The 57,671-nt window shown below is 39.0% G+C and carries 56 protein-coding genes and 1 pseudogene (2 of these 57 cut by a window edge); 25 read left to right on the forward strand and 32 right to left on the reverse strand.

Translation table 11 applies throughout. The features are described from left to right. The 7 genes from ACTJJG_RS02500 to ACTJJG_RS02530 all read right to left on the reverse strand — a co-directional run. Window positions 1–544, reverse strand: the 5' portion of a protein-coding gene (locus ACTJJG_RS02500; RefSeq protein ID WP_032062840.1) for a CvpA family protein. It extends 44 nt beyond the left edge of the window; only the first 544 of its 588 coding nucleotides appear in the window; it begins with the start codon at window positions 542–544; its stop codon lies beyond the left edge, outside the window. A gap of 6 nt (window positions 545–550) precedes the next feature. Continuing rightward, window positions 551–1,555, reverse strand: a complete 1,005-nt coding sequence (locus ACTJJG_RS02505; protein ID WP_005073508.1) for a quinone-dependent dihydroorotate dehydrogenase — start codon at window positions 1,553–1,555, stop codon at window positions 551–553. An 89-nt stretch (window positions 1,556–1,644) separates the two neighbouring features. Beyond that, window positions 1,645–2,124, reverse strand: coding sequence for a type II secretion system protein GspM (gene gspM, locus ACTJJG_RS02510; RefSeq protein WP_032062839.1), 480 nt, complete (start codon window positions 2,122–2,124; stop codon window positions 1,645–1,647). Next, a complete protein-coding gene (gene gspL, locus ACTJJG_RS02515; protein ID WP_032062838.1) occupies window positions 2,124–3,263 on the reverse strand; it encodes a type II secretion system protein GspL in 1,140 nt (379 codons plus the stop codon). Before gspL ends, gspM begins: the two co-directional genes overlap by 1 nt. Window positions 3,264–3,286: 23 nt before the next feature. Then, a complete protein-coding gene (locus tag ACTJJG_RS02520; RefSeq protein ID WP_005068324.1) occupies window positions 3,287–3,742 on the reverse strand; it encodes a SixA phosphatase family protein in 456 nt (151 codons plus the stop codon). A gap of 56 nt (window positions 3,743–3,798) precedes the next feature. Continuing rightward, complete coding sequence (locus ACTJJG_RS02525; RefSeq protein WP_002115297.1) at window positions 3,799–4,872, reverse strand: NAD(P)H-dependent glycerol-3-phosphate dehydrogenase; 1,074 nt, start codon at window positions 4,870–4,872, stop codon at window positions 3,799–3,801. Window positions 4,873–4,906: 34 nt separating this feature from the next. After that, complete coding sequence (locus tag ACTJJG_RS02530; RefSeq protein WP_032062835.1) at window positions 4,907–5,482, reverse strand: nitroreductase family protein; 576 nt, start codon at window positions 5,480–5,482, stop codon at window positions 4,907–4,909. A gap of 204 nt (window positions 5,483–5,686) precedes the next feature. Between ACTJJG_RS02530 and ACTJJG_RS02535 the strand changes: the two genes are divergently transcribed. Then, on the forward strand, window positions 5,687–6,067 hold the full coding sequence (locus ACTJJG_RS02535) for a hypothetical protein (RefSeq protein ID WP_005073503.1): 381 nt from the start codon (window positions 5,687–5,689) through the stop codon (window positions 6,065–6,067). A 38-nt stretch (window positions 6,068–6,105) separates the two neighbouring features. On the opposite strand, the gene rhlB is transcribed toward ACTJJG_RS02535, so the two are convergent. Next, a complete protein-coding gene (rhlB, locus tag ACTJJG_RS02540; protein WP_002115257.1) occupies window positions 6,106–7,257 on the reverse strand; it encodes an ATP-dependent RNA helicase RhlB in 1,152 nt (383 codons plus the stop codon). 109 nt (window positions 7,258–7,366) lie between these two features. Further along, a complete protein-coding gene (locus ACTJJG_RS02545) occupies window positions 7,367–7,579 on the reverse strand; it encodes a cold-shock protein (protein WP_000126912.1) in 213 nt (70 codons plus the stop codon). 372 nt (window positions 7,580–7,951) lie between these two features. On the opposite strand from ACTJJG_RS02545, the gene ACTJJG_RS02550 reads away from it, so the two are divergent. The 5 genes from ACTJJG_RS02550 to ACTJJG_RS02570 all read left to right on the forward strand — a co-directional run bounded on the left by ACTJJG_RS02550 (window position 7,952) and on the right by ACTJJG_RS02570 (window position 10,683). Next, window positions 7,952–8,197: a sulfurtransferase TusA family protein gene (locus ACTJJG_RS02550; RefSeq protein WP_069119470.1), complete on the forward strand. Its 246-nt coding sequence runs from the start codon at window positions 7,952–7,954 to the stop codon at window positions 8,195–8,197. Window positions 8,198–8,330: 133 nt separating this feature from the next. Then, window positions 8,331–9,197 (forward strand): RNA polymerase sigma factor RpoH, encoded by an 867-nt coding sequence (gene rpoH / locus ACTJJG_RS02555; protein WP_002115267.1) that lies wholly within the window; start codon window positions 8,331–8,333, stop codon window positions 9,195–9,197. Between the two features lie 110 nt (window positions 9,198–9,307). Then, entirely contained in the window at window positions 9,308–9,673 is a 366-nt protein-coding gene (locus ACTJJG_RS02560; protein WP_064785301.1) for a DUF423 domain-containing protein, read from the forward strand. A gap of 13 nt (window positions 9,674–9,686) precedes the next feature. Then, window positions 9,687–9,884: a sulfur carrier protein ThiS gene (thiS, locus tag ACTJJG_RS02565; protein WP_002115323.1), complete on the forward strand. Its 198-nt coding sequence runs from the start codon at window positions 9,687–9,689 to the stop codon at window positions 9,882–9,884. Window positions 9,885–9,897: 13 nt separating this feature from the next. Continuing rightward, window positions 9,898–10,683 carry a thiazole synthase gene (locus ACTJJG_RS02570; protein ID WP_001154366.1) on the forward strand — a complete coding sequence of 262 codons (786 nt, stop codon included), beginning with the start codon at window positions 9,898–9,900 and terminating at the stop codon, window positions 10,681–10,683. A gap of 101 nt (window positions 10,684–10,784) precedes the next feature. On the opposite strand, the gene ACTJJG_RS02575 is transcribed toward ACTJJG_RS02570, so the two are convergent. Both ACTJJG_RS02575 and yaaA read right to left on the reverse strand, forming a co-directional pair. Continuing rightward, entirely contained in the window at window positions 10,785–11,408 is a 624-nt protein-coding gene (locus ACTJJG_RS02575) for an HD domain-containing protein (protein ID WP_069119469.1), read from the reverse strand. 19 nt (window positions 11,409–11,427) lie between these two features. Next, window positions 11,428–12,201: a peroxide stress protein YaaA gene (gene yaaA, locus ACTJJG_RS02580; protein ID WP_057076645.1), complete on the reverse strand. Its 774-nt coding sequence runs from the start codon at window positions 12,199–12,201 to the stop codon at window positions 11,428–11,430. Between the two features lie 125 nt (window positions 12,202–12,326). Here yaaA and ACTJJG_RS02585 point away from each other — a divergent pair, with 125 nt between their 5' ends. Continuing rightward, window positions 12,327–12,959, forward strand: a complete 633-nt coding sequence (locus ACTJJG_RS02585) for an alpha/beta hydrolase (protein WP_069119464.1) — start codon at window positions 12,327–12,329, stop codon at window positions 12,957–12,959. Window positions 12,960–13,015: 56 nt separating this feature from the next. On the opposite strand, the gene rtcR is transcribed toward ACTJJG_RS02585, so the two are convergent. Next, window positions 13,016–14,617: an RNA repair transcriptional activator RtcR gene (rtcR, locus tag ACTJJG_RS02590; protein WP_069119462.1), complete on the reverse strand. Its 1,602-nt coding sequence runs from the start codon at window positions 14,615–14,617 to the stop codon at window positions 13,016–13,018. A gap of 67 nt (window positions 14,618–14,684) precedes the next feature. On the opposite strand from rtcR, the gene ACTJJG_RS02595 reads away from it, so the two are divergent. The 5 genes from ACTJJG_RS02595 (at window position 14,685) to rtcA (ending at window position 19,621) form a co-directional block, all read left to right on the forward strand. Beyond that, a complete protein-coding gene (locus tag ACTJJG_RS02595; RefSeq protein WP_372552674.1) occupies window positions 14,685–15,662 on the forward strand; it encodes a ribonuclease Z in 978 nt (325 codons plus the stop codon). A gap of 251 nt (window positions 15,663–15,913) precedes the next feature. Beyond that, window positions 15,914–17,182 carry an RtcB family protein gene (locus ACTJJG_RS02600; RefSeq protein ID WP_060464725.1) on the forward strand — a complete coding sequence of 423 codons (1,269 nt, stop codon included), beginning with the start codon at window positions 15,914–15,916 and terminating at the stop codon, window positions 17,180–17,182. 7 nt (window positions 17,183–17,189) lie between these two features. After that, complete coding sequence (locus tag ACTJJG_RS02605; RefSeq protein ID WP_069119489.1) at window positions 17,190–17,846, forward strand: hypothetical protein; 657 nt, start codon at window positions 17,190–17,192, stop codon at window positions 17,844–17,846. 10 nt (window positions 17,847–17,856) lie between these two features. Next, complete coding sequence (locus ACTJJG_RS02610; RefSeq protein ID WP_233752483.1) at window positions 17,857–18,315, forward strand: DIP1984 family protein; 459 nt, start codon at window positions 17,857–17,859, stop codon at window positions 18,313–18,315. Window positions 18,316–18,574: 259 nt separating this feature from the next. Further along, the gene (gene rtcA, locus ACTJJG_RS02615; RefSeq protein ID WP_069119460.1) at window positions 18,575–19,621 is read left to right on the forward strand and encodes an RNA 3'-terminal phosphate cyclase; all 1,047 of its coding nucleotides are present in this window, start codon (window positions 18,575–18,577) and stop codon (window positions 19,619–19,621) included. A 34-nt stretch (window positions 19,622–19,655) separates the two neighbouring features. On the opposite strand, the gene ACTJJG_RS02620 is transcribed toward rtcA, so the two are convergent. The 4 genes from ACTJJG_RS02620 to pheA all read right to left on the reverse strand — a co-directional run bounded on the left by ACTJJG_RS02620 (window position 19,656) and on the right by pheA (window position 25,262). Next, entirely contained in the window at window positions 19,656–21,116 is a 1,461-nt protein-coding gene (locus ACTJJG_RS02620; RefSeq protein ID WP_114259809.1) for an aminoacyl-histidine dipeptidase, read from the reverse strand. Window positions 21,117–21,287: 171 nt separating this feature from the next. Further along, window positions 21,288–21,671: a hypothetical protein gene (locus tag ACTJJG_RS02625; RefSeq protein WP_005068294.1), complete on the reverse strand. Its 384-nt coding sequence runs from the start codon at window positions 21,669–21,671 to the stop codon at window positions 21,288–21,290. A gap of 127 nt (window positions 21,672–21,798) precedes the next feature. Then, window positions 21,799–24,045 (reverse strand): bifunctional prephenate dehydrogenase/3-phosphoshikimate 1-carboxyvinyltransferase, encoded by a 2,247-nt coding sequence (locus tag ACTJJG_RS02630; protein ID WP_032062831.1) that lies wholly within the window; start codon window positions 24,043–24,045, stop codon window positions 21,799–21,801. 107 nt (window positions 24,046–24,152) lie between these two features. Next, entirely contained in the window at window positions 24,153–25,262 is a 1,110-nt protein-coding gene (gene pheA / locus ACTJJG_RS02635) for a prephenate dehydratase (RefSeq protein WP_002049199.1), read from the reverse strand. Window positions 25,263–25,445: 183 nt separating this feature from the next. On the opposite strand from pheA, the gene ACTJJG_RS02640 reads away from it, so the two are divergent. Next, window positions 25,446–26,390, forward strand: a complete 945-nt coding sequence (locus tag ACTJJG_RS02640; RefSeq protein ID WP_032055465.1) for an alpha/beta hydrolase — start codon at window positions 25,446–25,448, stop codon at window positions 26,388–26,390. Window positions 26,391–26,431: 41 nt separating this feature from the next. On the opposite strand, the pseudogene ACTJJG_RS02645 reads toward ACTJJG_RS02640, so the two are convergent. Both ACTJJG_RS02645 and ACTJJG_RS02650 read right to left on the reverse strand, forming a co-directional pair. Beyond that, a pseudogene (locus tag ACTJJG_RS02645) lies at window positions 26,432–27,578 on the reverse strand (acyl-CoA dehydrogenase family protein). 163 nt (window positions 27,579–27,741) lie between these two features. Continuing rightward, a complete protein-coding gene (locus ACTJJG_RS02650; RefSeq protein WP_002118145.1) occupies window positions 27,742–29,100 on the reverse strand; it encodes a dicarboxylate/amino acid:cation symporter in 1,359 nt (452 codons plus the stop codon). A gap of 503 nt (window positions 29,101–29,603) precedes the next feature. Here ACTJJG_RS02650 and ACTJJG_RS02655 point away from each other — a divergent pair. Further along, window positions 29,604–30,617 (forward strand): glycosyl transferase family protein, encoded by a 1,014-nt coding sequence (locus ACTJJG_RS02655; RefSeq protein ID WP_017398584.1) that lies wholly within the window; start codon window positions 29,604–29,606, stop codon window positions 30,615–30,617. Window positions 30,618–30,817: 200 nt separating this feature from the next. Here ACTJJG_RS02655 and ACTJJG_RS02660 read toward each other — a convergent pair whose 3' ends face one another. Continuing rightward, entirely contained in the window at window positions 30,818–31,090 is a 273-nt protein-coding gene (locus tag ACTJJG_RS02660; protein WP_002118245.1) for a YeaC family protein, read from the reverse strand. Further along, window positions 31,087–31,995, reverse strand: coding sequence for an NAD(+) kinase (locus tag ACTJJG_RS02665; protein ID WP_016145893.1), 909 nt, complete (start codon window positions 31,993–31,995; stop codon window positions 31,087–31,089). Before ACTJJG_RS02665 ends, ACTJJG_RS02660 begins: the two co-directional genes overlap by 4 nt. Before the next feature lie 185 nt (window positions 31,996–32,180). Here ACTJJG_RS02665 and mrcB point away from each other — a divergent pair, with 185 nt between their 5' ends. Together mrcB and ACTJJG_RS02675 are read left to right on the forward strand one after the other, a co-directional pair. Then, the gene (gene mrcB, locus ACTJJG_RS02670) at window positions 32,181–34,577 is read left to right on the forward strand and encodes a penicillin-binding protein 1B (RefSeq protein WP_017398585.1); all 2,397 of its coding nucleotides are present in this window, start codon (window positions 32,181–32,183) and stop codon (window positions 34,575–34,577) included. A 21-nt stretch (window positions 34,578–34,598) separates the two neighbouring features. Continuing rightward, window positions 34,599–35,147, forward strand: a complete 549-nt coding sequence (locus ACTJJG_RS02675) for a tetratricopeptide repeat protein (protein WP_002118198.1) — start codon at window positions 34,599–34,601, stop codon at window positions 35,145–35,147. Between the two features lie 25 nt (window positions 35,148–35,172). Here the strand turns inward: ACTJJG_RS02675 and ACTJJG_RS02680 are convergent, their stop codons facing one another. Further along, window positions 35,173–36,069 (reverse strand): NUDIX domain-containing protein, encoded by an 897-nt coding sequence (locus tag ACTJJG_RS02680; RefSeq protein WP_032055461.1) that lies wholly within the window; start codon window positions 36,067–36,069, stop codon window positions 35,173–35,175. 135 nt (window positions 36,070–36,204) lie between these two features. On the opposite strand from ACTJJG_RS02680, the gene hemP reads away from it, so the two are divergent. Then, a complete protein-coding gene (gene hemP / locus ACTJJG_RS02685) occupies window positions 36,205–36,375 on the forward strand; it encodes a hemin uptake protein HemP (RefSeq protein ID WP_002118129.1) in 171 nt (56 codons plus the stop codon). Window positions 36,376–36,447: 72 nt separating this feature from the next. Here the strand turns inward: hemP and ACTJJG_RS02690 are convergent, their stop codons facing one another. The 4 genes from ACTJJG_RS02690 to ACTJJG_RS02705 form a co-directional block, all read right to left on the reverse strand. Next, entirely contained in the window at window positions 36,448–37,788 is a 1,341-nt protein-coding gene (locus ACTJJG_RS02690) for a sensor histidine kinase (RefSeq protein WP_069119451.1), read from the reverse strand. After that, window positions 37,785–38,447: a response regulator transcription factor gene (locus ACTJJG_RS02695; RefSeq protein ID WP_002118246.1), complete on the reverse strand. Its 663-nt coding sequence runs from the start codon at window positions 38,445–38,447 to the stop codon at window positions 37,785–37,787. Before ACTJJG_RS02695 ends, ACTJJG_RS02690 begins: the two co-directional genes overlap by 4 nt. A gap of 108 nt (window positions 38,448–38,555) precedes the next feature. Next, the gene (locus ACTJJG_RS02700) at window positions 38,556–38,915 is read right to left on the reverse strand and encodes a NirD/YgiW/YdeI family stress tolerance protein (protein ID WP_002118236.1); all 360 of its coding nucleotides are present in this window, start codon (window positions 38,913–38,915) and stop codon (window positions 38,556–38,558) included. A gap of 80 nt (window positions 38,916–38,995) precedes the next feature. Next, window positions 38,996–40,753, reverse strand: a complete 1,758-nt coding sequence (locus tag ACTJJG_RS02705) for a GspE/PulE family protein (protein ID WP_002118159.1) — start codon at window positions 40,751–40,753, stop codon at window positions 38,996–38,998. A gap of 255 nt (window positions 40,754–41,008) precedes the next feature. Here ACTJJG_RS02705 and ACTJJG_RS02710 point away from each other — a divergent pair, with 255 nt between their 5' ends. Continuing rightward, on the forward strand, window positions 41,009–42,280 hold the full coding sequence (locus ACTJJG_RS02710; protein WP_057076653.1) for an MgtC/SapB family protein: 1,272 nt from the start codon (window positions 41,009–41,011) through the stop codon (window positions 42,278–42,280). A gap of 5 nt (window positions 42,281–42,285) precedes the next feature. On the opposite strand, the gene tsaA is transcribed toward ACTJJG_RS02710, so the two are convergent. Beyond that, window positions 42,286–43,026 (reverse strand): tRNA (N6-threonylcarbamoyladenosine(37)-N6)-methyltransferase TrmO, encoded by a 741-nt coding sequence (tsaA, locus tag ACTJJG_RS02715; protein WP_069119449.1) that lies wholly within the window; start codon window positions 43,024–43,026, stop codon window positions 42,286–42,288. Window positions 43,027–43,127: 101 nt separating this feature from the next. Here tsaA and ACTJJG_RS02720 point away from each other — a divergent pair, with 101 nt between their 5' ends. Beyond that, entirely contained in the window at window positions 43,128–43,907 is a 780-nt protein-coding gene (locus tag ACTJJG_RS02720) for a ferredoxin--NADP reductase (RefSeq protein ID WP_069119447.1), read from the forward strand. Window positions 43,908–43,963: 56 nt separating this feature from the next. Here ACTJJG_RS02720 and ACTJJG_RS02725 read toward each other — a convergent pair whose 3' ends face one another. Further along, entirely contained in the window at window positions 43,964–44,833 is an 870-nt protein-coding gene (locus tag ACTJJG_RS02725) for a PhzF family phenazine biosynthesis protein (protein WP_005068260.1), read from the reverse strand. A 229-nt stretch (window positions 44,834–45,062) separates the two neighbouring features. On the opposite strand from ACTJJG_RS02725, the gene ACTJJG_RS02730 reads away from it, so the two are divergent. The 4 genes from ACTJJG_RS02730 to abeS all read left to right on the forward strand — a co-directional run bounded on the left by ACTJJG_RS02730 (window position 45,063) and on the right by abeS (window position 48,788). Continuing rightward, window positions 45,063–46,529, forward strand: a complete 1,467-nt coding sequence (locus tag ACTJJG_RS02730; protein WP_080776755.1) for an aminotransferase-like domain-containing protein — start codon at window positions 45,063–45,065, stop codon at window positions 46,527–46,529. A 56-nt stretch (window positions 46,530–46,585) separates the two neighbouring features. Next, the gene (gene trhP, locus ACTJJG_RS02735; protein WP_032055448.1) at window positions 46,586–47,956 is read left to right on the forward strand and encodes a prephenate-dependent tRNA uridine(34) hydroxylase TrhP; all 1,371 of its coding nucleotides are present in this window, start codon (window positions 46,586–46,588) and stop codon (window positions 47,954–47,956) included. 2 nt (window positions 47,957–47,958) lie between these two features. Then, a complete protein-coding gene (locus ACTJJG_RS02740) occupies window positions 47,959–48,222 on the forward strand; it encodes a YfhL family 4Fe-4S dicluster ferredoxin (RefSeq protein ID WP_002118193.1) in 264 nt (87 codons plus the stop codon). A 236-nt stretch (window positions 48,223–48,458) separates the two neighbouring features. Beyond that, window positions 48,459–48,788 (forward strand): multidrug efflux SMR transporter AbeS, encoded by a 330-nt coding sequence (gene abeS, locus ACTJJG_RS02745; protein WP_004700493.1) that lies wholly within the window; start codon window positions 48,459–48,461, stop codon window positions 48,786–48,788. Between the two features lie 72 nt (window positions 48,789–48,860). Here the strand turns inward: abeS and ACTJJG_RS02750 are convergent, their stop codons facing one another. From ACTJJG_RS02750 to ACTJJG_RS02770, 5 genes are all read right to left on the reverse strand, one after another. Beyond that, a complete protein-coding gene (locus tag ACTJJG_RS02750; protein ID WP_032055447.1) occupies window positions 48,861–49,637 on the reverse strand; it encodes an ABC transporter ATP-binding protein in 777 nt (258 codons plus the stop codon). Window positions 49,638–49,646: 9 nt separating this feature from the next. Next, the gene (locus tag ACTJJG_RS02755; protein ID WP_032055446.1) at window positions 49,647–50,360 is read right to left on the reverse strand and encodes an ABC transporter permease; all 714 of its coding nucleotides are present in this window, start codon (window positions 50,358–50,360) and stop codon (window positions 49,647–49,649) included. Continuing rightward, window positions 50,357–51,046 (reverse strand): ABC transporter permease, encoded by a 690-nt coding sequence (locus tag ACTJJG_RS02760; RefSeq protein WP_032055444.1) that lies wholly within the window; start codon window positions 51,044–51,046, stop codon window positions 50,357–50,359. Before ACTJJG_RS02760 ends, ACTJJG_RS02755 begins: the two co-directional genes overlap by 4 nt. A gap of 91 nt (window positions 51,047–51,137) precedes the next feature. After that, window positions 51,138–51,923, reverse strand: a complete 786-nt coding sequence (locus tag ACTJJG_RS02765; protein WP_014207231.1) for an ABC transporter substrate-binding protein — start codon at window positions 51,921–51,923, stop codon at window positions 51,138–51,140. 175 nt (window positions 51,924–52,098) lie between these two features. Then, window positions 52,099–53,127: a LysR family transcriptional regulator gene (locus ACTJJG_RS02770; protein ID WP_032062827.1), complete on the reverse strand. Its 1,029-nt coding sequence runs from the start codon at window positions 53,125–53,127 to the stop codon at window positions 52,099–52,101. Between the two features lie 200 nt (window positions 53,128–53,327). On the opposite strand from ACTJJG_RS02770, the gene adeF reads away from it, so the two are divergent. Then, window positions 53,328–54,548 (forward strand): multidrug efflux RND transporter periplasmic adaptor subunit AdeF, encoded by a 1,221-nt coding sequence (adeF, locus tag ACTJJG_RS02775; RefSeq protein ID WP_032055441.1) that lies wholly within the window; start codon window positions 53,328–53,330, stop codon window positions 54,546–54,548. A 6-nt stretch (window positions 54,549–54,554) separates the two neighbouring features. Then, on the forward strand, window positions 54,555–57,671 hold the 5' portion of the coding sequence (gene adeG, locus ACTJJG_RS02780) for a multidrug efflux RND transporter permease subunit AdeG (protein WP_032062826.1). Its footprint extends 63 nt past the window's final position; 3,117 of the gene's 3,180 nt are visible here — the first part of the coding sequence; its start codon is at window positions 54,555–54,557; its stop codon lies off the right edge, out of view.

The raw sequence follows: 57,671 nt of genomic DNA on the forward strand, positions 1-57,671 counted from the left end.
AATCTTCCGATTCGTCCATTGGTTTTGAAGTAGTGCCTGATGCACTACCTCCAGATGTTATTTGATGAAATGCCTCACTTGCAGCATCTTTAGACAACTCGGTAGCTAAAGGCGCATAAGGCAATAAAAACTGTATAAATTTGGACTGTTTCCAGTGCGGTGAACTTTCAACCCAAGGTCCTACACCCTGCATTGTAATTAGTACAACCAACAAGCCCTTTAAAGAACCAAAAGCACCACCTGCTAAACGATTTAATGGCCCCAATTTCAGACTTTTCAAGAGGCCATTTAAAAATGCAGAGACGATCCATGTTAAAACAATGATCAAAAGCGCTATAAATGCAAAAGCTGCAATTTTTTGAACAACTGGATCATGACTTAAACCCGACATAGACGGAGCAAGAAGGACAGCATATTTTGCACCCATAATTAATGCAATGACCCATCCTACCAAGTTCGCAAAGGCTTTAATAAATCCTTGTCGCAAACCGTTTAGCCCCCCAATGAGCAAAAGTATCAGAATAATGATATCAATTGTGTTCATATTCACTTAAGACATAGCTGCAACACATTGTTTCACTAAAATAGGACCTGTATAAATTAGCCCACTATAGATCTGTACTAATGTTGCTCCAGCTTGCTGTTTGACTGCTGCTTGTTCACCAGACAAAATTCCACCCACGCCAATTAACGGGATTTGTCCTTTTAATGTTTGGGCAAACAAACGTAAGCATTCTGTACTTTTTTCAAAAACAGGTGCGCCTGATAAACCGCCCGACTCATTACCATAAGGAAGATTTTCTACACCTTCTCTTGATAAGGTCGTATTAGTAACGATCAAGCCATCAATTTTAAACTGCACTAACTGCGCTGCAATAAATTCAACATCTTCCGCTGTTAAATCAGGTGCAACTTTCAGAACCAAAGGAACATAGTGATTATTTTGTTCAGCTAGCTCAAGTTGTCTTTCTTTTAAGGTTTGCAATAGTTCAGTTAATGCATCGCCACTTTGTAAACTTCTTAAGTTCTTAGTATTTGGAGATGAAATATTAACGGTAATATAAGAAGCGTAGTTATACACTTTCTCAAGGCAAATCAGGTAGTCATCAACAGCTTTTTCTACAGGAGTATCAGCATTCTTACCAATATTAATGCCTAAAATTCCTTTAAACTTTGAAGCTTTGACATTTTCAATCAGCTTATCAACACCATCATTATTAAACCCCATACGGTTAATAATGGCTTGAGCTTCAGGAATACGGAATAAGCGCGGCTGCGGATTACCCAATTGAGGACGAGGTGTAATGGTTCCAATTTCAATAAAACCGAACCCTAACCCAGCTAAAGCATCAATGTGTGCACCATTTTTATCAAGACCAGCTGCCAAACCTACTGGATTTGGGAATTCAATTCCCATACAAGTCGTCGGTTTCGCCTCTACGCTCTGACGGAGTAGGCCAAACTTATGTGCTTTATCAAGCATAGATAATGTTAATTCATGGGCACGCTCTGGTGCTAAACTAAACAACATCGGGCGAGCAAGTGAATATAACATACCAATCACAATCTACTGATTTTAGGTAGGCATATTATAGGCACAGGGAGCACAAAACACCATGCTTAAGACCAGCATATTTTAATATGTTATTGAACCGTCGCTGTTAATTTAATCTGACCTTCACTTGAAATCATTTCCATTTTTTCAATACTTAAGCCCATTTGCGCCAGTTGGGTTAAAAAGTTCGCTAAAATTGCGTAATTCTGATGAGTAACAATAATTTGTAACTGCTCACCATTTTGTTGAGAAGTAACCGTTAAACCTTGCTGTTGAGCTACACGTTGTATTTTCTCTGCTTGCCCTAACTCAAGTTCACTCGCAGGTTTCATAGTAACTGCATTACTTTGCATCCACACCATCAAATCTTTTAAATCATTTAAACGCTGTTGCTGTTGTTCTGCTAAGGAATGCATTTTCCAAAGTGAAGCTCCAATAATAGCTACTACAACAAAAATTGTAGTAAAGACCACCATAATACGTTCACGCACAGTTAAACGGTCTAAATATTGATTAACTTGTTCGATCCACTGATCAAAGCGGTTTTGCACTTGAGCTAACATTTTCATTATTGTATTTTCACCACCCCAATTGCCCCACCACCATCGGCTTGAACATTACCTAACTCCGCCTTAAATCCTTGCTGATTAAGCTGCTGTGTTAAAGCTTGCAAATCATCTCCCGATTTTGCTTTTAAGGCCATGGTTAGTGTAGAAGCATCATAATTTAATTGCTGAGCTAAAATTTGTCTTTGCATCAAAATAGGTCCAACACGGCTCAATAAAGAAAGTGCTTGCGTATCACCTTGCTTGCTCATTTCTAAATGACTTTTAAAACTACTTCTTATATTTTGTTCAGTTACTCGACCAGATGGACCAAACCAATATTTATATTGTTCAATCGTCTGCTCAGCTGTTTGATTCGCTACATTTCTTAATTTTACCCAACGCAACAAATCATAGCTAAACTGAACCACAATTATTGCTAAAAGAATAACAGCACATGCTTTCCAGTAACCTGAGACAGTTTGCTCTTGTCCTTTGGCTTTCGGTAAAACATTAAAAGGATGCTGTTTAGGTTTATCTAAACCCTGAAATTGATAAAAAAACTCTGAACGTTGCTCAATACTAGAAGCTGCTTCTAAGCTTTCTAACTGTTCTGCCGTTAATCCACTATATTGATAGTTTGTTTCAACTGGCTGGAATTCCAAAAACAATCCCATATCATCTAGTGAATTACCCACCCATTTACTTTCGCGCGCCAGTAATTTTTGGTCAATATTACACAGGATAACTTGGTGCTCTTGCGGTTCTGGCAAAATCAAAAAGTCTGGCAACAAAGCAACCAGTTTGATTGGCAACAAATTCATCGCATGTTGCCATGTTTCCACAGTAGTTTTTGCAACGCCCAATATTGTTAATTGATCAGCATGAAAATGATGAACCACTTTCATGTGATCAATAGGCAAAGTTACAAACTCTTCAAGCAAATATTTAACACCATCTGCCCCAAGTTGCTTGTAATGAGACTTTGCTATTTGTTGTTGGAATACCTGAGCATGACGACTAGGAAAAAAGACAACAGCCTCTTTTCCTTGGTGCAATTGTAGGTCTTGTATTAATTGATCGAGGCTTTCAGCCTGCAACCAGTTTTCTCCGTTAGACCAATGCCATATTCCATTGGTTTCAGGCATCCATAAATACAGCATAATGGGCTAAATAACCTTTTTATTTATATTGTGGGTATAAAACTATTTTTTTGTGTTGATAAACCAGTTGCAATCACAGCCTGATCATAAATTCGAGCTTCCGCCAACGCAAATGGATTAAAGTTTTCATGGGTCAGCAGTTCAGCAATATGCCCTACTACATTCATATGACACACGACCACAATTGACTCATAAGGAATCTGAGACAACCACTCGACTGCCTCTTTGGCGTTATCATCTGGTTTAATTTTATCACACAACAACACAGGCACATCTTTAAAATAAGCTTGAATATGTGCCAATGTCTCTTGAGCACGTAACAAAGGACTAACTACAAAAATATCAGGCTTAACAATATCTTTTAAAAATGTTGCTGTCTGTTCTGCTTGAGCATGTCCACGAGCAGTCAGAGGGCGTTTAGTGTCGTTACCATTTACAGGTGGAGCGGCTTCCCCATGGCGAACCAATGTCAGTTGCATAAATTTTCCTTGTTAATAATTCTTGCATTATAACCACAATTTATGACATTTCTTCTTCAGACTTCGTGATGAGGTAAAACAAATTCAACATCACTACGGTGTCCGTTTTTCATAAGAGATAATGCAATATTTAAAGGAGGCGCCCCTTCAAAAATAACTTCATATAAAGCATTAGTAATAGGCATATAAACATCTAATTCTTCTGCTTTACCACGCACCTGAACAATTGTATTGATGCCTTCTGCTGTCTGCCCCAACTCTTTACTCGCCTGATCCAGCGTTTTACCCGAACCTAAAGCATAACCAATCTGATAATTACGGCTTAAAGGGCTATTACAAGTCGCGAATAAATCACCAACACCTGACAATCCCAAGAATGTAAGCGGGTTTGCACCTTGTTTTACTGCAAAACGACTCATCTCGGCCAAAGCACGCGTTAAAATCATACTTTTGGTGTTTTCACCAATCTTGTAAGCAGCACCAATTCCCATTGCAACCGCATAAATATTTTTAAGCGCTCCACCTAATTCCACACCGTGTACATCATCACTACCAAAAACACGGAATAAAGCACTATGTAAGGCATGTTGCACAGCATAACGAACTAATTCAGAGTCACTGGCAATAACAGTACCAGATGGCATGCCCGCCATAATTTCTTTTGCAAGGTTTGGACCTGATAGCACACCATAAGGAACTTCTGGTAATTCCTCACGAATGATATCGCTCATGAAGCTGAAAGTTTTAGCTTCAACACCTTTAGTTAAAGACACAACCGCCTGCGCAGTAATATAAGGCGCAATTTGTTTTAAGACATCACGGAATGAGTGACTTGGAATTGCGACTAAAATAATATCTCGATCACACACGGCTTGCTCAAGATCAGACACAGCGCGTAATGATGACTCTAAAATAAAATCTGGCAAATAACGTTTATTAATGTGAGTTTTATTAATTTCCTCAGCTGTTTCGGCATCACGAATCCAGATCATGGTATCGCAACCATTACGTGCAGCTAAATTTGCCATAGCCGTTCCAAAGCTTCCTCCCCCTAGAACGGTAATACGTAAAGCAGTTTTTTTATCAACCGCAACAGGTTCCACCAAATCTGTAAACTTAAATTCAGCCATCTTTTATTATCCTATTTCTTACTTTTACAGACGTTTAAGCCTGCCAAACTTTTACGAATTCTTTACTTTCAATATCTGCACGCGGTGCAATTACTTTAGTTGCTGTGCCGACGTAAATAATACCTGAAATTAAATCACGAGATTGCAGACCTAAATGCTGTTTTAACCAATTTGATTCGACAACTGCACCACTACGCCACATGGTCGAAAAACCTTGAGCTTGCAGAGATAATAAAAGATTTTGTACTGCAGCACCCGTACTTAAGATTTGTTCGAAATGCGGTACTTTCGGATGATCTTGTAGTTGTGTAAGCGCCAAAATGAGTAATGGTGCGCGAAAAGGATGTTGTTTAACACGTTCGAGTTGAGCGGAATCAGTTTCACCTAAATCTGCTAGAGCTTTTGCTAAAACTTCACCAAAAGCACCACGTTGTTCGCCTGAAACAACCACAAAACGCGTTGGCTTAAGTCTATGGTGATCTGGAGCAGTCAAAGCTGCTTGGAAAGCTAACTCTAATTGCTCTGTACTTGGAGCTGGCTCAACTAATTGGCCAATAGACTGACGCTGATGAATATTTTGGTGAATTATTTGTATTGCTGATTCCGTCATTAATATTGATCTAACTCAAAAATTCAAAATAGATTAGCATAATCTACCGTTAATCCACCATTGAATCTAGCTTATAAAATTAGCGAACTCTCACTTTGACATTTTTTAATACAAAACATCAAAACTCATACAACGTCTTCAAAATCAACTAGAAAACTTATGTTCAAATAGCTATGTCTTTTAGCGATTAACTTTAGGTGCATTATGAAAAAAATAATTTTAGCAAGCGCAATGAGCGGTGTTGTTTTATTACTTGGTGCTTGCGCAACTACTCCTAAAAATACTTTGGCAGTTCAAAAAGAAAATAATCAGTTTGAAGTTACAGGTATTGGCAAAACCAATTTAATTGCGAAAAATAATGCAATTACTGCAGCTCAAAAAACTTGCTCAAAAAACACTACACCAGTCGTTGTAGATGAAAAAACAACATATAACGGTGTATTAAAAGATGTTGTAAGTGAAAAAACCGGTCAAATGGTTGAAGCAGCAGCAGGGGTTATTGGTACATTAACTGGTAAAAATGCATCTTTAGCAAAAGATGATGACTACCAAACAACGCTTACTTTCTATTGTAAAATTAATTAATCAAAAAAAATCCCAATCAAATGATTGGGATTTTTTTATTAGCAATAACCATCTAATCTGGTCAGTGGTAATTTTTTACCAATTGCTTTTTCAATTTCGGGTAAATAAAAGGCATCATCTTCTGAAAGAAAACTAATACTTACACCTTGTGACCCAGCGCGACCTGTACGACCAATACGGTGTACATAGTCATCAGATTGTTCAGGCAATGTAAAGTTGATGACATGCGACACGCCATCAACATGAATACCACGACCAGCAACATCCGTCGCGATCATAATATTATGTTTACCTTGCTTAAATTGCTCTAACATTTTTAAACGTTTATCTTGAGCAATCTCACCAGAAAGCATACCGACTCTATATCCATCTTTCTTTAAATGATCATAAAGACGGCGGACTTGGTCACGTCGATTAGCAAAAATCATGACCTTATCGATTGGCTCTTCACGCAAGATATCTTGCAGTAAACGATATTTGTCTTGTTTAGCTACAACATAAACACGTTGCTCTACATCGTTATTGGTCTTTTGTTCAGGCTCAATTTCAACAGTTACAGGTTCAAATAACCATTGTCTTGCCAAATTAAGAACATCATAACTAAACGTCGCTGAGAACATGAGTGTCTGACGTTGTTCCTTGCGTGGTGAATAACGAACAATACGTTTTACCGAAGGAATAAAGCCCATGTCTAATAAACGGTCAGCTTCATCAATGACTAAAAATTCAATTTGATCGAGCCAGACTTCTTTTTGTTCTACAAAATCGATTAAACGCCCAGGTGTGGCTACCATGATATCGACAAAATTAGCATCAAGTTGCTTCTTCTGCTTATCGAAATCAACACCACCCAATAGGGTCACTAAATGTAAATTAGAGAATTTTGTGAGAAATTTCGCATCACTTTCAATTTGCAATGCCAACTCACGAGTAGGCGCCAAGATTAAAGCACGAGGCTCGCCACGGAAGCGTTGCTCTTGAATCGGATTATTGAGTAAATCATTAATTACACTAATCAGAAAGGCAGCTGTCTTACCTGTTCCTGTTTGTGCTCGCCCAATTGCATCATGCCCGGCTAATGTATATTTTAAAACCTTTTGCTGAATTGGGGTCATTTGAGTAAACCCTAAAGCATCAATCGCCTTTTTAAGTTGCGGATGTAAATTCAAGGTTTCAAAACCAGATGTCATAAATACGCGCTCTAACAAACAATCTCTCGAATGAGAAGATCATTATAAACAAAAACGCCCCAATTCAAAAATTGGAGCGTCCATCATTCATCAAAAAGATGAATTAGTCTTAGTCTAAAGGCTGAACGTTTTCAGCTTGAAAACCTTTTTGACCTTGTACAACGCTAAACTCTACGCGTTGACCATCACGTAGAGAACGGTGACCGTCACCTACGATTGCACGGAAGTGAACGAATACATCGTCGCCGCCGTTACGTTGAATAAAACCAAAGCCTTTAGTGTCATTAAACCACTTTACTACGCCTTGTTCACGAGCTGTCATAAGTCAATCCTCAGATGTTGAAAAAAGGACCTTCCGGTGTTGCAAACAGCAGAGCAAACAAGGTTTTAAAATATTTATAATCTTAAAGCTTGTAATCATTCTGTAAAACTATCAACAATTTCCGGTTACATCCATTTGTTATAGGGTTATTAAATCAATTTGATTGTGTGGTAAATCCTAAAACGGTTCGAGCTTAACACGGGTTTATGACAATTAATAGAATTTTTTTCAAATATTTCCCCTATTTTTAGTTCTTTTTTTAAACAGCTTATTACAATATTTTTTATAGAAATTCCTGCATCTTCTTTCATAAAATATGCTGTATTTATTAAAAATTTGTTAGAATATTTTTTTCAGTTGTTTTGATGATGAATGAGCAATACTTCTTCTAATACAGCACCCATTGAAATTAATGCCCTTGGACAACCCTGCCCAATGCCATTGTTAATGCTAAAACGTGAACTTAAAAAAGCGTCAGGCAAACAACAATTTTTATTAAAATCTTCAGATCCTCATAGTGAAATTGATGTAACTCGTTACTGCGATTTACATCATTTTACGTGTCAAACTACACACATATCAGAAAGAGAATTTCACTATTTAATTGAAACTCAATAATTCTTTGCTAAACTAAAAGATTAGAAATTGCATAAAATTTTACATTTCTCTACCCAATTTTCCTTAATTATGAAGCTGATTCAAATTAAGATGAATTTATTGGTTATCCCATTCGATCCTATAAGGAGAACTCATGAGTGACAGCAGCAATCAATTGATGCCCCTGTCATTGTCTGCGCCCGGTGTAAACCTTGGTGCATATATCAGTACTGTCAATCAGATTCCTATTTTAACGGCCGAGCAAGAAAAAGAACTTGCTGAACGTTATTATTATGACCAAGATCTTGATGCCGCAAAAATGCTGGTAATGTCGCATTTACGTTTTGTCGTTCATATTGCGCGCAGCTATGCAGGTTATGGCCTACCACAAGGCGACCTTATTCAAGAAGGTAATTTAGGCTTAATGAAAGCCGTGAAACGTTTCGACCCAAATATGGGCGTGCGTCTAGTATCTTTTGCCGTCCATTGGATTAAGGCAGAAATCCATGAATACGTTATTCGCAACTGGCGTATCGTCAAGATTGCAACGACAAAAGCTCAGCGTAAATTATTTTTCAATTTACGTAGTCTAAAAAAATCGAGTAAAAAACTGACGCTCGAAGAAGCTCAATCGATTGCGAATGATTTAAATGTAACCCCAGAGCAAGTACTGGAAATGGAAGGTCGTTTAACTGCCTATGATGCTGCTTTTGAGGCACAAGGTGATGACGATGATGACACCCCTCATACTGCTCCTGCGTTGTATCTTGAAGATAACCGCTACGACCCTGCCCGTTTAGTCGAAAACGAAGACTGGGAAGAGCAAAGTACTTCAGCCTTGCATGATGCAATGGACCAGTTAGATGACCGTTCACGTAATATTTTACAACGCCGCTGGTTAGATGATGATAAATCTACTCTTCACGAGTTAGCAGCTGAATATAATGTTTCGGCAGAACGTATTCGTCAGCTTGAAAAGAATGCGATGGAAAAAATCAAAACTGCCATGTCAGCAAGCTAAAATAAATTTAAAAATAAAAGGGCGATTCGCCCTTTTGTTTTATCTGGCTATGTTTAGCCAACCCAATCTATGTTAACGTTGCCTTTCATTATTCAGTTGCGTTTTTTGTTATGTGGATCGCCATTTCAGCCCTTAATCTTGCTTTTGCAGTCATGTTGGGTGCTTTTGGAGCACATGGTCTTAAAGCTCACGCGGGTCCTGAGCAACTTGCTTGGTGGCAGACTGCAACCGACTACTTTTTTTATCATGCGCTTGGCCTATTAGCTCTTGGTATTTTAAGTAAGATTCTTCCTCATTTCCCAATCAAGTTATCTTTCTTGCTTATCCAAATTGGTATTCTATTTTTTTGTGGTTCGCTTTACATCATGGCGCTAGGTTTACCACGAATATTAGGCGCAATTACGCCAATCGGTGGAGCCTTAATGATTGCGGGATGGCTAGTCTTGGCTTGGAATGCTTTCAAATACGCAAAATAATCGGAATGTGATCATGCAAATTTATTTAAATGGCGAATTAACGGACACGCCTAGCCAAAACCTGTTGCAACTCATTCAGGAGTTGGCACTTGAAGGAAAACGTTTTGCTGTCGAGCACAATCAGCAAATCGTTTCTAAAAGCAAATTAGAGCAAATTTCTATTGCTCAACATGACCGTATCGAAATTATTCACGCTGTTGGCGGCGGCTAAGTCGGAGTTATCCATGCAAGACACCCCTCTCATTATTGGTTCACGTTCTTTTCAATCTCGCTTATTGGTCGGAACTGGCAAATATAAAGACTTAAATGAAACGGATTTAGCTATTCAAGCCAGTGGTGCAGAAATCGTAACTGTCGCAATCCGCCGTGTGAATATTGGACAAAATCCAGATCAACCGAATTTACTGTCTGTCATTCCACCAGAAAAATATACAATTTTGCCAAATACCGCAGGTTGTTTTGATGCTGATAGCGCAGTACGTACCTGCATGTTAGCGCGTGAGTTACTTGATGGTCATAACCTAGTAAAACTTGAAGTATTGGGTGATGAAAAAACCTTATATCCAAATGTAACAGAGACTTTAAAAGCCGCGCGCACTTTGATTGATGACGGTTTTGAGATTATGGTCTATACCTCTGATGATCCGATCATTGCACAAGAACTTGAAAGTATGGGCTGTGTTGCGATTATGCCTTTAGGTAGTCTAATTGGTTCAGGTTTAGGTATTTTAAATCCACATACCATTTCAATTATTAAAGAAAATGCGAAAGTTCCAGTTTTAGTCGATGCAGGCGTTGGTACAGCAAGTGATGCTGCTATTGCGATGGAACTTGGTTGTGATGGTGTATTGATGAATACAGCGATTGCAGCTGCGCAAAACCCTATTTTGATGGCTTCTGCAATGAAAAAAGCTGTTGAAGCAGGACGTGAAGCATTTTTAGCTGGACGTATGCCGCGTAAACGTATGGCAAATGCAAGCTCACCAGAAACTGGTTATTTCTTTAAATAATTTATTTCTAAGGAATCACTGCTTTTTCAGTGGTTCCTCTCTCCTATCGTATAACCATTTTACCTTTTTAAAAAATATCGCTTTATTCTAATATACTTAGGCTATTCCAATATTTGTCTTAAATTATCCTTGGCGTTTAACTCAAAATTCTTTTGGAAATATCCAGTTTGATAAATTGGCTCAGACTGATAAAAATGTATTAAAACTTGTTTTCTCTTAATTGAATATACTTCTGGATCAACCCAAGAATACTCCTGCTGAATTTGCTGTTCATACTGAATAAAACGTTCAGGTGTTGCTGCCAAAATAGCTAAATCAATATCCAATAAAAATTGCAAATCTGTTTCATCGGTTAATGCATGCTTTTGAGTCGCAAGAATCCAACGCTTTATTTTCTCTAGAGTATCGGATGATAAATCTTGCACCATCGCTTGTTCAAATAACTCAACACTCTTAAGTTCATTGTCTTTAGCTTCTGGATCATAGACCGCATCATGAAACCAAAGAGCCAATGCAACAGCATACGGATCATTTAATTCGTATTGAACCGCCTCCATTAAACTCAAACATTCATATAAATGTTGGACGGTATGGTAGGCTCGCTGCTTTTCACTATAAGCCGCAATTAGTTCATCATAGATTTTCTGCGGTTCAGAAAAATCATAATGCTGATGCAGCTCAAACCAAACATGCTTTAGTTTTGATAAATAAAGCTGCATCATCATCTATTAACCACGCTTAAGATTATTGCTCATCACGTTTAAACACCAACTCTTTTGCCGATGAGTTATCAGCATCAAAGTAATAACCCTCGGTATTAAACGCTTTGATGTCTTCAGCTTTATTTAATTGGTTTTCAATCATAAAACGAGCCATTAAACCGCGTGCTTTTTTCGCATAGAAACTAATGACTTTATATTTGCCATTTTTCTGGTCAAGAAAAACAGGCTTCACAATTTCAGCCTTAATTTTCTTTTCATTGACAGACTTGTAATATTCATCTGAAGCTAGATTTACCAGCAATTCAGATTTAATTGCTGCCAAGTCTTCATTAATTTGGTTAGTGATGATATCACCCCAGAATTCATACAAATTATGACCGCGAGTATTTTTTAATTTAGTACCCATCTCTAAACGATAAGGCATCATTAAATCCAAAGGACGCAATAAACCATATAGACCAGACAGCATACGTAAATGCTGCTGTGCAAAATCAATATCTTTATCTTTTAAATGATAAGCATCTAAACCTGTGTAAACATCCCCTTTAAATGCATAGACTGCTTGGCGAGCATTTGAGAAATTAAATTCGGGATTCCAATCTCTAAATCGATCTGCATTTAGTGTGGCAATTTTTTCACTGACACTCATTAAACTCGCAATTTCCGAAGCAGAAAGTTTGCGACAAACATCAATTAATTGTGCTGAGTTTTCTAACAAGCGAGGCTGAGTAAACTCATCTGTAGGTAACGCTGATTCATAATCTAAAGTTTTTGCAGGAGAAATTAAAGCAAGCATAGACAACCTGAAAAAATTATTCTTAATACCAACTATAACAGTAGATATTTTTTAATGCTAACTCGTGTTTTCAATGACGACTATCGGTAAAATAGCATCACGTATTGTTATTTAGCGGTTCTTATATGTCTGAGCAAACTTTCATCCAGGGTCCAGTAGGTAAAATTGAACTTTTCGTTGACCGCCCTGAAGGTGAAATCAAAGGCTTTGCGGTTGTTTGCCATCCGCACCCATTGCAAGGTGGAACTCCTCAACATAAAGTCCCTGCTCTTTTAACCCAAATTTTTAATGAATATGGTTGTATTGTTTATCGTCCTAGTTTCCGTGGTTTAGGGGGCAGTGAAGGCATTCATGATGAAGGCCATGGTGAAACTGACGATATCTTAGCTGTAATTGAGCACGTTCGTAAGCTTCATGAAGGCCTACCATTTTATGCAGGCGGTTTTAGCTTTGGCTCACATGTTTTAGCAAAATGCTTTGCACAGCTTGCACCTGAATTACGACCTGTACAGTTAATTTTATGTGGTTTACCAACAGCTACTGTAGTAGGTTTACGTCACTATAAAACTCCTGAAATTCAAGGTGATATTCTACTCATTCATGGTGAGCAAGATGATATTACTTTACTTTCAGATGCAATTGCATGGGCAAAACCGCAGAAGCATCCAATTACGATTTTACCGGGCGCTAACCACTTCTTTACAGGCTATTTAAAGCAGCTTCGCCAAATCATTACACGTTTTATTATCATGAAATAAACGGTAACTTGATGGGCATAACTTGAGAGTATGCCCATCATTTTTAAGCCATGTCCTTATTGAAAATTATTCCAACTTAACGCAAAACGGGCTAAATATTTTTTCACTCGGTCACTATCGTTCGTTGTATTACGTTGTTGACGAGATACTGAAAAGAGTTGTCTTCCCGCCTCTGCCATGGATTTTGAATTTTCGCAGATCTTGAGCACACCTCGTAATTGAATCTGATCAAATTCATCTATTTGTTCTAGCTGCTCAGGACTTAAATAGTTCAACAAAATATCTGTATTTTTATCATTGTAAGATTCATCCTGAATAAGCCAAAGCTGCTTTAGACGTTGAATTTCTTTTTCTACAGCTTCACGGCGAATTAACTCACCTTGCGATAAAGTTGCCAAACGAGTTACGCTCGCTGCTAAATCTCTAAAATTTCCTTGCCATGATGCATCTACTGATTTAGCAAACTTTAAATATGTTTCTAAAGCATCACGTTGAAAACGTAATTGTCTTTGATGAATTGCAGCAAAACGCTGTAGCTCAAAATCAATATTGGGTGCAATATCTTCTACACGGTCTTTTAAATTTGGTAAGAAGAACGTCCACGTATTCAAACGAGCCCATAAATCTTCACGAAAACGACCAGCTTGAACCTCATTGCGCAAATCACGGTTAGTACCTGCAATCAACTGAAAATCGACTTGAATTTCTTTATCACTTCCAACGGGAAAAAAGCTTTTGTCTTCTAGCGCTTTTAGCAGCATAGCTTGTTCATCAAGTCCCAATTCACCAATTTCATCTAAAAATAAAATACCTTGGTCAGCACTTTTTAATAAACCAGCACGAGAAGCTGCTGCTCCTGTAAATGCACCTTTTATATGACCAAATAAAGTTGACATGGCACTATCACCACGCAAAGTTGCACAGTTAACATCAATAAAACGACCATTTAATTGAAATTTATCTTTCTTTAACTGAAAAATTTGTTTTGCTAAATGAGACTTACCAACCCCTGTTGCCCCCATAATCAAAATAGGTGCACTAGAGCGGGTTGCAACTAATTCAACTTCCTCAATAAGCTGATTAAACGCTTTATTATGAGTAGAAATATTTGCTTTAAGTTGTTGCCAATTTTGTTTTTGTTCATCATCGAATCGCTGTTTTAAAACATCGTATCGAGACAAATCCAGATCAATAATTCTATATTCACCTTCTGAGGTCTTTTGCTGATTAGGTGAACTTTGGATAAGTTGAGCTGGTAAATAATGTGCATCTACCAATAAATACCAACAAATTTGAGCAACATGCGTTCCGGTTGTGATATGCAGTAAATAGTTATTTTTTTCAACATCAAACGGATAGGTTTTTACAAAATCATAAAGTGCACCATAAACTTCAGCAAAATCCCAAGGGTCTCTAATACTCACCTTATGTCCAGAAACCTCAGTTTGGGGAGAGATCTCTTTAGCATCTGCTGCTATAGATTTAACTAAATTATGATGTTGTCGATCATGTAACAGTACCAATTCATCTACAAGCAAATCTTCATGCATTAACAAGCTAATCGTAGGACGCCAACGTTGCCATCGATCTGGCTTTCTCCCCTGATCAAGTGTAGAACCGACAAAGCCAATAACGACTGTTTTCTTTGCATCCGCCATAATTTCTATAAAATTTTATAACTGTCTATAATATACAATACGCATTTGGCCAAAAAATTCCAAGAATATGCTTCATTTTACTTTTTTAGGCACATCTTCGGGTGTACCTACCCTGACACGTAATGTTTCAGGATTAGCAGTTCGTAACACCAAAAATAAGGACTGGATTTTAATTGATGCCGGCGAAGGGACACAGCACCGCGTTCAACAAGCTAAACTTTCACTACAAAATCTAGTTGCCATTTGTATTACACACGTTCACGGCGACCATTGTTATGGTTTAGTTGGTTTATTGGCAAGTGCAGGCATGAATGCCCGCAGCAAACCATTAATCGTGATTGCACCGAAAGAAATTCAGCAATGGTTTGAAATCACTGCCCAGCTTACAGACTTACATTTGCCCTATTCCCTTCAATTTATTGATGTAAATGAAGCAACACAGCCACAACAGATCACTGACGAATTCATTGTTCAAGCACACCCTCTAAGCCATCGTGTTCCAAGTTTTGCTTTTAGCATTTATATCAAATCTATTCAGAAGAAGTTAGATACCAAAGCTCTAACTCAGTTAGGCGTACCTCAAGGCGATATGTGGGGCCATTTAAAACGAGGCTACGATGTTCAATTTGACGGAAAAACTTTAAAAGCTCAAGACTTTATCAAAATTCAAAATCAACAAGTTCATGCAATTATAGGTGGTGATAATGACCAACCTGAACTATTAGCTGATGCTTGCAAAGATGCTCAACTCCTTATTCACGAATCAACATACTTGCAAACGGTTTTAGATAAAGTTGGCAAAGGTCCAATGCATAGCTCAGCAAAAATGGTGGCTGAATTTGCAGAGCAGCAATCTTTGAGTAATTTAATTCTGACGCACTTTAGCCCCCGACATCAAGATAAAGCTGGGCAGCAAGCTATAATCGAAGAAGTTCGCCAGTTTTATAAAGGTCATTTTTATTTAGCCAATGATTTTGACGAATTTACTTTAAATGAAGCTGGACAGCTTTTAAAAGTCGATAAAATCGTAAAATCTATTAATTAAATATATCCAAAAAGATATTTAAATATATTATTAGATATATTTTTAATATTAAAAACCGCCAATAAAATTCACACTATATAAAATAAAATTATTTTTATTTATTATTTTCAATAATTTAAAATTAAATTAAATGCTTTTTAAAAAAGTTGGCACACTCAGTGCAATAGTACAAAGCACACAACATCATTGGGATCTTGTGAATAACACCTGCCTGCAAACGCTTGGCAGGCAGGCTTTGAAAGGAAAAGAAAATGTCTGTCATTGAAGAAATTAACCAACAAGCTCAGTTTGAACAAAAGCAGCAACAACGTTCTTATGAAGTTCTGCAAAATGAAAAAAGTATGCCAGTCAAAATGTGGACTAAAGGCGTGCTTGTTGATGACAACTCAAAACAACAATTATTACAAACAGCTCAAATGCCTTTTATTTATAAGTGGATGGCTGTCATGCCAGATGTACACTTCGGTTTAGGAGCAACTATTGGTAGCGTAATTCCAACTAAAGGGGCAATTATTCCTGCTGCTGTGGGTGTAGATATTGGGTGTGGAATGATGGCAACCCGTACAAGCTTAACTGCTTCAGATTTACCAGATAACTTACATGCTCTACGTACTGAACTAGAACGTTTAATCCCACACGGAATGACTAAGCGCGGACGTGATCGTGGTTCATGGGAAACTCCACCAGAAATGGTAGATCAAGCTTGGGCTGATCTGGTTGCAGATTTTGAATACATTTGTGCAAAACATCCACGCTTAAAAAACACCAATAACCGCAAACATTTGGGAACTTTAGGTACTGGAAACCACTTTGTCGAAATCTGTTTAGATGAGCATGACCATGTTTGGGTTATGTTGCACTCAGGTTCTCGTGGTGTAGGAAATGCTATCGGTAATCATTTTATCGAACTTGCCCGTAAAGATATGCAGAAGCATTTTGTTAATTTGCCAAATAAAGATTTAGCATACTTGGTTGAAGGAACTGAACATTTTGATGATTACTGGTTTGCTGTAGGTTGGGCTCAACGCTTTGCGATGAAGAACCGAGAAATCATGATGCAATCTGCGATTAAAGCCTTGGCTACTATTGTACCAAAGCCTTTTCAGGCACGTTTGGAAGCGGTGAACTGCCACCATAACTATGTGGAAAAGGAAGAACACTACGGTGAAGAAGTAATGGTTACCCGTAAGGGTGCAGTCCGTGCGCGTCTAGGTGAATATGGAATTATTCCTGGTTCAATGGGAGCGAAGTCGTTTATTGTCCGTGGACTTGGAAATCAAGAATCTTTCTGTTCATGTTCGCATGGTGCAGGCCGTGTTATGAGCCGTACTGAAGCAAAACGACGTTTTACCGTGGAAGATCAGATTGCACAAACTGAAGGTGTAGAATGCCGTAAAGATGCTGCTGTTATTGATGAAATTCCATCGGCATATAAACCGATTGAAGATGTTATGAAAGCACAAAGCGATTTGGTTGAAGTGGTTTATACATTAAGACAAGTGGTGTGTGTTAAAGGGTAAGAAAAAAATGTTTCACAAAATACTTAAACCTGAATATTTAAAATATTATGAAGGAGTTACTACTTGTACGACTCATAAACTTGAAGATACCCCGCATTGCGCAACTTTTATAGAGTTTGCAAGAAATGACTTAAGCACCTCACAGAACTTACATGCTATTTATAATGCTGTATCAAATGCTAAACGCGCCCTTCATAGAAGAGTAGATATTTTATGTTCATTAGCAGGATATGAAACTTATATTGCTAAAAGAAATAATTTTCCCAGTAAGTTAGATTTCTTAGAGAAATGTGGATTCTTCACCCCTCAAATAATTAGGCGTTTAAATTACATCAGAAATAAACTAGAACATGATTATGAAGCACCCAACTACACTGAAGCAGAAAATTATGTAGATATAATTGAACTTTTTCTAGTTGCGACTAGTGTTTTTATCAAAAACTATCCGACCATTTATGAGTTTTTTATAGTTGAAAGTGAAAGTGTTGATAATACTGAACTTTATAAAACTCTTCCAAGATGGATTTCTATAGAGGTAGAACTTGAAAAGGGGAACTTGGATATGCGTTTTCCCAGTCAAGATGAACATTTAATTAAATCAATAAAAGATACAGATTACTTTGATTGGCTTAAACCTATTATGCATGGGTATTTTTGGTACTAAAGGAATAAAAATGAACCTTGCAGAAGCACTTTTACTTCGAAGCGATCAACAAAAAAAGCTCGCTTCGTTAAAACAACGAATTAATGCCAATGTATTGGTACAAGACGGTGATGACCCAAGTGAAGATCCAAATGAACTCATCAAACAAGTATTTGCTTTAACTCAGGAAAGCAATCAATTAATTTGTCGTATTCACTTGACCAATGCACAAGCAAAACTGGAAGATGGCAAAGTATTGTTGTCCCTATTAAGCTTGCGCGATAGTTATGCTGAACAATATAAGATTTTAATAGATGCGATTACCAATACACATCGAGAACCTGATCGTTATAGCTCACGTGAAATTAAATGGAAGAAAGTCATTCCTGTTTATAGCTTACAAAAGCAGGCGGATGATATCAGTGCGAAACTCCGTGACTTAAACGTTAAAATTCAGGCTGCTAATTGGCAAATTGATCTAATCGATTAAACAATAGATTTTGTGAAATCTTTTTCACAATCAAAGTTTGGACATACTAGGCGAGTACAAGATCCTGCGTTACTCCGATCTGAGGGATTGAAAATAATTCAGGCGGCTATGGCAGCATGTGAGCCGTGCATCGATATTCACTTATCAGGCTCAGCACTATGCACCTAGTAAACCTTTGTCAAAAGCAAAGTCACGCGTTACTTCGCATCACCATGTACTGACAGTATGTTCATTAAATTAGAAAATAAGGAAAATAGAAGTGAATACAGTTTTGGCAAATATGCCAAAAGCCATTCAAATTGATGGCTCACAAGGTGAAGGTGGTGGACAGATTTTAAGAACCGCCCTTGCCCTCTCAATGATTACAGGTCAGCCGTTTAAATTAATTAATATACGTGCTGGGCGTAAAAAACCAGGGTTAATGCGTCAACATTTAGTTTGTGTACAAGCATCTCAACAAATTAGCCAAGCTTATGTAGAGGGTGCTGAATTACATAGCCAACGTTTATATTTCGCACCTCAGCATGTTCAAAGTGGTAAATATCAATTTCAAATCGGTTCTGCGGGTAGTACCACACTGGTTTTACAAACGCTTCTACCTGTTTTGTTATTACAAAATGAAGCTACCGAACTCACCATTTCAGGAGGTACACATAACCCACTTGCACCAACAGCAGATTTTATTGAACACTGCTTTTTACCTGCTCTAACAAAGATTGGAATTAACGTCGATTTTAGATTAAATAAAGCTGGCTTTTTTCCAATTGGTGCGGGTGAAATTCAAGTTACCATTCAGCCATGGCAACATCGAAACAGCTTAAAGTTATTAGATCGTGGTGCTTTGCAATGCAATGAAGCTTTTGCAGCAGTATTAAATCTTTCAGAGGAAGCACAGATAGCACAACGTGAATTAACCACATTAAGTAAAAAACTAAACTTAAGCTCTCAGCAACAATTTCATTTAAATGGAATTAGCCAAGGCAATACAGTCTATGTGAAAGTTACTCATCAATATCACACTCAACTGTTTACAGCTTTAGGTGAGATGCGCAAAAGTGCAGAGCAAATAGCTGATCATTTAGTAAAAGATGTAAATCTATATTTATCTTCGCAGGCTGTTGTAGATGAGTATTTGGCAGATCAATTGCTTCTACCTTTAGCTCTAGGTCAAGGTGGTGAATTCACCGCACAATGTATTAGCGAACACACTCGTACTCAAGCAGCCATGATTGAAAAATTTATTGATTGTGAAATCGAGTTCGTCGAGTTAAATCCACATCATTTTCATGTAAAGGTTAAAGTTTAAGAAGCTCATGATTGAGCTTCTTATTTATAAAAAACTACTCTACAGATGCCAAAGCTGTCACCAACAACTTCCAGCATTTCTCTACAGTTTCTACTTTAACTCGTTCACCTGGTGCATGCGCCCCCTGAATATCTGGACCAAACGAAACCATCTGTAAATCTGGATAATGTTCAGCAATAATCCCGCACTCTAAACCCGCATGAATCACTTTAAGATTTGGCTCAATGTTAAATGCCTTTTGATAGGCTTGTTGTAAACACTTTAGAGCAGCTGAGTCAGGATTTGGTGTCCAACCCGAAACTAAGGGCGTGAGTGCAGAAGCGATATTAAATTGACTAAAATGTGCCTGAATTTTTTCTGCAAAATCTTGAGCTTCTTGGTTCACCATTGAGCGAACCATTAAAACAGCTTTTCCACCCTCTCGATTTAGTTTTAACACCCCAATATTATTTGAAGTTTCAACTACGTCTGGTAAAGTTTGACTCATACTTGCAACGCCGTAAGGGCTTGTTGCTAAAGCTTGTAACCACTCGTTTTGCTGTTGTTGAATAATCACTTGATTCGTTTCAACGCTAGTAGGTTGAATAGTTAATTGCAGATTGTCATCAATACCTTGTAGCTGTTCTTTCCATGCTGTTTGATATTCAGCAAGTAATTTTTCTAGTTCATGTAATTGGTTAGGCGAAATTGCAATAGTTGCGACTGCTTCTCGAGGTAAAGCATTACGAGCTGTACCACCTGTAAACTCAACAAGTCGTCCACCAAGTTTTGCTAAATACTCATTTAGAAAGCGAGCTAAAATAACGTTGGCATTACCACGTCCTAAATGAATATCTACACCGGAATGACCACCTTTAAGACCAGCAACCTGAATATTTACAACCGTCAAGTTTTCAGAAATTGGTTCATACGTGAGTGACTGTTCTACTTCAACATCAATACTGCCAGCACATCCGAGATATAACTCGCCCCACTCTTCTGTATCAATATTAAATAACCATTTCCCTTTTAGTACACCTGCCTGTAAAAGCCGTGCACCGCTCATCCCTGCTTCTTCATCAACTGTTAGAAGAACTTCAATTGGCCCATGAGCAATATCATTTGAGTCTAAAACTGCCAAAGCTAATGCTACCCCAATGCCATTATCAGCACCTAAAGTAGTATCTTTAGCAATTAACCAGCCATCCTCAAGAACTGGGCGGATCGGGTCTTTAAAGAAGTCATGTACTGTGCCAGTATTGGCTTGAGTGACCATATCTAGATGGCCTTGCAGAATAACGCCAGATACATGTTCTTTACCCAGAGTCGCATTCTTACGAATAATTAAATTACCGACTTCATCTACGTAAGTTTCTAAATTCCGACTTTCGGCCCAGTTTTGTAAAAACTCACGAAGTTGCTGTTCATGCTTCGATGGGCGAGGAATAGTGCAAAGTGTTTGAAAATGCTGCCAAACCACTTGAGGAGATAATGCTGCAATATCAACTTGTGTCATGAAAACCACACTCTAATTATGTAAATATCTTAATAATTTCAATATACACAATGCATTAAAGATAGGTAGCGATTTAGGGAAAGATTTTGTATTTTTATATTTAATCTAAAGAGATTGTACGACTTTTCTAAAAAAGCCGTACTTCATGAATAAGTCTTAACAATCGTGTGCTTAGTTTTTCCACTCAAATGCTGAAAAGCTATGATCAGCTTTCAAACTATTTTCAACGGCCTGTGCAAGCTGACGAATAATACTTTGTGTTTCGATTTTCTCAAACCAGTCTTGTTCTTCATCAGGATTGGCAGAAATTTCACACATCAAATGCCCTTCATGGTCTGTTTTCTGACAAGTAATCGATAATGGCAAAAGATGATTATCTATACTGACTTCTACCTTTTCATGCTCATGCACAATGTGCTGTGCATCAAAACCATAATGCCCCAATTGTTTAAATAGTAAAGCCGCTACATATTCTTGAGTGATATGGCATTCATTTGGTGGATGATCAAGCACCCCATGTTGTGGGCAACTGGCAATAAATTGTAATTTTTTCATCCTTTGTCCTAACACTATTATCATTATCTGCACTTAGCATAAGCAATAAACAAACAGCAGCCAAGCCTTTAGCCCGCTGCTGCCGTTGCTATTGTGTTAGCAATTATAAAATGTGTCAGGTCAAAAGTTATTGGCTAACTTCGATTGTTAAGCCTGCACGATTCGCCAACTCAGTGAAAGTCGGGAAGCTTGTCGCCACAGTTTCAGTACCATGAATTGTAATCGGACCAGAATTACGAAGACCTGCCATACTAAAACTCATAGCAATACGGTGGTCATGATGTGACTCGATTTCACCGCCAGCAAAGATTGGTGACCAATCGCCAGACTTGCCTTTACCTTCGATAATGATGCCATCATCAGTTGGCGTACAGTCAATACCCATGATTTTTAAGCCATCAGCCATAACCTGAATACGGTCAGACTCTTTCACACGAAGTTCTGCCGCACCAGTTAATACTGTTTGGCCTTCGGCACAAGCTGCTGCAATAAATAAAGCTGGGAATTCATCAATTGCTAAAGGAACTTGGTCTTCCGGCATATGAATGCCTTTAAGTGTGCGTGAACCTTTAATATGAATATCAGCAATAGGCTCGCCACCGGCAATACGTTCATTTTCAACAGTCAGGTCAGCACCCATCTGTTTTAAAATTTCAATTACGCCAGTACGTGTTGGATTAATACCTACAGCTTCCAGAACAACATCGGAACCTTCAGTAATTGCAGCACCCACCATAAAGAAAGCAGCAGATGAAATATCAGATGGAACCTGAATATCAGTACCTACTAATTTTCCGCCACCAACAAGAGAGATCTTATTGCCTTCAGTTTTAACATCATAACCAAATGCACGAAGCATGCGCTCTGTGTGGTCACGAGTTGGTTCTGGCTCAGTTACCGAAGTTTCACCTTCAGCCCATAGACCCGCAAGTAAAATACCCGACTTCACCTGAGCAGATGCCATTGGCAAGTCGTATTGAATGCCTTTTAATTGCTGGCTACCCGTAATGCTTACAGGTGGTGTACCTTTCTCACCTGTTGTCTGGATTTGCGCACCCATTAAACGTAATGGCTTAGCAATACGCTCCATTGGACGTTTAGAAAGTGATGCATCACCTGTCATCACTGAATCAAATTTTTGTGCTGATAACATGCCTGAAAGCAAACGCATGCTGGTTCCAGAGTTACCCATATACAAGGCACTCGCTGGTGCTTTTAAACCATGCATGCCCACGCCATGAATGGTCACTTCCCCATTCTTAGGGCCTTCAATGCTTACACCCATATCACGGAAAGCTTGCAAAGTTGCCAAAGCATCTTCACCTTCAAGGAAACCAGTGACATGAGTCGTGCCTTCGGCAATAGCACCAAACATAATAGAGCGATGTGACACAGATTTGTCACCCGGTACGGTAAATTTACCTTTAAATGCCTTATTTCCCGGTAAGATACTGAATTGCTGTGTCACCTTATTTTTCTCCATTAAAGGTTTTTTGGCTAACATATGATTGAAATGCTGACGGGCTGCCTGAGCATGGCCGAGTAAACCCATTAATGCATGAGAGTCTTCGTTTTCAATCAATTTTCTAAGTACGGTAAGTTGCTTTTCGAAGCCATCTACAGCATTTAATATGGCTGTTTTATTGGCAAAGAAAATGTCATGCCACATTTGGGGATCACTAGCCGCAATCCGTGAGAAATCACGGAAACCACCTGCTGCATAACGGAAAATATCAAGATTATCTTCACGGTTTGCAAGTTGCTCAACCAAATTAAATGCCATCAAGTGCGGTAAATGACTGGTATGCGCCAAAACTTCATCATGCTTGGCAACAGCCATACATATCACTTCAGCTTTAGCAGCTGACCAAAGTTGAATCAGTTTCTCAACTGCCCATTCTGCACTTGTTGGTAATGGAGTCAAAATCACTTTGTGATTTGCAAAGAGATCGACCTTACCTGCGTGAACACCCGTGTGTTCACTTCCCGCAATAGGATGCCCGGGAACAAAACCTGCTGGTAAATCTTCACCAAATACAGCTTTTGCTGCATCTACGACATTACCCTTTGTACTTCCCACATCAGTTACAATTGTGGTTTCTGACAAATAAGGTTTAATTTGCTCAAGCACTTTTTGTGTTGCACGTACTGGCAAGGCTAAAACAACTAAATCTGCCCCTTTCACGGCTTCAACAGGATCAGAAAATCCTTCTTGTATTAAGCCAAGTGATTTTGCATCTTCTAAAGTTTTTTGTGAGCGTGTAGATGCCACAATAGTTGTCGCCAACTTTTCGGCAACAATAACCCGTGCCAAACTCGACCCGATGAGTCCTAAACCAATAAATGCAACTTTTTTAAATAGGGGTTGTGACATAACTTCAACTTTGCTTTTGCTCAAAGTGATTTAAACCTTTGAGCAATTTGTTTTTAAGCATAATGACATGACCATCTTGATGCATGTCATTATTCCAACATGAGTAATTAGAGAACGGCAGCAGGATATGAACCTAAAATACGAAGCTCTTTCACCATTGGACGAATATCATTGATTGCAGCAGCAACATTTTCTTGATCGATATGGCCTTCTAAATCGATAAAGAATACATATGCCCATTTTTCAGGTAATGCTGGACGGGTCTCAATACTCGTTAAGCTAATATTATGTTTTGCAAACGGCGCTAAAATTTCTAATAAAGCACCAGCACGGTCATGTGCTGAAATTAATAACGATGTTTTGTCATTGCCACTTTGTGGAATTTTTTCACGGCCAATGACTAAGAAACGAGTGGTATTTTCCGGATTATCTTCAATATTGCTATGTAAAATTTCAAGGTTATACATACCTGCTGCAATATCAGATGCAATTGCTGCTGAGTGCCATTCGTTGCGAATACGGCGTGCAGCTTCCGCATTTGAGTTTAAAGCAACACGTTCAACACCCGGATAATGTGCGTCTAACCACTGACGGCATTGAGCCAAAGTTTGCTGATGAGCATAAATCTGTTTAATACTGTCTTTACGTGTATTTTCAGATACTAGGAATTGATGATGAATACGCAATTCAACTTCACCAATTACATTTAAATTCGATGTTTTAAAGCAGTCTAAAGTATGGTTCACAATACCTTCAGATGAATTTTCAACCGGAACTACACCGTAATGTGCGCTACCCGCTTCCACTTCACGGAACACTTCATCAATTGTTGGTAGTGGACGAACAACTGCATCTTTACCAAAATGCTTAAGCACAGCAGATTGAGTAAAAGTACCTTCTGGTCCTAAAAATGCAATACTTTGTGGCGCTTCTAAAGCAAGGCAAGCAGACATAATTTCACGGAACAAACGCGCCATGGTGACATCAGACAAAGGACCTTGGTTACGCTCCATAACTTTACGTAAGACCTGCGCTTCACGTTCAGGACGATAAAACAAAGGATTCTCTTCGGAAGCAAATTTAGCTTTAGCAACAGCTTCAGCAAGGCTTGCGCGGCGATTTAATAATTCTTGAATCTGTTGATCTACACTATCAATATCTTCACGAATTTGTTCTAAACTAAGAGAAGTCGTTTTGTTTTGATCATCGTTGATCATTAGAATGCAGCCTCAGTAAAATCATCTTTTAAACGAGAGTATAACAATAGTCTGCTTTGATTTGTTAGGCAATATAGCTGTAAGGGCTTTTTTCATTAACCTTTTTACTTCCATTTCTTGATTACTTTATTTGATAATGATTTTCATTTATTATTTGTATAATAAATTTTATTATCGCCCATTATGCAAAGATCATTTTTCCTTTTATCTACTAGTTTTTTATTAAATACTTTAATAAGCTGTTCTGCCCTCGCCCAAACGCCTATACAAAATCAACCAAAAATCTTTTTTCAAAATAATCAGGCACAATTTCAAATTAAATCTAAAAATACAGGCCATGATTATCTTATTCAAATTTATAAACCACCTGTCGCCCCGCCCCAACATGGGTATCCAGTACTTTATATATTAGATGGAAATGCTACATTTCCAAGTGCTGCCAATATTGCTCAGTCGATTGGCGCTGGTTCTACCAAATTAGGACTAGATCCACTCATGATAGTAGCGGTTGGTTACCCTCAGCAAAAAACCTTTGATGTGCAAAAGCGTGCTTATGATTACACTCCAAAACCTTCTGCCCAATTTCAAGCACAAGGTAAATATAAATATGGGGGTGCTGATCAGTTTATTGCTTTTTTAAATAGCGAACTCAAGCCTACAATTGCAAAACAATTTCCGATTAATAGCCAACAGCAAAGTCTTTATGGACATTCTTTTGGAGGTTTATTTGTGCTTTATCATTTTTTTCAAAAGCCAAATGCATTTCAGCGTTACTTTGCTGCAAGCCCTTCTCTCTGGTTTGACCAAGGCATGTTATTTCAGCAGTTAAATCATTGGCAAAGTCAGAAACCAAATCATTCCCCTTTACTCATGACCACAGTCGGTACACATGAGCAAGGTGGCCCTCGCACTCAACTTAACAATAAATTAAATGAAGCAAATTTCTTTAAAGCTTTAGAAAATAAACGTTCAAACCAATTTAGTTATTGGCATTTTTATAACCCTGCTGAACAACACATTACAAATTTGTATGCGAGCTTGCCTAAAGCACTTATGTTTGCTTCATGTCAAAATTTAGAAAGCTGTAAATCTTTATTCGATGAACCATCGCAGAAAACAGCTAAATAATAAAAAAGCCTACTCAAAGGTAGGCTTTTTTGAAGCTATTATTAAGCTTTACCGATTAATCCACGCGCCACGATTTCTTTCATAATTTCATTTGTACCACCGTAAATACGTTGAATACGAGCATCTACAAAGAAACGTGAAATTGGATATTCACTCATATAGCCATACCCACCAAAGAGTTGCAGCAAGTTATCTGCGACTTTCATTTGCATGTCAGTGCTGAAACTTTTAAGCGCTGCTGCTGTTTCAACATCAAGTTTACCTTCTTGATATAGAGCAACGTTTCTCTCGTAAAAAGCAGCTGTAGCAAGCTCATCAATTTTTGCTTGTGCTAAAACAAAACGCGTATTTTGGAACTGTGAAATAGGTTGACCAAATGCATGACGCTCTTTTACATAAGCAGTTGCCAAATCAATTGCACCACGAATAGCGCCAATTGCGGTAGATGCAATAGCGGTACGTTCACGTGGTAACTCTTGCATTAAATAAGCAAAGCCTTGTCCAGCTTGACCGAGTAACTGGTTTTTAGGAACTTTAACATTGTCAAAAAATAGCTCAGATGTGTCTTGAGAATGTAGACCGATTTTGTCGAGGTTGGTACCTTTCTTAAAGCCTTCCAGATGAGTATCTGCCAATAATAACGACACCCCTTTCGCACGCGCTTGAGGATCAGTTTTTACTGCAAGCACCACAAGGTCAGCATGTTGTCCATTTGAAATAAATGTTTTTGAGCCATTTAATAAATAATGGTCATCTTGCAAAATGGCACTGGTACGCATTGATTGTAAATCCGAGCCTGCTCCAGGTTCAGTCATACCAATTTGCACCAACCACTTCACCTGTCACCATTTTCGGCAACCAATATTGTTTTTGCTCTTCTGTCCCGATGTGTAAAATATATGGTGCAGCAATTTCAGAGTGGCAAGAAATCGCTGTTGATAATGCACAGAATCCAGCACGTGCCGATTCTTCAACCAACATTAATGAATAATAGGTTGGTACGCCGTAACCACCGTATTCTTCTGGAACATCCACACACAAAAAGCCATTTTCGCCCAGTTGATTCCAGACAGCACGTGGCATGATTCCTTCGCGTTCCCATTGATCGTATTGCGGTGCAATATGCTCATTCATAAAACGTTTAAAATTATCACGGAATAATTCTAAATCTGCATCGTATGCCAACATAATATTTTCCTTCGGCTTTATTGTTTTATCTAATCTGATTGTTGTGCATGCTAATCATTTTTTAAGCTACTGTCATGACATAGCTGCTCATTAAAACTGTACTTTTCAGTCAGCCAATAAAAAAGGAAGCCAAAGCTTCCTTTTTTATATAGGTTTATTTGAATTAATCTAAACCTTCAGCGACTTGAGGAGTTTTTTGCTCCATCATTTTTCTGTCGACTTCATCTGGATTGTTTAAAGCATCATTTAGCTTATCTTTATCTAAAGCACCGACCCATTTTGCAACAACAATCGTTGCTAATGAGTTACCAACGAGGTTAGTTAAAGCACGTGCTTCTGACATGAAACGGTCAATACCTAAAATCAATGCCAAACCTGCTACTGGAATATGTCCAACAGCAGACAAAGTTGCAGCCATAACAATAAAGCCAGAGCCTGTTACACCCGCCGCACCCTTAGATGAGATTAAGAGTACTAATAGCAAAGTAATCTGATGTTGAATATCAAGCTGTGTATTTGTTGCCTGAGCAATAAAGATTGCAGCCATAGTCAAATAAATTGACGTACCATCAAGGTTAAATGAATAACCTGTTGGGATAACCAAACCAACTACAGATTTTTCACAACCTGCAATTTCAAGTTTACGTAACATGCGAGGCAAAACAGATTCAGAAGAAGATGTACCAAGTACAATTAATAACTCTTCACGAATCAGGCGAATCATCTTAAGAATACTGAATCCACTAATACGGCTGATTGTACCCAAAATTAAGAAGATAAAGAGTAAGCACGTAATATAGAAGCAGATAATGAGCTGCCCTAATTGTACGAGTGAACCAACGCCATATTTACCGATAGTGAATGCCATTGCACCGAATGCACCAATCGGAGCCAATTTCATGACCATATTCACAATGTTAAAGAACACATGTGCAACTTGATCAATAAATTTTAAAACTGGACGTCCTGCATCACCTAACTTATGTAAAGCAAAACCAAAGAGGATTGCAAAAAGAAGGACTTGTAAGATTTCACCATTTGCAAATGCACCAACCACCGTATCAGGGATGATGTGCATTAAGAAATCAATGGTAGATTGTGACTCACCAGAACTGACGTATTTTTGAATGCCCGAAGTATCGAGAGTGGTAGGGTCAACATTCATCCCTACACCCGGTTTAGCAATGTTAATTACAACAAGGCCAATTAGAAGTGCAATTGTTGAAACGATTTCAAAGTATAACAACGCAACGCCGCCAGTTTTTCCGACTGACTTCATGCTTTCCATGCCAGCAATACCGCTTACCACGGTACAGAAAATAACTGGAGCAATGATCATCTTGATCAAACGAATAAAGGCATCACCTAATGGCTTGAGTTTTTCACCTAACCCCGGAATATGCTGTTCGACACCATTGACAATTTGCGTTGAGCTTGGGGAAAAATGCCCTACCAAGATACCCGCAATAATCGCAATAATCACCTGAAAATAAAGTGATTTATAAATCGGTTTTTTAGCCATAACTTTACTTCAATCTATATTTCCAAGTCCGTTGGAAATACCAAAATGAAACGTCTATTCTTTACGAATACACAGCCCTAACCTTTCACATTAACACCGCAAAAGGGAAATGGTTTTTTGTGAACAAAAAACCTTCCTACTACCTCAATGAAAACAAAATCAATGTTTTCTAAAACAGGAGAATACCTGAAGTTTCTAACCACTTTGAGTAGCTCGAAATAACCTCTTACTTTTTCAATAAAAAGCTGAAGATATAGGAGAATCACATAAAATTATGATATGAGTGCTCAAAAAAGCACGGGAAAGTGTACTCGAATTAAATAACGATTCGATTAATTTTTTAGCTAATACGCATAAAAAACACTCAGGTAGCCTTAAGACTTTAGTATAAGAAACACTTTTGATATTTTTTCAGCAGCTTTTTATGTCATATTGATTAAATACCTGTGGACATTTCATTTTGAGCTGCCTACATCCCATCATTTTTATTGTTTTGAACTACGATGAATACTAAACGCAATATCTATAAAGATGCTGAACATCCCTTTGCTCAATATGTCCGTATTTTAGGTAAGGGGAAAACCGGATCTCGCTCTTTAAGCTATGAAGAAGCCTATCAAGCATTTACCATGATTTTAAAAGGTGAAGTGTTAGATGTGCAGCTAGGTGCATTTTTAATGCTACTTCGGGTTAAAGAAGAATCGATTGATGAACTTGCAGGGTTTGTGCAAGCGACCAAAGATCAGCTTCATTTTGAACATTTAGATGTTGATTTAGATTGGTCATCTTATGCAGGTAAGCGAAAACACTATCCATGGTTTTTGTTAGCCGCTCTTACACTTGCCCAGCATGGCCATAAAATTGTTATGCATGGTGCGTCAGGTCACACGCTTAATCGTGTTTATACTGAGCAAGTCTTAGAATATCTTGGTTATCAAATTTGTCATTCTGAACAAGAAGTTCGTACACAATTAGCAGAGCAAAATTTTGCTTACTTACCGTTAGATGTGATTTCACCAGTTTTAAGCGAATTGATATCTCTAAGAAATGTCATGGGATTGCGTTCACCCATTCATACTTTGGCCCGTTTAATTAATCCTTTTAACGCTAAGGCTACCTTACAAGCAATATTCCACCCTGCTTACAGAACTTCTCACCAACATAGCGCATTACGCTTAGGCTATCAAAATAGTGCCGTTATTAAAGGCGAAGGTGGTGAATTTGAACGAAACCCAGATGCTAAAACGCTCATTTGCGGTATTAAAAATGGTGAGCTCTATGAACATGAGTTGCCAAAGCTCACACCTGAACGAAGCCCAATTGAAGAGGAATTAGATTTAGCAACGTTTAAAGCAGTATGGCTTGGTCAACAGCACCATGAATATGGAGAAATAGCCATAACAGAAACCATCGGAATCGCGCTATATACGATGGGCGTTGTTGCTAGTTTTGAAGAAGCGATGCAAAAAGCAAAAGTGTTATGGGATACACGAAATTTAAGCAATCTTAATTCGTAGTTAACAAATGCTATCGTGAAGGTCGACATGGATGTCGACCGTATCACTGCGATACAGGAAGTATCGTCAGTGATACAAAGGATTTTTGGTTACTTTTGATCCTTCAAAAGTAATAAAAGCCTATATGCTATAACTTATGAAAAACATGCTATATAAGGCTGTATGGAATAACCAGAAATAATTTTCTGTCTTATTAAGTTTTAAACAAAACGAATAGGTTTAAACTCTGGCTCATGCTTGTGATGATCATCATCACACTCTTCGCCTTCTTCTTTTGTACCACGGTCAATATAACCGCTACGCTGATCTTCTGGTAAGTTCTTTAACTCCCAAGCGATTACAGCTTGCATACAAGTTTCACGCTGCTCTTTAGTTAAAACAACGCCGTTTGGCCATTTACCAATTTCTACTGCTGTTTTTAAACGCTCTACAATTTCAGGGTTTAAAACAGATAGCATTTGTTCAATATTCATGATTCATCTCTTTGAAAAGATTCAAAATCTTGGTTCCAACCAAGTTTGGTACGGCAGGCCATATAGAAATCATAACCTGGTGGATGCAATAAACTTAGTTTAAATGGGTGTTTACGGATGTGTAAACTGTCTCCAACATTGAGCGAGACACTATGTTGTCCATCTGCACTCACCATTGGTAACACCCGATTTTCGCGAATAACGATTTTAATTTCGCTTTGACCACCGACTACGATGGGACGTGATGACAATGTATGGGGATGCATTGGAACTAATGCAATAGCATCCATACTTGGATGTAAAATTGGGCCACCACCTGACAATGCATAAGCCGTTGATCCGGTTGGCGTCGAAACAATTAAACCATCACTATGTTGGCGGTAAACATATTGACCATCAATATTAAGTTCGAAGTCAATCATGTGTACCGATTTACCCGAGTGCAAAACCACATCATTTAAAGCAATGGCGTCATAAATGACTTCACCATTTGTTCGTACTTCCATTTCAAGTAAGAAACGACGGTCAAGCTGGAAATGACCTTGAAGTACTTGGTCAAGTTTGAAAATGGCTTCTGAAGGTTTGATATCAGTTAAAAAACCTAAACGCCCGCGGTTGATACCAATAACAGGCGTATTGTAGCGTACTAAAGCTCTAGCAGCATGGAGTAAAGAACCATCACCTCCAACGACTATGACTAAATCAGCAACTTCACCCAATAAATGACGACTCACTACCTGTGCATGGTCATAAGGCACTAATTCAGCAGTTTCCTGATCAAAAATGGGGTTTAAGCCTAGGTTCAACAAATGATCATGAATTAAACATAGTGTTTCTACTACTGATGATTTATCTGGTCGACCGATTAACCCGACGTTTCTGAAGGACTTATGTGAAATTTGCACGAATGAGTAAGCTCCGCTGCGATACTTGCCTATAATAACATTAACCTGATTAATTTAAAAAAACATAACAACAAGATGCTGTAAAATTCAATCTAAGTTTTCCAATTATTCACAGTTTTATCATTGCAAATTGATGACAAGCTATCGCATCATTACAGGCATTGTTAGGGTTTTATCTCATTTTTATGAAGTTTGAACGTGGTATCGGTTTCTTTGCACTAATCTTTTCCATTTTGGTCATTGGTGCTTTTATTGCTCTTAGTATCTATCTGATTCGTTTAGATAATATTATCCGTGAAAAATTTGAAGGACAACGGTGGGATATTCCCGCCAAAGTGTTCGCACGACCTTTGGAAATTTATAATAACGCACCTATTACCCAAGCAAATTTCACTCAAGAATTAAAACTCTTGGGTTACAAAACTTCAAGTAATTATGACAAGTCTGGAACCTATGTTGCTCAGGGTAGCAATATGTATATCCATACACGTGGTTTTGATTACGGCGACAGTGTTGAACCCGAACAAGTATTAGAGTTAAGTTTTGCAAATGATCAAGTTGCTGAAGTTCGAAGTACAAAACCTTCTTCAACGGGTGTTGCGCGACTAGAGCCACTTCTGATTGGAGGGATTTACCCTCAACATAATGAAGACCGTGTTCTCATTAAACTGAATAATGTCCCTAAACCTCTTATTGAAGCTTTAATTTCAACAGAAGACCGTAATTTCTATCATCATCACGGGGTTTCAATTCGTGGTACTGCTCGTGCATTGGTGAGTAATATTACAGGCGGAAAGCGTCAAGGTGGTTCAACCCTAACTCAACAATTAGTTAAAAACTTCTACCTTACACCTGAACGCACCTTAAAACGTAAAGTTAATGAAGCATTAATGGCTTTACTCATTGAGCTGCATTACAGCAAAGATGAAATTTTAGAAGCTTACTTAAATGAAGTAAATCTAGGCCAAAATGGTAGCTACTCAATTAATGGCTATGGTTTGGCTTCTCAATTTTATTTTGGTTTACCGTTACGTGAGCTAAGTGTCGCACAGCAAGCTTATTTAGTTGGTTTAGTGCAAGGCCCTTCTTTGTATAACCCTTGGAAAAATCCTGAAGGTGCAAAAAAACGCCGCGATACGGTGTTAAATAACATGCGTGTAATGGGTTATTTAACTCAAGCAGAATATGAAGATGAAATTGCACGTCCTTTAAATGTGTTAAATAAACCAAGTTTAGGCCCTGCAAAATTCCCGGACTTTTTAGATATTGTGCGTCGTCAATTACGCACAGAATATCAAGAAAGTGATTTAACTAATCAGGGCTTACGTATTTTTACGACTTTAGACCCAATTACTCAAACTCAAGTTCAAAATGCGTTTAAAGCTTCAGTAGAACGCTTAGCAAACAGCAATCCATCACGTTTGAAAAACTTACAGGGTGCTGTACTGATTGCACATCCAGAAAACGGCGAGCTTGTTGCTGCTGTTGGTTCTACACAAGACTTTACTGGTTTTAACCGTGCTGTAGATGCAAAACGTCAAGTCGGTTCTTTATTAAAACCTGTGATTTATTTAAGTGCTATTGAATCTGGGCGTTACAACTGGGCAACCCAAATTGAAGATGCGCCGATTAGTGTCCCTGTAGATGGTGGCAAAAGTTGGACACCTAAAAACTACAGTGGTGGCGGACATGGTGTAGTCAGCTTGAGTGAAGCTTTGGCAAATTCATATAACCTATCTGCTGTGCGCTTGGGTCAAGAGTTTGGTTTATCTACATTTACAAACAACTTAAGAAAGTTTGGTGTTGAGTCGACCATTCCTGCCTACCCATCTATTTTCCTTGGGGCAGTCAATATGTCACCAATGGAGGTTCTGGGAATTTATGAGAACTTTGCTACAGGTGGCTTTAAATATCCGACTCGTGCGATTCGATCTGTCGTAGATGCAAATGGTCGCCTGCTTGACCGTTATGGCCTGAATGTTCAACAAACCATTGATCCATCTGTTGGTTATATCATGAATTATGGTCTACAACAGGTCATGTCTTCGGGTACTGGTCGCGCAGCTTATAATAGCTTGTCTCCTGCTTTAAAATTGGCAGGTAAATCAGGTACGACTAACGATACACGTGACTCATGGTTTGCGGGCTACTCAGGTAACCACGTTGCTGTAGTTTGGTTAGGTTTAGATGACAACAAAGTAACAGGATTAACAGGTTCATCGGGTGCATTGCCAGTATGGATTAATGTGATGAAACAATTACGTCAAACGCCTGTAAATCTACGTCAACCAGACACAGTACAGTGGCAGTGGATTGACCGTGCAACGGGTGATTTATCTGCTCAGGCATGTGATGGCGCAATGTATATTCCGATGCTAACGCATACGGTTCCGCACCGTGCTACGCCATGTGGAGCACCTTATTATCAAGTTGATCCAACATATACGCCACAAAGTGATAACACAATTCCTGACTCTCAGGATGATAATACCGACAGTTATATTCGTGAAAGTGAAAACCAGATGGAACAAGATCTGTCAAACAACTCACGTGTAATTTCAAGTGGTAGTTATAACAACTAAGCGTTAACAGGAAATTAGGATATGTTAAAGAAAGGTGTTTTTTATATTGGTGCTGTTCTTATGGTCGGCTGTACAACTCTGCCCGATCATTCTGACTCCAAAGAGAAAACACCTACTCCTCCAGTCAAAAAGACGGAAACTCCATCAGGTGTAAAAATTACACCTTATGATCACCCAGAAATTCAACGTAAAAATTTACAGGTGATTGTTCCTCAGCAAAAAAAGCCTCAACATTTTAGTGATGATGGTAGCCAGTTACCTGCATTTAAAGTTTTAATGCAAAAAACACAGCAGGCTTATAAAAATCAGCAGTGGTCAGAGGCTGAGCGCTATGCGCTTCAAGCACAGCGTTTAGCGCCACAAGCGGCTGAGACTTATTTATTTCTTGCGCTTACGGCAAATCATAAACAGCAATATTCTAATGCTGAGTCTTTAGCAAGACGTGGTTTGAGTTTTGCCCAAAGTCAGCCAATGAAAAAGCAGCTATGGTTAGTCATCTTAAAAGCTGGGCAACAACGCAACAATCAAAAAACTGTTCAAGAAGCACAACAAGCATTAAAAGCCCTCTAGCTTTTAATGCTTTTTTATTTTCTTATTAGAAATTACGAATACCCGCTAAGCCATATGCACCATGCTGCTGTGCAGTGGCTAAATCATCCGGATGTACTCCTCCTAATGCAAAAACTGGAATCTGGCTATTTTGAGCGAGATCACTAAAACGTTCCCAACCTAATGCCACAGCTTCTGGATGAGTCATTGTTGGTTTTACAGGACTAATAAAAATGGCATCGCAACCAATCTGCTGAGCTTGCTTTAAAGAAACAGCATCATGACAAGCAGCAATATAACGTACGCCCACTCTTAAATCGCCTTTATGCAAATTCATGAGTTGAGATTGTTTTAAATGAACGGTCTTTATTTGTTTTTGTAATTCAGGGCTTAATTGCCGCCAAATATCGACATTTATAATTAAACTTGATCGTTGCCCTTCATCTAAAGCAGTTAATTGCTCTATATACTGCGGCTCAAATTCTTCGATACGCCAGTACAATAAAGCATCACTACTTTCTACCGTTGAAAGCGTATTGCTAATTTTGATGAGATGAGGCCAATAGAGTCGTTTTATGATGTTTTTATTGGCTTTTGGAAAGTTTAAATGAAGTAGCTGATCACGTGTGTACCATGCCCATGGCTGGTGAATAAGATTTAATAACTCATCAGGTACATAACTATGGAACAAATGAAGGTTGACGATAATGTCATCATATTCATGGTGAATATAATCAAACTGATGCCAATCTTTTAAACCAATACCCACTTCTTCATAGATTTCACGGCGGCAGGCTTCTTCTGGTGTTTCACCCTGCTCAACCTTCCCTCCAGGGAACTCATGCTTTCCACCTTGATGTTGCTGCTCTTCGCGCCATCCAACTAATATTTTTCCACGATGGATCAAGATTGCTATAGCGACATCGACTATTGGTTTGGGCATCTTTTTACTCTCTAAAACTTTTCTCAAGTGTAAGCAAATTTTATCATTTTATAAAATCTTAAAAATCTCATTGACAGATCTATTCGATAATGATTATCATTTAAATCTTCAAGAACATACCACGGAGCACAACAAATGAACGCACCTTTTAGCTTATTTACCCGTAACAATGACACAGCTCACGCCTTACCAATGTTACATTCTAATAACCTCTTTGCATTAGGCCGTGAAATTCGCATTATGCATGCTGGCGAGGAATATCGTTTACGCCTCACTCGCAACAATCGCCTAATTTTAACTAAATAAAAAACATACTCGCGTTTCAATAATATTCGTGGGAAAACAAAAAATGGATAGCATGGGTAACCATGCTATTTTTTATGAAGGAAGAATAATCTCTGCTCTCAGCCCACCTTGTTCAGCATGCATAAAACGTAACTTGCCATTATGCAATTCAATAATTTTTCGAGTAATTGAAATTCCTAAGCCAGAACCTTGCTGCTGAGTACCAAGTACCCGAAAAAAACGCTGCCCTAACCGTAATAGCACTTCATCATCTACTCCATTTCCCGTGTCTTCAATAGACACCTTAATTTGCTGTTCATATTGACTAATCTCAACATGAATAGAGCCTAGTGTCGGGCTATAACGAATAGCGTTATCAAATAAATTTCTAAAAGCAATAAACAGTAATTCTTCATTCGCATATGTTTTAGTTTCTGTCGATAAAGTATTGGTCTCTATCAACATCTGTTTAGCTTTCGCGTCTAAATCTACAGTTTCAATCACTCTAGCCAGTAAGTAATTTAAATCGATAACTGTCTTAGGAAGTTCAGGCTGTTCAGCTTCATTAGGTTCTAAGCGGGCCAGAAGAAGTAAATTCTCAAGTATTTTTGTACTTCTAGAAACGTCTTCTTGTATGCGTTCAAAATCTTGATGAAGTTCTGGAAGATGTTGGTATTTACGCTGTAAAACTTGAAGACGCATTTGTATGGCAGATAAAGGTGAACGTAATTCATGTGAAGCATCTGCAGTAAAACGCTGTTCAGCAACCAGTGCCCTTTGTAGCCTTGCAAGTAGCTGATTTAAAGCATCAATCACAGGCTGAATCTCTGTAATAATATCTGGTTCTTGAATTGGCTCTAAGTTTGAGGCAGTTTTTTGGGCAATACGTTTAGAAAGTAAATTCAGTGCAGCCAATTGTTGCTCGGTACGCCAACTTACAATAACCCACTGTAGTAACCAGAACAGCACCATAAGGCCACTATATCCAGCAAGTGCTTTTAATACTTCTTCAATACGTGTACTAATGGGCTGAAAAACTTCAACTTGTAGCTGAGAATCTTCTTGTTGTGCTGCCAGACTACGCCATAACTGGCCATCAAACCAAAAATATGAAAAACCTTCTGATAAGTTACCTTTTTCAAAAAGTTCATGCTGATAGGTATGAGAATGGGTAAGCACCTGACCTGTATCTAATAACTCATATTGAATATCAAATTCATCACTCAGCTCGTCAAACTGCTTCATCGAGTGTTTAGAAAGGTCAGAAACCAGTAAGGTATCTGAAATTTCATCCATGATTTCATCTTGTACTGACATGTTGTGATAAATCGAAAATATGGTGAGTAAACTTAATGCCAGTAGCCCCACCACAATACTGCTCCACATGGTGGTTTTAACCAGTTGTGACTGCAAGGATGATCGATTCAATTTCATTTTAAATCTCCCATACGGTAGCCGAGCCCCCGTATGGTTTTAATACTGCTGCTTCCGATTTTCTTTCGAAGCTGATAAATAAAAACTTCGATTGCGTTACTCTCGATTTCCTCGCCCCATGCATAAAGTGCTTCTTCTAATTGATCGCGGGTAATAATATGCTCGGGATGCACCATAAGCTTACGCAAAATTTGGAATTCTTTTGCCGTTAAATCGATAGATTTGCCAGCACTTAATACGACTTTCGCTTGTGTATCAAGTTGTAGGTCACCCCATGTTAAAACCGATTGCTGACTCAAAGTTTGTTTGCGTAATTGAGCGCGGATGCGAGCCGATAATTCTTCTAAACTAAAAGGCTTAACCAAATAATCATTTGCACCTAAATCTAGCCCCTCTACCCGATCATGAATGCTGTCACGTGCAGTAATAAAAATAACAGGAACATTTTTTTGTTTATGGCGGATCGTTGTTAAAACCTTTTCACCAGCCAGTTGAGGTAGTCCCCGATCAAGCAAAATACAGTCATAATCATGCTGTTCGATTGCCGTAAGTGCATAATCACCTCTTTCGACCCAATCTACCTGATAACCGTCTAATTCTAACCATGATTGAATGCTTTCAGCTTGAGAGCGATCATCTTCTGCAAGCAAAATTCTCATCTATTTTTCCTGTTATATCCTGATTTGATCTTGCCAAGCCTTTATAAAAAAAGCAAAGCCGCATGATTTAAATGCGGCTAAAAGTAGTAGATCTACAGACCTTATTCATTAGAACTGAACTTGATCCACATCAATTTCTACTCGTTTTAAAGGTTTATAGTCAATGTCTACTTCACCAATTAAAGTCACATTTGTATTGGCTGAAATAGGGCGACCTTGCCAAAGTTCATCATCTACATCAATTGTAATGCTACCTGTCTTGTCACGGAATTGATATTTTTCATCACCTAAAGACTTTACAACCTGACCATGTAATTTGATCGGTGTATTATCTTTTGAGGTTAATGCCTGTTTTACTGTAGTGACAGTTGCCGGAGCAATTGCAGCTTGATTCACTGGTGTATTCGCGACAACTACGCCAGCAGCAGTCATACCTGCAGTCATCAACATTACTTTAAGCATATTCATATTATTACCCTCTGTTTATGGTTCCCTCTTGGGATAAAGCAATTAAATCAACCATAAATGAGGTGAATCTTAAGAAAAACTTAATTTAATGGCACAACCCTCAAGACCTCTTCTAATGTCGTAAGTCCTTCAATCACTTTACGGGCTCCTGCAATTCTTAAAGGTTCTATACCTTCTTTTTTAGTTTGAGTTCTTAAATCATTTAATGTCACATGACTACTAATAAGGTGTTTAAGCTCAAGACTGACTGGCATAAATTCGTAAATACCGACTCGCCCTTTATAGCCTGTATGACGACATTCTTCACAGCCTACTGCCTGATAAACCGTTTCAGGCATTTCCATAATGTAGTCAAAGGTTAGGTGTTCCCACTCATCCTCATTAATATGAGTTTTTTGCTTACAGTGTGGGCAAAGCTGCCGTACTAAACGCTGTGCGAGCACACCTAAAATGGTTGCGGCTGTCAGAAAAGACTGTACCCCTAGATCATGTAAACGAGTCAAACTAGACGGTGCATCATTTGTATGTAAAGTTGATAAAACCAAATGACCTGTTAATGCTGCCTGAATGGCCATATTCGCTGTATCTTGATCACGAATTTCCCCAATCATAATAATGTCGGGGTCTTGGCGCATAAGCGCACGCACACCGTCTGCAAAGCCTAATTCAATTGTATTATTGACCTGCATTTGGTTAAAACTAGGCTCTAGCATTTCAATCGGATCTTCAATGGTACATACATTGACCTGCTCGGTTGCAAGCTGCTTTAAAGATGAATATAGCGTGGTCGTTTTACCGGAGCCTGTGGGACCCGTGACTAAAATAATACCGTGGCTATTTTTTGTTAATTGTTGCCACTGTTGTAATAAACGCTCCTCAAAACCCAATTGCTGAAAAGAACGTACCAACACATCAGGATCGAAAATACGCATAACCAGTTTTTCACCAAATGCGGTTGGTAAGGTTGATAAACGTAATTCGGTTTCTTGCCCTTTAGGTGTCCGTGTTTTTAATCGACCATCTTGCGGTTTACGCTTTTCCGCTACATTTAAACGTCCTAAAATTTTAATCCGAGAAATCACGGCGGTCAGTGTATTTGAAGGCATGTTATAAATAGTGTGTAAAACGCCATCAATCCTAAACCTGACTTTACCATTATCTTTACGCGGTTCCATGTGAATGTCACTGGCACTCTGCTCAAATGCAAACTGTAAAATCCAGTCGACTAATTTCACAATATGCTGATCATTAGCATCTGGGTTTTGGCTATCGCCAAGCTGCAAAAGCGCTTCAACATTTTTACTGTCACGGTCATGAGCTGCATCTTTTTGAGCAGAGTTTACCGCGCGACTCACCTGATAATATTCGCGCAAATAGCGTTGTAACTGTTCGGGATTAAGCAGTACCCGTTCAATCTTTTTAGGCGCTAGACTACGTTCAAGGTTATTAAGCCAATCTGTTTGAAATGGTTGATCTGTTCCAATCACGATTCGGTCAGCATGAATTTCAACAGCTAAAATATGGTTACGAATGGCAAACTCTTGTGACATGACCTGCGTTAAAGCACTGACATCTGCCTTTAAAGGATCGATCACAAATAGAGGTAGCTGAACCCGATCTGCAAACCATAAACATAAGCGATTTAAACTCAAATGCGCATGTGTGTGTTGCTGATCTTTTAAATTAAAATGTGCTATCCACTGTAATGGATGCCACTTTAACTGGTCTTTTTGGCGGTGACTTGTCTGTACCAGTAATTTATCTCGTTCTGTTATACGGCCTTCTTGTAATAGTTGTTCTAGACACCAATACGTATCTATTTCTACATGTGCATTCATGCGTTATCCCCAATATATTTTTATAATATAGCAGAGATGTTTTATATTTAAATATCCTTTAACATCAGTTAATTAAACCAATTCTCATCTTAATATTTTTTTGTGTCACAGGTCATATTTATAGAAATATTTTCTACCTAGTTTTGTCTAAAAAAGACACTATGCTCACTATAATAAAAAGAATAAACTGAACATGAATACATGATTTTAAAATGATTCAGATCTACATATAACAATAAGCAAAGAGGAAGTAATATGGAGCTTCCAATGACAATGTCATTACAAACAGCATCATTTGAAGAATTCATTACAGTGATTGCTGCGGCGCTTGGTTGTGGCTTATTAATTGGTTTAGAACGAGAACGAAGTAAGCTTAAACATGAATATAAAACCTTTGCGGGTTTCCGTTCTTTTGCAATTAGTGCTTTATTAGGAGCGGTCTGTTTTTTATTTGGCATTGAAATTGGAATTGTGGGTGCCTTACTCATTGGTGCTATTAGTATTGTTTCCCTCAAAAATCAGCCGAATGACCCAGGCGTAACCACCGAACTCGCCTTTATTATGACTTATTTCATTGGGGCACTTTGTATTTGGAATATTTCGCTCGCTGCTGGCCTAGCTGTGATCATGACAACTATCTTAATAGCTAAGCAGTCTATGCATGGCATTGCCAGTCAATGGATTACTGAATCAGAATTACGTGATGGTATTTTTCTACTTGCCTTACTATTAATTGCTCTGCCTTTAGTACCTAATAAGCCTTTTTGGGGTCCAGTTTTAAATCCACATGTGATTTTAAAATTACTGACTTTAATCTTATTTGTACAAGCCCTCGCCCATATAGCAAAGCGACTTTTGTCATCTAAAAATGCTTTATTACTTTCTTCTTTAGCTTCTGGATTTGTTTCTAGTACAGCAACTATTGCCAGTTTAGGTTTAGAAGTACGCTCAGGCAAAGCCAACGCAACAACAAATGCAGGTGCTGCATTGATGTCTTGTGTTTCAACACTGATCCAAACCTTAATTATTGTAATCGGAATTAGCTTTGCTTGGTTCAAGCTAATTATATTTCCTACACTTATTGCATTAGTAGTCTTAGCAGTTTGGGCCTTTATTTTATTACGTAAAGCCGAACCTAGTACGGCTTCGCACGAGCTTGACTCAAGAATGTTCAGCTTAAAAGAAGCCATTATTATTGCGGGTACACTTACCCTTATTCAGGCAGGTGTTTATGGTTTAAGTCTATCTTTAGGCGAGGCCGGATTAATCGCAGGGACCTTACTTGCTTCTTTATTTGAAATACATGCAGCTATAGCGGCTGTCATTGTGCAAGGCGAACCTGATAGCGCACATATGACACCTTTATTAATTGCCTTTTTAGGAGGTTTTGCAGTTCACGCTCTTGCTAAAAGTGTGAACTCTGCAATTTCGGGCGGACTACGCTATGCCCTTGCATTCGTTCCCGCCCAGCTCATTCATATGGCTATTTTTATTACTTTACTTTGGCTCAACATCCACTGGTTTTAAAATATCTATTGTGTAAGCGAAGAAGTCTTAGTCTTCACCACATCAATGACGGTAACTACAAATTGATCGACCTTAAAATGAATATCAAAGTCTGAAAATTTCATTTTATAGATTCTTTCAGGGTCTTCTTGATAGGCAGGCCGAGGATCTAAAGCTAATACTTGCTCAAGCTCATCAATGTACTGCGAATCTATTTCTTTATTTTGAAGAAAATATTTTTGAGCTGTTAACGCAGTTTCATTCCAAATAACTGCCTTTCGTTCTGGTTCTGCATGCGCATAACCACTTTGAGCCTCCGCAATTGCATCAGAATATTGAATATAAGGTTTGATATCTAAAATTGGGGTGCCATTTAATAAATCACTTCCAGTGACATAGACACGCACAGACTTCCCCACTTTTTCGACTTTATTAAGTTTTACGACTGAAAGCCCGATTGGAGAAGGTCTATACATACTTCGTGTAGCAAATACTCCAATTTTTTCATTACCACCTAAACGTGGCGGACGAACCTGTGGACGGAACTTAGCTGCATTGCCTTGATTTTTATTGTCATGAAACTGCCAAACTAACCAGAGATGACTAAATTGCTCAATTCCCTCAAATGCTAACAAGTCGTTATATGGTTCTACCATATCAATATAAGACTCGATATTGACCAAATTAGGCTGGCGTGGAATACCGAATTTTTCACGATAGGGAGAGCACATGTGGCCAATGATGGGGAAGGTGACAGAATTGATCATCACTTTTTCTTATAAACACAATTAAATATATTCAGTTTATCGGGAATGAAATTAGATTAGAATAGCAATCTGTTTTCTTTTAATCGTGATCGAGACCTTTAATGGCTGCTTTTAACGTTGAACGCATTACTCATGTTCACCACTGGAATGACACTCTTTTCAGTTTTAAAACTACACGCGATACCAGCTTACGTTTTAAAAATGGTCAGTTCGTAATGATCGGACTTGAAGTGAATGGCAAACCGTTAATGCGTGCGTATTCGATTGCAAGTGCAAACTACGAAGAAGAGTTAGAATTCTTCTCAATTAAAGTACAAGACGGTCCTTTAACTTCGATTTTGCAAAAAGTACAAGTTGGTGATGAAATCTTAGTTTCTAAAAAACCAACAGGTACTTTGGTTCATGATGACCTTTTACCAGGTAAAAACTTATACCTTTTATCTTCTGGTACTGGTCTTGCACCATTCTTATCAATTATTCGTGATCCAGAAACTTACGAACGCTTTGAAAAAGTCATCGTTGTTCACGGTACACGCTATATTTCTGAATTAGCTTATCAAGACCTTATCTTGAACGAATTACCAAACCATGAATTCTTTGAAGAATTAGGTATTAAAGACAAACTTGTTTACTACCCTACTGTTACTCGTGAACCTTTCCACACTCAAGGCCGTGTAACAACTGCAATTGAAACTGGCGCTTTATTTGAAAAAATCGGTTTACCACGCTTCAACCGTGAAACTGACCGTGCAATGCTTTGCGGTAGCCCTGCATTCTTAAAAGATGTGGCTGCATTACTTAACCAACACGGTTTAGTTGAATCACCTCGTATGGGTGAAATGGGCGACTACGTCATTGAACGTGCGTTTGTAGAAAAATAATTTTTTCTAGAAATAAAAAAACCGAGGCAAAGTCCTCGGTTTTTTTATTTCTGTTTTTATAACTTAATGGTGCCATCGATACAGGTGACAGCGGTTCCACCCACTAAAATTTTATCTTGATACAATTCAAGTTGAAGTTGTCCATCTCGACCTACCGCCCCACCTTGTGAAGAAAGTACGACATCATTTTGTGCAGGAAGAATCCCATAATAACGAATAAATGAAGCTACGCTACCATTACCACTACCACAAACGGGATCTTCATTTATTCCACATGAAGGGGCAAATGAACGAACTTCTATGTGTTTTTGTTCATCATTATTTTCATGAAAACCAAAAACTGTCGCACCCGTAACTTTCATTTCTAAATCATGTTCTTTTAAAGCGGCAAAGTCTGGTTGGCTATCTAGAACAGCCTCAGCATTAACAGCTTGCAATACAATCCAGCGCGCCCCTACATCTACCAATGCAGCGTTCCATTGAGTATTAATTTCACATTTTAAAATTTCTGCTAATTTCTCAGTATGCATAGCATCTAGTGGAGTAATTTTAGGCTTAGGTAGTTCAAATGAAATATGACTTGACTCACTCACGGTCAGAGTCACTAAACCAGCACCGCACTGCTGTACCAGCTTACCTTCTTTCGATTTAATTAGACCCGCCTCAAGCAAAGCATAGGCAGTACCAATTGTAGGATGGCCTGCAAATGGCAACTCACTTTGCGGAGTAAAAATTCGAACCTGATAATCAGCTTGAGAATCGGTCGCAGGGAGCACAAATGTCGTTTCAGAAAGATTGGTCCAGTTCGCAATGGCTTGCATCTGCTCAGACGTTAAAGTGCTGGCGTCCATAATGACCGCAACAGGATTTCCTTTAAATGCTTGTGAAGTAAAAACATCAACTTGTTTAAATGCAACAACAGACATAGACCTCTCCTACTGATTTTGTAATTTAAAATATGGTTTTTAAGTCCTCACCATTTCTTGATCTTACTGATTTATTTTTAATGGTCACAGTATCAGTTAATATGAAAAATAATAGACACAGTTATTAAAACTATATCCCTATTAAATGGATTAATCTAAATGCATAACAATATTTGAGATAAATCAGGGATCGCTATAAAGTGTATCCATTGCTTTGGCTTTTTAATGAATGGATATGTACAAATATAAAAAAGTGAGTGATGACCTCACCCTGCAAATTCAAAATGGCAGGCAGCCTATTGGTTCTCGGTTGCCATCAATTCGAGATTGTGCCCAGCATTATCAGGTCAGTATTAATACCGTAAAAGAAGCTTATCGCCAGCTTGAAGATCAAGGTTTAATTTCAGTTCGCCCACAGTCTGGCTACTATGTTTGTCATGCGCCTTCAAACTTATTAGAACTCGAAGAGCGTTATGTCAGTGAAGAAAAAGTATCTCTTTCAGGAATTAGCTGTTTTCTAGCACAAATTGTTAAAAAGCAGATGGACCCTGACTATGTCAATTTGGCCCTAGCTTGCCCTTCTGGGGAAAATTTCTATCCAATTGAACGCTTAAAACGCTTAACTGCTCAGGTGTTGCGCTCTCAATCAGATATTTTTAAAAGCTATACCTTGCCGCCCGGTTCTATACGTTTACGTACTCAAATTGCTAGACGAAGCTTACAGTTAGGTATGTTTCTTTCAGCAGATGATATTGTGCTGACTCATGGCACGATGGAGGCTTTAAGTCTCGCGATTATGGCAACAACTCAAGCGGGTGACAGCATAGCTCTTGAGATTCCTACATTTCACAACCTGTACCCACTCCTTCATAATTTAGGTCGAAAAATTGTAGAAGTGCCGACCTCACCACATACAGGTATGTGTCTGGATGCACTTGAAGAACTCTTAAAATCTCAAAGTGTACAAGTCATTTTAACCATTCCGACAGGACACAATCCTCTCGGTTTTAGCATGCCTGAGAGCAGCCGCCGTCGCTTGGCAGAGTTAGCTAATCAGTTTCAGATTCCTGTTATTGAAGATGCGATGTATGCCGAATTGCAACTCACCGAGCCTCTCTTGCCCAACATCAAAGCGTTTGACCAAAACGGATGGGTTTTGGTATGTGGGAGCTATACCAAGACTGTAGCACCTGATTATCGGATTGGTTGGTTAGAAGCTGGGCGCTTTCGTAATATTGTGCAGCAGCTTAAATTTACAACCACTGTTGCCGAGCCAGCTTTACTCACAGAAACGTTAGGCCTTTTCTTAGAAAATGGTGGTTATGACCTGCATTTACGTCAACTCAAAAAACGCTATCAACAACAAATTGACACTATCAAATCTTATATTTGCCGCTATTTCCCACTCGGTACCCGAGTCAGTCGTCCGCAAGCGGGATTTATTTTATGGTTAGAGCTCCCCGAATCAATTGACACACTAGAACTGTTCCATCAGGCCATGGATGAAAAAATCTTATGTATGCCGGGAATTTTGTGTTCAGCTGATAAACGTTTTAGTCATTGTTTACGTATTGCAGCTTGTTTTGAGTTAAATCCCAAAATGTTAAATGCTTTGATGCGCTTAGGAGAGCTAGCAAAAAATATGATGCCCGTACAAAAAGATATTGGTCAAATCCCTACTAATTCAGTAGGTTGAATCCCAAATGCGGAGTTAATAAAATAAAACCATATATTTTTTATGCCTTTTATTTTATGAAAACTGAGCTTCTCTCTCCCGCAGGTTCACTTAAAAACATGCGCTATGCATTTGCCTATGGTGCAGATGCAGTATATGCAGGCCAACCACGTTATAGCTTACGTGTTCGTAATAATGCTTTTGATCATGACAACCTAAAAATCGGAATTGATGAAGCCCACGCTTTGGGCAAAAAGTTTTATGTTGTGGTGAACATTCAACCGCATAACAGCAAATTAAAAAACTTTATTCGTGATCTTGAACCAATTATAGCCATGCAGCCGGACGCACTCATTATGTCTGACCCGGGCTTAATCATGATGGTGAGAGAGCATTTTCCTGATGTGCAAATTCACCTATCAGTTCAAGCCAACGCTATTAATTGGGCCACTGTTAAGTTTTGGAAAGATTACGGTCTAAGCCGTGTGATTTTATCGCGTGAGTTATCTTTAGAAGAAATAGAAGAAATCCAGCAATACGTACCCGATATTGAACTTGAAGTTTTTGTACATGGTGCTCTATGCATGGCCTACTCAGGCCGCTGCTTACTTTCTGGATATATGAATAAACGTGATGCCAACCAAGGTGCTTGTACCAATGCTTGCCGTTGGGACTATAAGTTGTATGAAGCCCAAGAAGATGCAAATGGAGATGTGATTCCAGTTACTCAGCTCAATGAGTCAGAAAAGTCTTGCTGCTCATCAGCACAATCAGAGACAACTTCATCTCAAACTTTGCTTGTACAACGTAATGATGAAGAAATGTTTGCTGCCGAAGAAGATGAACACGGCACCTATTTTATGAACTCTAAAGATTTACGTGCGGTACAACATGTAGATCGTTTAACCAAAATGGGGATTGCCTCACTAAAAATTGAAGGCCGTACTAAATCCTATTTTTACTGTGCCCGTACCGCCCAAATTTATCGAAAAGCTATTGATGATGCTTTAGCAGGCAAACCATTTGACCCAAGCTTAATGAACCAACTCGAAGGTTTGGCAAACCGTGGTTATACCGAAGGCTTTTTGAGACGTCATGTGCATAGCGAATATCAAAACTATGCTGATGGTTCATCGCATTTCGACTACCAACAATTTTGTGGAGAGGTTTTAGAACGTCACGGCGATTATATTCGCATTGAAGTTAAAAACCGTTTTGTGGTGGGCGACTCACTTGAGCTGATGACGCCTCAAGGCAATATCACCTTTACCTTAACCGAAATGCGCGATTTAAAAGGTAACCTAATTACAGATGCTAAAGGTTCGGGGTATTTTGTTGAGATTCCACTTTCACAAGCTGTTGATATTAGATATGCCCTACTCATACGAAATTTGCCGCATGCTAAGGAAAACATTACTGCCTCAACATTAGCTTATTCAGCGAGTTAAACATGGCACTTTTGATTACGAATGACTGTATCAATTGTGATATGTGCTTACCGGAATGCCCCAATACAGCTATTTTTGAAGGCAACAAAGTTTATGAAATTGATCCACTTCGTTGTACAGAATGTGTAGGCTTTTATGATGCACCCACATGTAAGGCGGTTTGCCCTATCGATTGCATAAAACCAGACCCTGCACATATTGAAAATAAAGAGCAACTGCTAGAGAAATTTAAGGATTTAAATATACTCGGCGAATCTATCTCTTAAAAAGTCTATCGAGGATCAGGCTAAGGTTTCTGATCCTCTTAAATGACTATACAGATCAATGATTAAATAAATGAATAAATAGCTTAAGCCACTTTGCTAATGATAAAATCAAATGATCAGTTCAGTTTGTTTTACTGGTATTTTTGTACCCCAAAAATTGCACAATCGTTAAAACTGGTCTAACCATTTCAACATTTCATATAGATTGATTAAAACTCTTTCTGGCGTAGCTCCCCATGTCTTATCTTTATTTAGCAATTGCGATTGCTTGTGAAGTCATTGCAACTTCAGCCTTAAAAGCATCTCAAGGTTTTACTGTTCCCATTCCGTCCATCGTTACGGTGGTGGGCTATGCAATTGCTTTTTATTTATTATCCCTGACGCTAAAAACAATTCCGATCGGGATTGCATATGCCATTTGGTCGGGTGCGGGTATTATTTTAATTTCTGCAATTGGCTGGATATTTTACAAACAGCATTTAGACTTGGCGGCCTGTATTGGTCTTACTTTAATGATTGCAGGTATTATCATTATTAATGTGTTTTCTAAAAATACTCATCTATAAAATATAATTTAAAAGCAACCGAGTAAGATGCGAATTCTTTTATAAAATTTCACCTTACTCGGTAGGAACAACTTATTTCAAACTGCCCGTCAAAAATTGCTTTAAACGCTCACTTTTCGGGTTATTGAGTACTTCATTAGGATGGCCCTGCTCCTCAATTTTTCCTTGATGCAAAAAAATCACTTGATTAGATACATGACGCGCGAAGCCCATTTCATGTGTCACCACAATCATAGTACGTCCTTCTTCAGCCAAGCCCTGCATTACTTTTAGTACTTCACCCACCAGCTCTGGATCAAGCGCGCTGGTTGGTTCGTCAAACAACATAACTTCTGGTTCCATAGCCAAAGCACGAGCAATCGCTACACGTTGCTGCTGACCACCAGATAAAAATGCCGGATGTTTACTTTCAACACTTTCAGGTAGCCCAACTTTACGCAGATATTTCCTTGCACGCTCTTCAGCTTCAGCACGTTTTACCCCAAGTACGTGAATCGGCCCTTCAATGACATTTTCCAGCACTGTCATGTGAGACCACAAATTAAAATGCTGAAATACCATCATGAGCTGCGTACGCATTTTTTGTAGTTGCTTTGGTTCAACTACTTTTAAATTGCCTTTTTTATCAAAGACTGTGCGTAGTTTTTCACCATTGAGCTTAATCGTGCCATTGCTCGGTTGTTCCAAAAAGTTAATGCAGCGGAGTAAAGTACTTTTACCTGAACCCGATGAACCAATAATACTAATCACATCACCGGCATTTGCATCAAGTGATATTCCTTTAAGCACTTCATGATCGCCGAATTTCTTATGTAAATCGCGAATCACTAGTTTTGCAACTTGTTCCATTTATGTCTCCTAATGATTCGATGGCTTTAAAAATGCCAACCAACGTTTTTCAAGCTTACGAAATAGCCCAATCAAAATAAAAGCCAGCATTGCATACAACACCGCGGCAATTCCAAAAGCATTGAAAGTGTCATAGGTTGCCGCATTCACATCACGCGCAATTTTTAAAATGTCAGGAACAGTTGCTGTAAATGCAATGGTTGTCGCGTGCAACATTAAAATGACTTCATTGCCGTAAAACGGTAAAGCACGGCGTAACATCGATGGAATGATAATGCGAGTGTAGAGTTTCCATTTTGACATACCGAAAGCTTGTGCAGCTTCAATCTCGCCATGGGGAATAGAATGAATCGCCCCAGCGAAGATTTCAGTTGTATATGCACCAGTATTGAGCGCGAATGCCAAAATGGTGCAATTTATGCCCTCTCGAAAAAAAGCATCAAGAGTCTGGTGTTCATGGATATAATCAAAGCTGTAAATACCTGAGTAAATAATCAGCAATTGAATGTAAAGTGGAGTGCCACGAAAAACATAGGTATATAACCAAACTGGGCCACGCAACCAAAGATTTTCTGATACTCGTGCAAGTGATAAAGGCACAGCAAGCACAAATCCAATACCAATAGAAAGCACCAATAACCAAGCAGTCATCGCTACGCCAGTCATTTGCAAACCATCGGTCCAAAGGTATGCCTGCCAATATTGTTGAAGGATTTCAATCATAATTGCCCCTTCCTCACACCAGCAGAATAACGACGTTCAAGCCACATTAAGATCAGGTTCGACACGGTGGTAATCGCTAAATAAATGGCAGCAGCCACGATGCTGAAAAAGAACAACTGCATGGTACTTCTACCCGCATCTTGTGTAATTTTTACAATGTCAGTCAGGCCAATAATAGAAACTAGTGCGGTCGCCTTAATCAAAACTTGCCAGTTATTACCAATACCAGGCAAAGCGAAACGCATCATTTGAGGGAATAATACACGGTGAAAAACCTGCCACGGAGTCATTCCATAGGCCATTGCTGCTTCAATTTGGCCTTTAGGAACCGATTGAAATGCACCACGAAAGGTCTCGGTAAAATATGCACCATAAATGAACGCTAAAGTAATCACACCCGCCACAAATGGGTTGATATCAATTTGGTCCATTTGCAGTGCTTCAGTAATTTGGTTGAGACCCAACTGCAAGCTATAAAATAACAGCAGCATAATGACCAAATCAGGCACACTTCGAATGAGCGTGGTGTAAGCTGTCGCTATATAACGTAAAATTTTAATGCCAGAGAGTTTTGAGCTCGCACCAATTAAGCCAATAATCACAGAAAGTAAAAGTGATAACAACGCAAGCTGTATGGTCATCCATGTCCCGCTGAGCAGGAGTGGCCCAAAGCCAGAAAAAAACATGACTCATCTTCTCCTTAAAAACAATATCTAATATTGATGAGATGAGAATAGATCTAAAAATGTCGGCTTTAAGCCGACATTTTTCACATCATTAGTAAATGCTAAAGGAGAAATATTTTTTCTCGAGTTTTTTGTATGTACCATCTGCAATGATTGCAGCGAGTGCTTTATTAATATTGGCTTTTAAATCCGCATCTTCTTTGCGTAAACCAATAGCTGCGCCTACACCTAGTGTTTTTGCATCAACCACATTACCACCAGCAAAACTGAAGTTTTTACCTTTTGGTTGTTTTAAGAAAGCTCCGTCAACCATAATTGCATCTTGTAAAGTTGCATCCAAGCGACCTGACATCATGTCTTGATAAATCAAATCTTGGACTGGATAAGGTACAACCGTTACACCTTTTGGCGCCCAATAGGTTTTAGCATAAGTTTCTTGAATTGTGCCCTGCTGTACACCGACACGTTTACCTTTCAAAGAGGCAGCGGTAGGCAATAACGGCGAGCCTTTTTTTGCAACCATACGGGTTGGTGTATTGTAGATTTTGCTACTAAATGCAATTTGTTTTGCACGCTCATCAGTGACTGTCATTGATGAAAGAATGCCATCAAATTTTTTCGCTTTAAGTGCTGGAATCATCCCATCAAAAGAGTTTTCAACCCAAACACATTTGGCTTTGAGTTTTGCACAAATCGCATTACCCAAATCAACATCAAAACCAGTTAACTTGCCATCTGGTGTTTTATATTCAAACGGCGCATAAGACGACTCAGTACCAAAACGAATCACCTTCCAATCCTTTGCTTGAACATTCGTTGCAACAGCAGCCAAAACTAAGGTTGTTGAAACGAACATTTTTTTCATAAAGCTTGCCATCTTGAAGCTTCTCCTTAAAATCCTAATAAGGTGATAAAAACTTGAGCAATTTCTAAATTACTCTTCTGCCGAAATAATTGCAATTTCTATACCAGTAAATTAAGGATTTATGAAGGTGTTCTAACAATGGATTGTATTAACTGTTTAAATGTTGAAAAATCACTCAAATTTTAAATTAGTTTTTAAGTGTATAAGCTTCCGCCATATTTTCATTTTCAACCAATGTCCGAATGGTGTATTCATGGTTATGTTCTTTAGCACTGGCAAATTCACATTTTTGATCCAATGACATTGAACAACCACTCAATAGAGGACAACCTGCAAATAATTCAGCCACCCAATCTACGAAGACTCGAACTTTAGGTGATAAATGACGATTTTGTAGGTAAACGACTGATATTGGCATAGGTGCAGGCAACCATTCAGTCAGTACTTCCCTAAGCGCTCCAGATTCCAAATGTTTGGCTACCATGTAATATGGGCATTGAATTAAGCCAAAACCTTGCACTGCCAAATCAATATATGAATCGCTATCATTGACAGAAACACGCCCTTTCACACCAACGCTATGAATCTCACCGTTCACCATGAAATCCCAGTCGATATTGCGTCCTGTACGGCTATTAAAGTAATGCACGACCTGATGTTTTTGTAAATCCTCAATGGTTTTAGGTTCCCCATGCTCCATCAAATAACGTGGTGCAGCTACAGTCACACACTGAATTGTTCCGATACGACGTGCAACCAAACTTGAATCTTTCAATTGACCAATACGAATGACACAGTCCACCGCATCTTGAACTAAATCGACCGGACGATCACTCATTCCTATGACCAAATCAATGTCAGGATATTTGGCATGAAAATCACAAAGCATCGGAATCAGAATCAGCCGCCCGATTGAAGCTTTAACATCAATGCGCAGTCTTCCTCGTGGTCCACGCTCCGAATCATGAAAAGTTGATTCTACATCTTCGACATCAGCTAAAATTCGCGAAGTACGCTCATAATAAACCGCTCCATCCGGTGTCAAACTAAGTTTACGGGTTGTTCGGTTAAGCAATCGAACCTGTAAATGTTTCTCTAAACCCTGAATGGTTGTCGTCACTGAAGCACGCGGTAGGCCTAAGCTGTCAGCCGCTAAACTGAAACTATTTGTTTCGACAACTTTGTTAAATACTTTCATGGCATGAAATAGATCCACACGCACACTCCTATCAATCAATGCATTTTTTAATCAAACACATCAATTGTTATAAAAATACGAATAGTGTTATCGAATTTAATATATTTATTCGTGATTGACAAACTTTTATGCTCCGTCCATCCCATAAACCCTGTTTCTCCCATACGGACCAAAACTAAAAGTCTGAAAACAGGTATCCAAATAACTAGGAGCACCTCATGTCATTTTCCCGCAAACAGTTCGCACTGTCTGCCATCTTTGTTGCCCTCTTAGCAACAGGAGGCAGTTTTATGTTTTTACATGAAAATGCCGATGCAAAAGCTGCACCGACCTCTGCCCAACAAGCTGCAACTGTTGATATTTCTAATGTCATCAGCAAAACCATTACTGACTGGCAAGAATACTCCGGTCGTTTAGAAGCCATTGATCAAGTCGATATTCGACCCCAAGTTTCCGGCAAACTCATTGCCGTTCACTTCAAAGATGGCAGTCTCGTAAAAAAAGGCGACTTACTTTTTACCATTGATCCACGGCCTTTCGAGGCAGAACTGAATCGTGCCCAAGCTCAACTCGCTTCAGCTGAAGCACAAGTCACTTATACGGGTTCTAATCTTTCTCGTATTCAACGTTTAATTCAAAGTAATGCTGTCTCACGTCAAGAGCTAGATTTAGCTCAAAATGATGCACGCTCAGCCAGTGCCAACCTACAAGCAGCTAGAGCAGCAGTTCAATCTGCCCGCTTAAATCTAGAGTACACCCGTATTACTGCGCCTGTCAGCGGTCGAATTTCCCGTGCCGAGGTGACCGTCGGCAATGTAGTTTCTGCAGGTAACGGAGCACAGGTTTTAACAAGTTTAGTATCTGTATCTCGCCTTTATGCATCTTTCGATGTTGATGAACAAACCTACCTGAAATACATCAGTAACCAGCGTAATTCTGCACAAGTTCCTGTTTATATGGGACTTGCCAACGAAACTGGTTTCTCTCGTGAAGGTACCATCAACTCAATTGACAATAACCTAGATGCAACCTCAGGCACGATTCGTGTTCGTGCGACTTTTGATAATCCAAACGGAGTTTTATTACCGGGCCTATATGCACGAATCCGTTTAGGCGGTGGTCAACCTCGTTCAGCAATTCTGATTAGCCCAACCGCAGTTGGGGTCGATCAAGATAAACGCTTTGTCGTAGTAGTTGATGCTAAAAATCAGACAGCCTACCGTGAAGTAAAACTCGGTGCGCAACAAGATGGTTTGCAAATCGTGAATAGCGGATTACAAGCGGGTGATCGTATTGTAGTGAACGGTTTACAACGGATTCGTCCGGGTGACCCTGTGACCCCACACCTCGTTCCTATGCCAAATGCACAAATCACTGCTAGCAGTACTACCTCTCAACCTCAGCCAACAGATAAAACATCAACTCCGGCAAAAGGTTAATCAAATATGAATATTTCTAAATTTTTTATTGATCGGCCGATCTTTGCTGGTGTGTTATCAGTACTGATTTTACTCGCCGGTCTGCTTTCGGTATTCCAGTTACCGATTTCTGAATACCCAGAAGTTGTTCCGCCATCTGTGGTGGTACGTGCTCAATATCCGGGTGCAAACCCAAAAGTGATTGCTGAAACCGTTGCCTCTCCGCTTGAAGAATCAATCAACGGCGTTGAAGACATGCTGTACATGCAATCTCAAGCAAACAGCGACGGTAACCTAACCATTACGGTGAACTTTAAACTAGGTATTGACCCAGACAAAGCGCAACAACTGGTTCAAAACCGTGTGTCTCAGGCCATGCCTCGTTTACCTGAAGACGTACAGCGTTTAGGTGTTACTACCTTAAAAAGCTCACCGACTTTAACCATGGTAGTGCATCTGACCTCACCAGATAGTCGCTATGACATGACCTACTTACGTAACTATGCGGTACTCAACGTGAAAGACCGTTTAGCGCGTTTACAAGGAGTTGGTGAAGTCGGATTATTTGGTTCTGGTGACTACGCGATGCGCGTATGGCTCGACCCGCAAAAAGTAGCACAGCGTAACCTCACCGCGACCGAAATTGTGAATGCAATCCGTGAACAAAATATTCAGGTTGCAGCGGGTACAATCGGTGCATCACCAAGTAATTCACCTTTACAGCTTTCAGTCAATGCTCAAGGCCGCTTAACGACTGAACAAGAATTCGCAGATATCATTTTAAAAACTGCACCAGATGGTGCGGTTACCCGATTGGGTGATGTTGCTCGTGTTGAACTCGCAGCTTCACAATACGGCTTACGTTCATTACTCGACAACAAACAAGCAGTCGCGATTCCAATTTTCCAAGCACCGGGTGCTAATGCTTTACAAGTTTCCGATCAAGTGCGTAGCACGATGAAGGAGCTTTCAAAAGATTTCCCATCTTCAATTAAATACGACATTGTGTACGACCCGACTCAGTTCGTACGTGCCAGTATTAAAGCGGTTGTTCATACTTTACTTGAAGCGATTGCACTGGTTGTTGTGGTTGTTATTTTATTCTTACAAACATGGCGTGCCTCAATCATTCCATTGCTTGCTGTACCAGTTTCAATTATTGGTACATTCGCGCTCATGCTCGCTTTTGGTTACTCAATCAATGCGCTATCACTGTTCGGGATGGTACTTGCCATCGGCATTGTGGTCGATGACGCGATTGTCGTCGTCGAAAACGTCGAGAGGAATATTGAAGCAGGCTTAAGCCCAAGAGATGCAACTTATCGCGCGATGCGAGAAGTGAGCGGACCGATTATTGCCATTGCCTTAACGCTCGTTGCCGTGTTCGTACCTCTTGCCTTTATGACAGGCTTAACGGGACAATTTTATAAACAATTTGCCATGACCATTGCCATTTCAACGGTCATTTCGGCATTTAACTCCCTTACCCTATCTCCTGCTTTGGCAGCCATGTTACTAAAAGGACATGATGCTAAACCTGATGCATTAACACGCATTATGAACCGTCTATTTGGACGTTTCTTTGCGCTGTTTAACCGTGTATTTACACGTGCGTCAGACAACTATGGTAAAGGTGTAAGTCGTGTCATTTCCCATAAAGCATCAGCAATGGGTGTCTATGCAGCACTGTTAGGCTTAACCGTTGGGATTTCTTATATTGTTCCGGGTGGCTTCGTGCCCGCTCAAGACAAGCAATACTTGATTAGCTTTGCTCAACTACCAAATGGCGCTTCATTAGATCGTACTGAAGCGGTGATTCGTAAAATGAGTGACACTGCACTTAAACAGCCTGGTGTAGAAAGTGCCGTTGCCTTCCCTGGCCTCTCAATTAATGGTTTCACTAATAGCTCTAGCGCAGGTATTGTCTTTGTGACTTTAAAGCCATTCGACGAACGTAAGGCTAAAGACTTATCTGCCAATGCAATTGCTGGTGCTCTTAACCAGAAATATTCAGCTATTCAAGATGCATATATTGCAGTTTTCCCACCACCACCAGTGATGGGTTTAGGGACCATGGGCGGCTTTAAACTACAACTTGAAGACCGAGGTGCCTTAGGCTATTCAGCCTTGAATGATGCTGCACAAAACTTTATGAAAGCAGCACAATCAGCCCCTGAACTTGGTCCAATGTTCTCAAGTTATCAAATTAACGTACCTCAACTAAATGTAGATCTGGACCGTGTGAAAGCCAAGCAACAAGGTGTTGCCGTGACAGATGTTTTCAACACCATGCAGATTTATTTAGGCTCTCAGTACGTTAACGACTTTAACCGCTTTGGACGTGTTTATCAGGTTAGAGCACAAGCAGATGCTCCTTTCCGTGCTAACCCTGAAGATATTTTGCAGCTTAAAACCCGAAACAGTGCGGGACAAATGGTGCCGTTATCTTCATTGGTAAATGTAACTCAAACCTATGGTCCTGAAATGGTCGTTCGTTATAACGGCTATACCTCAGCAGATATTAACGGTGGCCCTGCCCCAGGTTATTCATCTAGCCAAGCTGAAGCTGCGGTTGAACGTATTGCTGCTCAAACTCTACCACGTGGTATCAAGTTTGAATGGACAGATTTAACTTACCAAAAAATCTTGGCTGGTAATGCAGGACTCTGGGTATTCCCAATTAGCGTATTACTTGTGTTCTTGGTTTTAGCTGCTCAATATGAAAGTCTAACTTTGCCTTTAGCAGTCATTTTAATTGTACCGATGGGAATCTTGGCGGCTCTAACAGGTGTTTGGCTAACAGGCGGAGATAACAACATCTTTACCCAAATTGGTCTGATGGTGCTTGTCGGGCTGGCTTGTAAAAATGCCATCTTAATTGTTGAGTTTGCACGGGAACTCGAAATGCAAGGTGCGACTGCATTCAAAGCGGCAGTTGAAGCAAGTCGTCTACGTTTACGCCCAATTTTAATGACTTCTATTGCATTCATTATGGGTGTCGTACCACTGGTTACTTCAACTGGTGCAGGTTCTGAAATGCGTCATGCGATGGGTATTGCAGTGTTCTTCGGCATGATCGGTGTAACGCTGTTTGGTTTGTTCCTAACCCCTGCCTTTTATGTCCTGATTCGCACATTGAACAGC

The organism is Acinetobacter sp. 22512 (genome assembly GCF_052044755.1).
GTDB classification, from domain to species: domain Bacteria; phylum Pseudomonadota; class Gammaproteobacteria; order Pseudomonadales; family Moraxellaceae; genus Acinetobacter; species Acinetobacter pittii.

Coding starts and splice junctions, on each gene's coding strand:
- ACTJJG_RS02505 (WP_005073508.1), bottom strand. CDS start 1,555: ATGTTATATTCACTTGCTCGCCCGATGTTGTTTAGTTTAGCACCAGAG.
- gspM (WP_032062839.1), bottom strand. CDS start 2,124: ATGAAAATGTTAGCTCAAGTGCAAAACCGCTTTGATCAGTGGATCGAA.
- gspL (WP_032062838.1), bottom strand. CDS start 3,263: ATGCTGTATTTATGGATGCCTGAAACCAATGGAATATGGCATTGGTCT.
- ACTJJG_RS02520 (WP_005068324.1), bottom strand. CDS start 3,742: ATGCAACTGACATTGGTTCGCCATGGGGAAGCCGCTCCACCTGTAAAT.
- ACTJJG_RS02525 (WP_002115297.1), bottom strand. CDS start 4,872: ATGGCTGAATTTAAGTTTACAGATTTGGTGGAACCTGTTGCGGTTGAT.
- ACTJJG_RS02530 (WP_032062835.1), bottom strand. CDS start 5,482: ATGACGGAATCAGCAATACAAATAATTCACCAAAATATTCATCAGCGT.
- ACTJJG_RS02535 (WP_005073503.1), top strand. CDS start 5,687: ATGAAAAAAATAATTTTAGCAAGCGCAATGAGCGGTGTTGTTTTATTA.
- rhlB (WP_002115257.1), bottom strand. CDS start 7,257: ATGACATCTGGTTTTGAAACCTTGAATTTACATCCGCAACTTAAAAAG.
- ACTJJG_RS02545 (WP_000126912.1), bottom strand. CDS start 7,579: ATGACAGCTCGTGAACAAGGCGTAGTAAAGTGGTTTAATGACACTAAA.
- ACTJJG_RS02550 (WP_069119470.1), top strand. CDS start 7,952: ATGAGCAATACTTCTTCTAATACAGCACCCATTGAAATTAATGCCCTT.
- rpoH (WP_002115267.1), top strand. CDS start 8,331: ATGAGTGACAGCAGCAATCAATTGATGCCCCTGTCATTGTCTGCGCCC.
- ACTJJG_RS02560 (WP_064785301.1), top strand. CDS start 9,308: ATGTGGATCGCCATTTCAGCCCTTAATCTTGCTTTTGCAGTCATGTTG.
- thiS (WP_002115323.1), top strand. CDS start 9,687: ATGCAAATTTATTTAAATGGCGAATTAACGGACACGCCTAGCCAAAAC.
- ACTJJG_RS02570 (WP_001154366.1), top strand. CDS start 9,898: ATGCAAGACACCCCTCTCATTATTGGTTCACGTTCTTTTCAATCTCGC.
- ACTJJG_RS02575 (WP_069119469.1), bottom strand. CDS start 11,408: ATGATGATGCAGCTTTATTTATCAAAACTAAAGCATGTTTGGTTTGAG.
- yaaA (WP_057076645.1), bottom strand. CDS start 12,201: ATGCTTGCTTTAATTTCTCCTGCAAAAACTTTAGATTATGAATCAGCG.
- ACTJJG_RS02585 (WP_069119464.1), top strand. CDS start 12,327: ATGTCTGAGCAAACTTTCATCCAGGGTCCAGTAGGTAAAATTGAACTT.
- rtcR (WP_069119462.1), bottom strand. CDS start 14,617: ATGGCGGATGCAAAGAAAACAGTCGTTATTGGCTTTGTCGGTTCTACA.
- ACTJJG_RS02595 (WP_372552674.1), top strand. CDS start 14,685: ATGCTTCATTTTACTTTTTTAGGCACATCTTCGGGTGTACCTACCCTG.
- ACTJJG_RS02600 (WP_060464725.1), top strand. CDS start 15,914: ATGTCTGTCATTGAAGAAATTAACCAACAAGCTCAGTTTGAACAAAAG.
- ACTJJG_RS02605 (WP_069119489.1), top strand. CDS start 17,190: ATGTTTCACAAAATACTTAAACCTGAATATTTAAAATATTATGAAGGA.
- ACTJJG_RS02610 (WP_233752483.1), top strand. CDS start 17,857: ATGAACCTTGCAGAAGCACTTTTACTTCGAAGCGATCAACAAAAAAAG.
- ACTJJG_RS02620 (WP_114259809.1), bottom strand. CDS start 21,116: ATGACACAAGTTGATATTGCAGCATTATCTCCTCAAGTGGTTTGGCAG.
- ACTJJG_RS02625 (WP_005068294.1), bottom strand. CDS start 21,671: ATGAAAAAATTACAATTTATTGCCAGTTGCCCACAACATGGGGTGCTT.
- ACTJJG_RS02630 (WP_032062831.1), bottom strand. CDS start 24,045: ATGTCACAACCCCTATTTAAAAAAGTTGCATTTATTGGTTTAGGACTC.
- pheA (WP_002049199.1), bottom strand. CDS start 25,262: ATGATCAACGATGATCAAAACAAAACGACTTCTCTTAGTTTAGAACAA.
- ACTJJG_RS02640 (WP_032055465.1), top strand. CDS start 25,446: ATGCAAAGATCATTTTTCCTTTTATCTACTAGTTTTTTATTAAATACT.
- ACTJJG_RS02650 (WP_002118145.1), bottom strand. CDS start 29,100: ATGGCTAAAAAACCGATTTATAAATCACTTTATTTTCAGGTGATTATT.
- ACTJJG_RS02655 (WP_017398584.1), top strand. CDS start 29,604: ATGAATACTAAACGCAATATCTATAAAGATGCTGAACATCCCTTTGCT.
- ACTJJG_RS02660 (WP_002118245.1), bottom strand. CDS start 31,090: ATGAATATTGAACAAATGCTATCTGTTTTAAACCCTGAAATTGTAGAG.
- mrcB (WP_017398585.1), top strand. CDS start 32,181: ATGAAGTTTGAACGTGGTATCGGTTTCTTTGCACTAATCTTTTCCATT.
- ACTJJG_RS02675 (WP_002118198.1), top strand. CDS start 34,599: ATGTTAAAGAAAGGTGTTTTTTATATTGGTGCTGTTCTTATGGTCGGC.
- ACTJJG_RS02680 (WP_032055461.1), bottom strand. CDS start 36,069: ATGCCCAAACCAATAGTCGATGTCGCTATAGCAATCTTGATCCATCGT.
- hemP (WP_002118129.1), top strand. CDS start 36,205: ATGAACGCACCTTTTAGCTTATTTACCCGTAACAATGACACAGCTCAC.
- ACTJJG_RS02690 (WP_069119451.1), bottom strand. CDS start 37,788: ATGAAATTGAATCGATCATCCTTGCAGTCACAACTGGTTAAAACCACC.
- ACTJJG_RS02695 (WP_002118246.1), bottom strand. CDS start 38,447: ATGAGAATTTTGCTTGCAGAAGATGATCGCTCTCAAGCTGAAAGCATT.
- ACTJJG_RS02700 (WP_002118236.1), bottom strand. CDS start 38,915: ATGAATATGCTTAAAGTAATGTTGATGACTGCAGGTATGACTGCTGCT.
- ACTJJG_RS02705 (WP_002118159.1), bottom strand. CDS start 40,753: ATGAATGCACATGTAGAAATAGATACGTATTGGTGTCTAGAACAACTA.
- ACTJJG_RS02710 (WP_057076653.1), top strand. CDS start 41,009: ATGGAGCTTCCAATGACAATGTCATTACAAACAGCATCATTTGAAGAA.
- tsaA (WP_069119449.1), bottom strand. CDS start 43,026: ATGATCAATTCTGTCACCTTCCCCATCATTGGCCACATGTGCTCTCCC.
- ACTJJG_RS02720 (WP_069119447.1), top strand. CDS start 43,128: ATGGCTGCTTTTAACGTTGAACGCATTACTCATGTTCACCACTGGAAT.
- ACTJJG_RS02725 (WP_005068260.1), bottom strand. CDS start 44,833: ATGTCTGTTGTTGCATTTAAACAAGTTGATGTTTTTACTTCACAAGCA.
- ACTJJG_RS02730 (WP_080776755.1), top strand. CDS start 45,063: ATGGATATGTACAAATATAAAAAAGTGAGTGATGACCTCACCCTGCAA.
- trhP (WP_032055448.1), top strand. CDS start 46,586: ATGAAAACTGAGCTTCTCTCTCCCGCAGGTTCACTTAAAAACATGCGC.
- ACTJJG_RS02740 (WP_002118193.1), top strand. CDS start 47,959: ATGGCACTTTTGATTACGAATGACTGTATCAATTGTGATATGTGCTTA.
- abeS (WP_004700493.1), top strand. CDS start 48,459: ATGTCTTATCTTTATTTAGCAATTGCGATTGCTTGTGAAGTCATTGCA.
- ACTJJG_RS02750 (WP_032055447.1), bottom strand. CDS start 49,637: ATGGAACAAGTTGCAAAACTAGTGATTCGCGATTTACATAAGAAATTC.
- ACTJJG_RS02755 (WP_032055446.1), bottom strand. CDS start 50,360: ATGATTGAAATCCTTCAACAATATTGGCAGGCATACCTTTGGACCGAT.
- ACTJJG_RS02760 (WP_032055444.1), bottom strand. CDS start 51,046: ATGTTTTTTTCTGGCTTTGGGCCACTCCTGCTCAGCGGGACATGGATG.
- ACTJJG_RS02765 (WP_014207231.1), bottom strand. CDS start 51,923: ATGGCAAGCTTTATGAAAAAAATGTTCGTTTCAACAACCTTAGTTTTG.
- adeF (WP_032055441.1), top strand. CDS start 53,328: ATGTCATTTTCCCGCAAACAGTTCGCACTGTCTGCCATCTTTGTTGCC.